The organism is Caulobacter sp. DWP3-1-3b2 (assembly GCF_049896325.1).
Classification (GTDB): domain Bacteria; phylum Pseudomonadota; class Alphaproteobacteria; order Caulobacterales; family Caulobacteraceae; genus Caulobacter.
The window spans coordinates 1-54,458 of the sequence record NZ_JAFCUB010000022.1 but is presented as its reverse complement, the minus strand read 5'-3'; the positions used below and the strand labels follow the sequence as shown (position 1 = coordinate 54,458).

Annotated in this window: 59 protein-coding genes and 1 tRNA gene (1 of these 60 running past the window's edge); 37 read left to right on the top strand and 23 right to left on the bottom strand. The window is 66.9% G+C overall.

Annotated elements, in window-relative coordinates; translation table 11 throughout:
- Both glp and ACP7AG_RS14270 read right to left on the bottom strand, forming a co-directional pair.
- A protein-coding gene (gene glp / locus ACP7AG_RS14275) for a gephyrin-like molybdotransferase Glp (protein WP_426031620.1) crosses the window boundary here: on the bottom strand, positions 1-475 show its start. It extends 752 nt beyond the left edge of the window; 475 of the gene's 1,227 nt are visible here — the first part of the coding sequence; its start codon is at positions 473-475; its stop codon lies beyond the left edge, outside the window.
- 21 nt (positions 476-496) lie between these two features.
- A complete protein-coding gene (locus tag ACP7AG_RS14270; RefSeq protein WP_426014642.1) occupies positions 497-1,321 on the bottom strand; it encodes a ferredoxin--NADP reductase in 825 nt (274 codons plus the stop codon).
- Between the two features lie 279 nt (positions 1,322-1,600).
- On the opposite strand from ACP7AG_RS14270, the gene ACP7AG_RS14265 reads away from it, so the two are divergent.
- From ACP7AG_RS14265 to ACP7AG_RS14220, 10 genes are all read left to right on the top strand, one after another.
- The gene (locus ACP7AG_RS14265; RefSeq protein ID WP_426031618.1) at positions 1,601-1,984 is read left to right on the top strand and encodes a hypothetical protein; all 384 of its coding nucleotides are present in this window, start codon (positions 1,601-1,603) and stop codon (positions 1,982-1,984) included.
- Positions 1,985-2,445: 461 nt separating this feature from the next.
- Positions 2,446-2,521, top strand: a tRNA-Trp gene (locus ACP7AG_RS14260).
- Between the two features lie 65 nt (positions 2,522-2,586).
- Positions 2,587-2,910, top strand: a complete 324-nt coding sequence (gene secE, locus ACP7AG_RS14255) for a preprotein translocase subunit SecE (protein WP_426031616.1) — start codon at positions 2,587-2,589, stop codon at positions 2,908-2,910.
- Positions 2,911-2,919: 9 nt separating this feature from the next.
- The gene (nusG, locus tag ACP7AG_RS14250) at positions 2,920-3,477 is read left to right on the top strand and encodes a transcription termination/antitermination protein NusG (protein ID WP_426014647.1); all 558 of its coding nucleotides are present in this window, start codon (positions 2,920-2,922) and stop codon (positions 3,475-3,477) included.
- 222 nt (positions 3,478-3,699) lie between these two features.
- Complete coding sequence (locus tag ACP7AG_RS14245; protein WP_426031614.1) at positions 3,700-3,921, top strand: hypothetical protein; 222 nt, start codon at positions 3,700-3,702, stop codon at positions 3,919-3,921.
- Between the two features lie 1,060 nt (positions 3,922-4,981).
- Positions 4,982-5,413: a 50S ribosomal protein L11 gene (gene rplK, locus ACP7AG_RS14240; protein ID WP_426014659.1), complete on the top strand. Its 432-nt coding sequence runs from the start codon at positions 4,982-4,984 to the stop codon at positions 5,411-5,413.
- A gap of 3 nt (positions 5,414-5,416) precedes the next feature.
- The gene (rplA, locus tag ACP7AG_RS14235; RefSeq protein WP_426014661.1) at positions 5,417-6,106 is read left to right on the top strand and encodes a 50S ribosomal protein L1; all 690 of its coding nucleotides are present in this window, start codon (positions 5,417-5,419) and stop codon (positions 6,104-6,106) included.
- A gap of 122 nt (positions 6,107-6,228) precedes the next feature.
- Positions 6,229-6,468, top strand: a complete 240-nt coding sequence (locus tag ACP7AG_RS14230; protein WP_426014664.1) for a type II toxin-antitoxin system VapB family antitoxin — start codon at positions 6,229-6,231, stop codon at positions 6,466-6,468.
- Positions 6,468-6,863 carry a type II toxin-antitoxin system VapC family toxin gene (locus tag ACP7AG_RS14225; RefSeq protein WP_426014665.1) on the top strand — a complete coding sequence of 132 codons (396 nt, stop codon included), beginning with the start codon at positions 6,468-6,470 and terminating at the stop codon, positions 6,861-6,863. Before ACP7AG_RS14230 ends, ACP7AG_RS14225 begins: the two co-directional genes overlap by 1 nt.
- Positions 6,860-8,074: an NAD(P)/FAD-dependent oxidoreductase gene (locus ACP7AG_RS14220; protein WP_426031612.1), complete on the top strand. Its 1,215-nt coding sequence runs from the start codon at positions 6,860-6,862 to the stop codon at positions 8,072-8,074. Before ACP7AG_RS14225 ends, ACP7AG_RS14220 begins: the two co-directional genes overlap by 4 nt.
- Before the next feature lie 61 nt (positions 8,075-8,135).
- Here the strand turns inward: ACP7AG_RS14220 and ACP7AG_RS14215 are convergent, their stop codons facing one another.
- Complete coding sequence (locus ACP7AG_RS14215; protein WP_426031610.1) at positions 8,136-9,494, bottom strand: alpha/beta fold hydrolase; 1,359 nt, start codon at positions 9,492-9,494, stop codon at positions 8,136-8,138.
- A 104-nt stretch (positions 9,495-9,598) separates the two neighbouring features.
- Positions 9,599-10,918 (bottom strand): aspartate aminotransferase family protein, encoded by a 1,320-nt coding sequence (locus tag ACP7AG_RS14210; protein WP_426031608.1) that lies wholly within the window; start codon positions 10,916-10,918, stop codon positions 9,599-9,601.
- A gap of 152 nt (positions 10,919-11,070) precedes the next feature.
- Here ACP7AG_RS14210 and ACP7AG_RS14205 point away from each other — a divergent pair, with 152 nt between their 5' ends.
- The 9 genes from ACP7AG_RS14205 (at position 11,071) to ACP7AG_RS14165 (ending at position 21,458) form a co-directional block, all read left to right on the top strand.
- Complete coding sequence (locus ACP7AG_RS14205; RefSeq protein WP_426031606.1) at positions 11,071-11,757, top strand: GntR family transcriptional regulator; 687 nt, start codon at positions 11,071-11,073, stop codon at positions 11,755-11,757.
- A 160-nt stretch (positions 11,758-11,917) separates the two neighbouring features.
- Positions 11,918-13,273: an aspartate aminotransferase family protein gene (locus ACP7AG_RS14200; RefSeq protein ID WP_426031604.1), complete on the top strand. Its 1,356-nt coding sequence runs from the start codon at positions 11,918-11,920 to the stop codon at positions 13,271-13,273.
- Positions 13,274-13,310: 37 nt separating this feature from the next.
- On the top strand, positions 13,311-14,696 hold the full coding sequence (locus tag ACP7AG_RS14195; RefSeq protein WP_426031602.1) for a glutamine synthetase family protein: 1,386 nt from the start codon (positions 13,311-13,313) through the stop codon (positions 14,694-14,696).
- Positions 14,697-14,925: 229 nt separating this feature from the next.
- Positions 14,926-16,035 carry an ABC transporter substrate-binding protein gene (locus ACP7AG_RS14190; RefSeq protein ID WP_426031600.1) on the top strand — a complete coding sequence of 370 codons (1,110 nt, stop codon included), beginning with the start codon at positions 14,926-14,928 and terminating at the stop codon, positions 16,033-16,035.
- Positions 16,036-16,196: 161 nt separating this feature from the next.
- On the top strand, positions 16,197-17,084 hold the full coding sequence (locus tag ACP7AG_RS14185; protein WP_426014680.1) for an ABC transporter permease: 888 nt from the start codon (positions 16,197-16,199) through the stop codon (positions 17,082-17,084).
- 154 nt (positions 17,085-17,238) lie between these two features.
- A complete protein-coding gene (locus ACP7AG_RS14180; protein WP_426014682.1) occupies positions 17,239-18,099 on the top strand; it encodes an ABC transporter permease in 861 nt (286 codons plus the stop codon).
- A gap of 208 nt (positions 18,100-18,307) precedes the next feature.
- Positions 18,308-19,378, top strand: coding sequence for an ABC transporter ATP-binding protein (locus ACP7AG_RS14175; protein ID WP_426014760.1), 1,071 nt, complete (start codon positions 18,308-18,310; stop codon positions 19,376-19,378).
- Between the two features lie 174 nt (positions 19,379-19,552).
- Positions 19,553-20,956, top strand: coding sequence for an aspartate aminotransferase family protein (locus tag ACP7AG_RS14170; protein ID WP_426031598.1), 1,404 nt, complete (start codon positions 19,553-19,555; stop codon positions 20,954-20,956).
- A gap of 52 nt (positions 20,957-21,008) precedes the next feature.
- Positions 21,009-21,458: a hypothetical protein gene (locus ACP7AG_RS14165; protein ID WP_426031596.1), complete on the top strand. Its 450-nt coding sequence runs from the start codon at positions 21,009-21,011 to the stop codon at positions 21,456-21,458.
- On the opposite strand, the gene ACP7AG_RS14160 is transcribed toward ACP7AG_RS14165, so the two are convergent.
- Positions 21,430-21,780, bottom strand: coding sequence for a hypothetical protein (locus tag ACP7AG_RS14160; protein ID WP_426031594.1), 351 nt, complete (start codon positions 21,778-21,780; stop codon positions 21,430-21,432). The genes ACP7AG_RS14165 and ACP7AG_RS14160 overlap by 29 nt on opposite strands.
- Here ACP7AG_RS14160 and ACP7AG_RS14155 point away from each other — a divergent pair.
- The 5 genes from ACP7AG_RS14155 to ACP7AG_RS14135 all read left to right on the top strand — a co-directional run bounded on the left by ACP7AG_RS14155 (position 21,770) and on the right by ACP7AG_RS14135 (position 25,596).
- Positions 21,770-22,006, top strand: a complete 237-nt coding sequence (locus ACP7AG_RS14155) for a hypothetical protein (RefSeq protein WP_426014690.1) — start codon at positions 21,770-21,772, stop codon at positions 22,004-22,006. The genes ACP7AG_RS14160 and ACP7AG_RS14155 overlap by 11 nt on opposite strands.
- A 1-nt stretch (position 22,007) precedes the next feature.
- The gene (locus ACP7AG_RS14150; protein ID WP_426031592.1) at positions 22,008-22,424 is read left to right on the top strand and encodes a PIN domain-containing protein; all 417 of its coding nucleotides are present in this window, start codon (positions 22,008-22,010) and stop codon (positions 22,422-22,424) included.
- A 27-nt stretch (positions 22,425-22,451) separates the two neighbouring features.
- Positions 22,452-23,852, top strand: a complete 1,401-nt coding sequence (locus ACP7AG_RS14145) for a glutamine synthetase family protein (RefSeq protein ID WP_426014694.1) — start codon at positions 22,452-22,454, stop codon at positions 23,850-23,852.
- 174 nt (positions 23,853-24,026) lie between these two features.
- Positions 24,027-25,307: an NAD(P)/FAD-dependent oxidoreductase gene (locus ACP7AG_RS14140; protein WP_426014696.1), complete on the top strand. Its 1,281-nt coding sequence runs from the start codon at positions 24,027-24,029 to the stop codon at positions 25,305-25,307.
- Positions 25,308-25,332: 25 nt separating this feature from the next.
- The gene (locus ACP7AG_RS14135; RefSeq protein ID WP_426031631.1) at positions 25,333-25,596 is read left to right on the top strand and encodes a TetR family transcriptional regulator C-terminal domain-containing protein; all 264 of its coding nucleotides are present in this window, start codon (positions 25,333-25,335) and stop codon (positions 25,594-25,596) included.
- Between the two features lie 60 nt (positions 25,597-25,656).
- Here the strand turns inward: ACP7AG_RS14135 and ACP7AG_RS14130 are convergent, their stop codons facing one another.
- Together ACP7AG_RS14130 and ACP7AG_RS14125 are read right to left on the bottom strand one after the other, a co-directional pair.
- The gene (locus ACP7AG_RS14130; protein WP_426014697.1) at positions 25,657-25,899 is read right to left on the bottom strand and encodes a hypothetical protein; all 243 of its coding nucleotides are present in this window, start codon (positions 25,897-25,899) and stop codon (positions 25,657-25,659) included.
- Positions 25,900-26,194: 295 nt separating this feature from the next.
- Positions 26,195-26,545, bottom strand: coding sequence for a UrcA family protein (locus tag ACP7AG_RS14125; RefSeq protein ID WP_426014699.1), 351 nt, complete (start codon positions 26,543-26,545; stop codon positions 26,195-26,197).
- 335 nt (positions 26,546-26,880) lie between these two features.
- On the opposite strand from ACP7AG_RS14125, the gene ACP7AG_RS14120 reads away from it, so the two are divergent.
- Together ACP7AG_RS14120 and ACP7AG_RS14115 are read left to right on the top strand one after the other, a co-directional pair.
- Entirely contained in the window at positions 26,881-27,690 is an 810-nt protein-coding gene (locus tag ACP7AG_RS14120) for a M23 family metallopeptidase (RefSeq protein ID WP_426014700.1), read from the top strand.
- Positions 27,691-27,852: 162 nt separating this feature from the next.
- A complete protein-coding gene (locus ACP7AG_RS14115; RefSeq protein ID WP_426031590.1) occupies positions 27,853-28,797 on the top strand; it encodes an alpha/beta fold hydrolase in 945 nt (314 codons plus the stop codon).
- A 201-nt stretch (positions 28,798-28,998) separates the two neighbouring features.
- On the opposite strand, the gene rpsU is transcribed toward ACP7AG_RS14115, so the two are convergent.
- Positions 28,999-29,238 (bottom strand): 30S ribosomal protein S21, encoded by a 240-nt coding sequence (rpsU, locus tag ACP7AG_RS14110; protein ID WP_085953736.1) that lies wholly within the window; start codon positions 29,236-29,238, stop codon positions 28,999-29,001.
- Positions 29,239-29,418: 180 nt separating this feature from the next.
- On the opposite strand from rpsU, the gene ACP7AG_RS14105 reads away from it, so the two are divergent.
- A complete protein-coding gene (locus tag ACP7AG_RS14105) occupies positions 29,419-30,063 on the top strand; it encodes a COQ9 family protein (protein ID WP_426031588.1) in 645 nt (214 codons plus the stop codon).
- Between the two features lie 142 nt (positions 30,064-30,205).
- On the opposite strand, the gene ACP7AG_RS14100 is transcribed toward ACP7AG_RS14105, so the two are convergent.
- Genes ACP7AG_RS14100 through purE form a run of 3 tightly spaced genes read right to left on the bottom strand, consistent with a single transcriptional unit; the run spans position 30,206 to position 32,505 of the window.
- The gene (locus tag ACP7AG_RS14100; RefSeq protein ID WP_426031586.1) at positions 30,206-30,916 is read right to left on the bottom strand and encodes an aspartate/glutamate racemase family protein; all 711 of its coding nucleotides are present in this window, start codon (positions 30,914-30,916) and stop codon (positions 30,206-30,208) included.
- A 3-nt stretch (positions 30,917-30,919) separates the two neighbouring features.
- Positions 30,920-32,002: a 5-(carboxyamino)imidazole ribonucleotide synthase gene (locus ACP7AG_RS14095; protein WP_426031584.1), complete on the bottom strand. Its 1,083-nt coding sequence runs from the start codon at positions 32,000-32,002 to the stop codon at positions 30,920-30,922.
- Positions 32,002-32,505 (bottom strand): 5-(carboxyamino)imidazole ribonucleotide mutase, encoded by a 504-nt coding sequence (gene purE, locus ACP7AG_RS14090; RefSeq protein ID WP_426031582.1) that lies wholly within the window; start codon positions 32,503-32,505, stop codon positions 32,002-32,004. Before purE ends, ACP7AG_RS14095 begins: the two co-directional genes overlap by 1 nt.
- A gap of 229 nt (positions 32,506-32,734) precedes the next feature.
- Here purE and ACP7AG_RS14085 point away from each other — a divergent pair, with 229 nt between their 5' ends.
- A complete protein-coding gene (locus ACP7AG_RS14085) occupies positions 32,735-33,454 on the top strand; it encodes a GGDEF domain-containing protein (protein ID WP_426031580.1) in 720 nt (239 codons plus the stop codon).
- A gap of 113 nt (positions 33,455-33,567) precedes the next feature.
- On the opposite strand, the gene ACP7AG_RS14080 is transcribed toward ACP7AG_RS14085, so the two are convergent.
- The 3 genes from ACP7AG_RS14080 to ACP7AG_RS14070 form a co-directional block, all read right to left on the bottom strand.
- Positions 33,568-33,789 (bottom strand): YdcH family protein, encoded by a 222-nt coding sequence (locus ACP7AG_RS14080; protein WP_426014712.1) that lies wholly within the window; start codon positions 33,787-33,789, stop codon positions 33,568-33,570.
- A 67-nt stretch (positions 33,790-33,856) separates the two neighbouring features.
- Positions 33,857-34,318: a TIGR02444 family protein gene (locus tag ACP7AG_RS14075; protein ID WP_426031578.1), complete on the bottom strand. Its 462-nt coding sequence runs from the start codon at positions 34,316-34,318 to the stop codon at positions 33,857-33,859.
- Between the two features lie 22 nt (positions 34,319-34,340).
- Entirely contained in the window at positions 34,341-34,952 is a 612-nt protein-coding gene (locus ACP7AG_RS14070; protein WP_426031576.1) for a UbiX family flavin prenyltransferase, read from the bottom strand.
- A 129-nt stretch (positions 34,953-35,081) separates the two neighbouring features.
- Between ACP7AG_RS14070 and ACP7AG_RS14065 the strand changes: the two genes are divergently transcribed.
- Positions 35,082-35,255 carry a YdcH family protein gene (locus ACP7AG_RS14065; protein WP_426014719.1) on the top strand — a complete coding sequence of 58 codons (174 nt, stop codon included), beginning with the start codon at positions 35,082-35,084 and terminating at the stop codon, positions 35,253-35,255.
- A 133-nt stretch (positions 35,256-35,388) separates the two neighbouring features.
- On the opposite strand, the gene ACP7AG_RS14060 is transcribed toward ACP7AG_RS14065, so the two are convergent.
- Both ACP7AG_RS14060 and ACP7AG_RS14055 read right to left on the bottom strand, forming a co-directional pair.
- Complete coding sequence (locus ACP7AG_RS14060) at positions 35,389-36,108, bottom strand: DUF1013 domain-containing protein (protein WP_426015285.1); 720 nt, start codon at positions 36,106-36,108, stop codon at positions 35,389-35,391.
- A gap of 534 nt (positions 36,109-36,642) precedes the next feature.
- Entirely contained in the window at positions 36,643-37,617 is a 975-nt protein-coding gene (locus ACP7AG_RS14055) for an NAD(P)H-quinone oxidoreductase (protein WP_426031574.1), read from the bottom strand.
- An 88-nt stretch (positions 37,618-37,705) separates the two neighbouring features.
- Here ACP7AG_RS14055 and ACP7AG_RS14050 point away from each other — a divergent pair, with 88 nt between their 5' ends.
- Together ACP7AG_RS14050 and ACP7AG_RS14045 are read left to right on the top strand one after the other, a co-directional pair.
- The gene (locus tag ACP7AG_RS14050; RefSeq protein WP_426015288.1) at positions 37,706-37,912 is read left to right on the top strand and encodes a DUF1192 domain-containing protein; all 207 of its coding nucleotides are present in this window, start codon (positions 37,706-37,708) and stop codon (positions 37,910-37,912) included.
- Between the two features lie 175 nt (positions 37,913-38,087).
- On the top strand, positions 38,088-38,594 hold the full coding sequence (locus ACP7AG_RS14045; RefSeq protein ID WP_426015289.1) for a DUF1465 family protein: 507 nt from the start codon (positions 38,088-38,090) through the stop codon (positions 38,592-38,594).
- A 216-nt stretch (positions 38,595-38,810) separates the two neighbouring features.
- Here the strand turns inward: ACP7AG_RS14045 and rpmE are convergent, their stop codons facing one another.
- A complete protein-coding gene (gene rpmE, locus ACP7AG_RS14040; RefSeq protein ID WP_426015291.1) occupies positions 38,811-39,038 on the bottom strand; it encodes a 50S ribosomal protein L31 in 228 nt (75 codons plus the stop codon).
- A 113-nt stretch (positions 39,039-39,151) separates the two neighbouring features.
- Here rpmE and ACP7AG_RS14035 point away from each other — a divergent pair, with 113 nt between their 5' ends.
- Entirely contained in the window at positions 39,152-41,005 is a 1,854-nt protein-coding gene (locus tag ACP7AG_RS14035) for an ABC transporter transmembrane domain-containing protein (RefSeq protein WP_426031572.1), read from the top strand.
- 152 nt (positions 41,006-41,157) lie between these two features.
- Here ACP7AG_RS14035 and ACP7AG_RS14030 read toward each other — a convergent pair whose 3' ends face one another.
- Positions 41,158-41,865: an ArsR/SmtB family transcription factor gene (locus tag ACP7AG_RS14030; protein ID WP_426031570.1), complete on the bottom strand. Its 708-nt coding sequence runs from the start codon at positions 41,863-41,865 to the stop codon at positions 41,158-41,160.
- A 129-nt stretch (positions 41,866-41,994) separates the two neighbouring features.
- On the opposite strand from ACP7AG_RS14030, the gene ACP7AG_RS14025 reads away from it, so the two are divergent.
- A complete protein-coding gene (locus tag ACP7AG_RS14025) occupies positions 41,995-43,362 on the top strand; it encodes an MFS transporter (RefSeq protein WP_426031568.1) in 1,368 nt (455 codons plus the stop codon).
- A gap of 203 nt (positions 43,363-43,565) precedes the next feature.
- Here the strand turns inward: ACP7AG_RS14025 and secA are convergent, their stop codons facing one another.
- Positions 43,566-46,331, bottom strand: a complete 2,766-nt coding sequence (gene secA / locus ACP7AG_RS14020; RefSeq protein ID WP_426015296.1) for a preprotein translocase subunit SecA — start codon at positions 46,329-46,331, stop codon at positions 43,566-43,568.
- Between the two features lie 286 nt (positions 46,332-46,617).
- Between secA and ACP7AG_RS14015 the strand changes: the two genes are divergently transcribed.
- The 3 genes from ACP7AG_RS14015 to ACP7AG_RS14005 all read left to right on the top strand — a co-directional run bounded on the left by ACP7AG_RS14015 (position 46,618) and on the right by ACP7AG_RS14005 (position 49,730).
- Entirely contained in the window at positions 46,618-47,595 is a 978-nt protein-coding gene (locus ACP7AG_RS14015; RefSeq protein ID WP_426031566.1) for a peptidylprolyl isomerase, read from the top strand.
- Entirely contained in the window at positions 47,595-49,106 is a 1,512-nt protein-coding gene (gene argJ, locus ACP7AG_RS14010; RefSeq protein WP_426031564.1) for a bifunctional glutamate N-acetyltransferase/amino-acid acetyltransferase ArgJ, read from the top strand. The genes ACP7AG_RS14015 and argJ overlap by 1 nt, the downstream gene beginning before the upstream one ends.
- A gap of 162 nt (positions 49,107-49,268) precedes the next feature.
- A complete protein-coding gene (locus ACP7AG_RS14005) occupies positions 49,269-49,730 on the top strand; it encodes a hypothetical protein (RefSeq protein ID WP_426031562.1) in 462 nt (153 codons plus the stop codon).
- 387 nt (positions 49,731-50,117) lie between these two features.
- Here the strand turns inward: ACP7AG_RS14005 and hfaD are convergent, their stop codons facing one another.
- From hfaD to hfaA, 3 genes are read right to left on the bottom strand one after another with little or no spacing between them, the layout of a single operon-like run.
- The gene (gene hfaD / locus ACP7AG_RS14000; protein ID WP_426031629.1) at positions 50,118-51,311 is read right to left on the bottom strand and encodes a holdfast anchor protein HfaD; all 1,194 of its coding nucleotides are present in this window, start codon (positions 51,309-51,311) and stop codon (positions 50,118-50,120) included.
- Complete coding sequence (hfaB, locus tag ACP7AG_RS13995) at positions 51,280-52,290, bottom strand: holdfast anchoring protein HfaB (RefSeq protein WP_426015302.1); 1,011 nt, start codon at positions 52,288-52,290, stop codon at positions 51,280-51,282. The genes hfaD and hfaB overlap by 32 nt, the downstream gene beginning before the upstream one ends.
- Positions 52,280-52,735, bottom strand: coding sequence for a holdfast anchoring protein HfaA (gene hfaA, locus ACP7AG_RS13990; RefSeq protein ID WP_426031560.1), 456 nt, complete (start codon positions 52,733-52,735; stop codon positions 52,280-52,282). Before hfaA ends, hfaB begins: the two co-directional genes overlap by 11 nt.
- A gap of 228 nt (positions 52,736-52,963) precedes the next feature.
- Here hfaA and ACP7AG_RS13985 point away from each other — a divergent pair, with 228 nt between their 5' ends.
- Positions 52,964-53,395: a CBS domain-containing protein gene (locus tag ACP7AG_RS13985; protein ID WP_426015307.1), complete on the top strand. Its 432-nt coding sequence runs from the start codon at positions 52,964-52,966 to the stop codon at positions 53,393-53,395.
- 70 nt (positions 53,396-53,465) lie between these two features.
- Here ACP7AG_RS13985 and ACP7AG_RS13980 read toward each other — a convergent pair whose 3' ends face one another.
- The gene (locus ACP7AG_RS13980; RefSeq protein WP_426031558.1) at positions 53,466-53,906 is read right to left on the bottom strand and encodes an RrF2 family transcriptional regulator; all 441 of its coding nucleotides are present in this window, start codon (positions 53,904-53,906) and stop codon (positions 53,466-53,468) included.
- Positions 53,907-54,458: the final 552 nt, after the last annotated feature.

Genomic DNA, 54,458 nt, shown 5'->3' with positions numbered 1-54,458 from the left:
GCCGCGCGCCGGCCGGCAGCAAGGTGTCGCCGGACCTGAAGTCGCCGCCGGCTGGGCGGATGTTGCGGGGCGGCGGATCGCGGTCAATCTGGAAGGTCACCACTCCGCCGTCGCGTGAGGCGTTCTCCTGGATCACCACCGTATCGGCGCCGGGCGGCACGGGGGCGCCGGTGAAGATCCGCACCGCCTGGCCGGCCTCGACGGGGCGGGCATGGGCATGGCCGGCGGCGCTCTCGCCGGCCACCTGGAAATGCGCGCCAGGGGCAAGGTCGGCGAAGCGCACCGCCCAGCCGTCCATGGCCGAAGCGTCGAAGGGCGGCTGGTCACGGTCCGCGACGATGGCGGCGGCCAGCACCCGGCCCAGGCCCGCCTGCAGCACGACGTCCTCGACGCCCAGCCGCGCCGCGTCGGCCAGCATGCGGGCGCGGGCCTCTTCGACGGTGAGGTTCTTGAGTGGAGGAACGTCGTCGCTCACGAGCCGTGCTCCCGGATCAGATCAGCCCACAAACGCCCGCTCGATCACGAAGTCGCCAGGCTCGGCGTTGGAGCCTTCCTTCAGCCCGTGGGCTTCCAGCAAGGCGGCGGTGTCCTTGATCATCGCCATCGAGCCGCACAGCATGGCGCGGTCGTGCTCGGGATCGAACTTGACGGCGTCCAGGCCAAGGTCGCGGAACAGTTGGCCGCTCTCGATCAGGTCGGTGAACCGGCCCTGACGCTCGAACGGCTCGCGGGTGACGGTGGGGTAATAGACGAGCTGAGCCCTGGCCTCGTCGCCGACCAGCGGGTCATCGTGAATTTCCGAAGTGAACAGGTCGCGATAGGCCAGTTCCTGCACCTCACGCACGCCGTGGGCGACGATCACCTGCTCGAAGCGGCTATAGGCGTCGGGGTCGCGGGCCACGGCCAGCCAGGGCGCCAGGCCCGTACCGGTGCCGAACAGGAACAGGCGCTTGCCCGGCCGCACGGCGTCCAGCACCAGGGTGCCGGTCGGCTTCTTGCCCAGCAGCACGTGATCACCCGGCTGGATCTGCTGCAGGCGCGAGGTCAGGGGGCCGTCGGGGACCTTGATCGAGAAGAACTCCAGCTCCTCGGCGAAACTGGGTGAGCCGATCGAATAGGCGCGCAAGATGGGCTTCTTCTCGCCCAGCTCCTCACGGGGCGGCAGGCCGATCATCACGAACTCGCCGGAGCGGAAACGGAAGCTGGCCGGACGGGTGATGGCGAAGCTGAACAGACGGTCCGTCCAATGCTTGACCCACAGGACGGTCTCGGTGTGCTGGGCGGCTTCCTTGGGCGGGGGCGCAATCGTCGTGGCCGTCATGGTGCGTGTCTTCTAAGTCCTTGCCGCGCGGCGAGGCGCGAGATTCTAGAGGGTGTCGCCACGGCCCTGAGGCAACCTGCGTCTCATGTGAGCACAGCCATGCCGATGTCAACTTTCGAGGTCTGAAAGGGCCTTGAGAAAATCTTCCTCAAAAGCGTCAAAAACCGTGACGCCTGTTTTTTGAACCGTGTCAAAATTGTGTTGCCGCCTCCCTAAACCGGGCGCACTCTTCCTTTGTCTCGTCGCCTTTGGCGCGAGGCCAATGATACGGAGGAACGTATGCGGGTAAGGTTCGTAAAGGCCGCCGCGGCGGCCAGTCTGTTAGCGTTAAGCTTGGCGGCTTGCGGCGAGAACGCGGCCACCAAGGCCGAAAAGGCCCAGCCGGTGGCCCTTGAAGGCAAGTCGGTCACGGCCTCGGGCTGTGTTCGACCCGTCGAATCGACATCGTGCATCGTGGTGCGCGGTCCGGGCGGCGGTTATTATGACATCTCTGGAGCTTCCCCGGCGCCAGACCCCGCCAAGGGCGTGGCCGTGTCGCTGCAAGGTCGCGACCTGGGCAAGAACACCGAGTGCGGACGTCAGCTCGCCGAGGTCAAGTGGTCGTATCTCAATATCCAGTGCGCGGCGCCCGCCGCAGCGCCGGCGCCGGAAAAGGCTGGCTGATCGCTCAGGCCTCGCCCGAACCAGGATCCGTCTGGGTTTTTGGCGAGATTGAGCTATCTTCGGCGCCTCGCGGCTCCGTCGCGGGGCGTGGGGCCTTGCCACCCCCATCGCCGGCCTCTGAAGGCCGCTGATTCTCGTTCTCGACCTCGCGGTTGGACGGCCGATCCTGCGTCGGGCTGGTTGGTGTCGGCATGGCGAAATCCTCCGTCTGGTCGGTTGTTGGTCATCTCCAACGCGCCGCCTGCGCCCTTGATCCGGGTCCGGTCCGGCAAAGAACGCCGCCGCGTCGAACGCCGAACGCCGCGAACCCGCTCCGGGCCGCTTGCCCGGCTCGAACGACCCTGCTAAACGACGCGGCTCTGGCGATGAGACCAACGCGCTGGCGGGCTTTTGAACAGCCTACCGGCGCGATGTTCATTGTCGGAAAGCCAAGATCCCCGCTAAAGGGATCGCGGTTCTGCAGGAGTGTAGCTCAGCTGGTAGAGCATCGGTCTCCAAAACCGAGGGTCGTGGGTTCGAGTCCCTCCACTCCTGCCACTATATGTCATCGGTCGGTCCGGCTTTTCGGGCTGACCCACCGAAAGTCGCGAGCCTCTTAAGTCATGGCCAGGAAACCGGGTTCGAGCCCGTCAGCGATCAAGAGCCGCGCCGCCAAGACGGCCGCGGCCCTCGCACCCGCGGGCGGGGCGTCCAACGCCGCCAAGACCGCGGCCCCGGCCGCGCCCAAGAAGCCGTTCAACCCGATGCGGTTCGCTCAGGAAGTGCGGGCCGAGGCGCGCAAGATTACCTGGACCACCCGCAAGGAGACCTGGATCACCTCGGTGATGGTCTTCATCATGGTGGTGATCAGCGCGCTGTTCTTCACGTTCGCCGACTGGATCCTGGGGATGGGCGCCAACCTCCTCCTCAAGTTCGCCGCGGGATAAGAAATCACCATGAGCACCGAAACCGCGTCCAACCCGAACCACAAGTGGTACATCGTCCACGCCTACTCGAACTTCGAGAAGAAGGTGGCCGAGAGCATCCGCGAACAGGCCAAGAGCCACGGCCTGGAAGACAGCTTCTCCGAAATCCTGGTGCCCACCGAGGACGTCGTCGAGATCCGTCGCGGCCGCAAGGTCAATGCCGAGCGCAAGTTCTTCCCCGGCTATGTGCTGGTGAAGATGCACCTGTCGGATGAAGCCTATCACCTGATCAAGAACACTCCGAAGGTCACGGGCTTCCTGGGTAGCGCCTCCAAGCCGCAGCCGGTGTCGGAAAAGGAAGTTCAGCGCATCGTCGGCGCGATCGAAGAGGGCGTCGAGCGTCCCAAGACGGTCGTGCTGTTCGAGATCGGCGAGAACGTCCGCGTCACCGACGGCCCGTTCGCCAGCTTCAATGGCTCGGTCGAGCAGGTCGACGAGGAGCGCTCGCGCCTGCGTGTCACTGTCTCGATCTTCGGCCGCGCCACCCCGGTGGAACTGGAATACAGCCAGGTCGAGAAGATCGCCTAAAGGCGGTTTCACGACCGAAGCATTCGAAAACCCCGCGCTCGCAAGGCGCGGGTTTTTTGCATTCCGCCCCTCGCCGCTGACAGACCGCGAAGCGGCCAGGTGGGAGCAAGTGGGTGTCGGCAGGCCTTACGCCGCCCTTACGTCTCCAGCCCGATACCGAATGGATCGCTTACGCCTTCCGGCGCGACAACGACGGCCTCATCCGCCGTCCGGAACCGTCCGATGTCCGTCTTCCACTGCAAGCTCGCCTCCCTGACCCTGGCCTTGGCCGCAGTCGGAGGCTTCGTCCTACTGCTCGTCCTCGCCGCGCACCATCCACAAGCCGCGCCTGTGCTGCGTATCCTGGCCTTCCTGTGGTTGATCGCGGCGGGCGCCTCGAAGCTGCTGTTCGACCTGACCGAGGCAGCGGGGCGGGGGAACGACAGGCCTTCTCGTCACCCGTGAAACGGCGGAGGTGGCGCGATGCGAATACGCATCGTGACGGAGGGGGCGCTCCAACGCCGCAGACGCCCCCTCCGTCACGGTGCGAAGGCGCCGCGCCACCTCCCCCGCGAAGCGGGTGATGAGAAGAGCGGGCAGGATGCAGGCGTCCGTTTTGTGGCAATGGCGAGAATGGCCAACTTGGACCCTGAGCGGACGGTGGGAAAGTCTGCTTGAGGGCAACGGGATCGATGCTACCTTCCGGTGTAGCTGAGCAATGGCGCGCGTCCGGGAGGTCAAGAATGCGGACTTGGGTATTGGCGGCCTGCGCTTTGCTATGCGCGTGCACCGAAAAGCCGGCTTCAGCTCCCGCTTCTCATGATGTGGAAAGCGCCTCAAAACCTCCGTTAAGCGCTGCCGCACAAGCGTATGTCCGGTCGCTACCGCCTGTTGGTAAGCATTTCGAAGATGGCTGCGACGAAGTAAGCAGCGGAGATGCCGCCCACTCGGTTTTCATACGAATAAAAAAGGGCATGGATCAAAGGAATGCGCGGGATATACCTGATCTAGATGACGTGTACGACCAATATCGATGCGGAAATTTCAAACCGGAAGAAGCTGCTACGTACGAATTCTGGGTTCAGACTGGTCGCATAATGCTCCGTCCCACCCAGCCTCTGAGGGACGAGCCCCCGACTCCTATTGTACCTGACGGGGTGTTGAAGGCGTACAATCAGGATCGATTGCCGCAGGAGGATCGCGAGCGCCTCCTGAGTGCCTTGAACTCGGGAGAACGATCCCTTCCAAGGGGCGCAGCGTTTCGCGACTTCAATTGATCGATGTGGCGGCGATGGCCGACTTCCACCCATAACGGTCCTCCCAAGCGTCCGCTTGCAGGCTCGTCTCTTGCGCCCCCACCTAGACTCCCCACCCCGCACCTGCTAGACGACGCGCCTCGCTCCAGGACTTTTGTCTCGGGGCGTGCTCGTCGTTCTCGGCGAGCTCAAATCCGTGGGAGGGCCGCCAGCCCGGACCACGGCCACACAGCGAAGGCCGCTAAACCCGGCTTTCTTGAGAGGATACAATGGCTAAAAAGATCCTGGGCTATATCAAGCTCCAGGTGAAGGCCGGCTCCGCCACGCCTTCACCGCCCATCGGCCCCGCACTGGGCCAGCGCGGCGTCAACATCATGGGCTTCTGCAAGGAGTTCAACGCGCGCACCGAGAACGTCGAAAAGGGCACCCCCCTGCCGACCGTGATCACTGTGTACCAAGACAAGTCGTTCACCTTCGTCACCAAGACGCCCCCGGCGACGCACTACTTGAAGCAGATCACCGGCCTGAAGTCCGGCGCGAAGCTGACCGGTCGCGAAACCGTCGGTGAAGTCACGCGCAGCCAGCTGCGCGAGATCGCCGGAAAGAAGATGAAGGACCTGAACGCCAACGACATCGAGGCTGCGGCCAAGATCATCGAAGGCTCCGCCAAGGCCATGGGCCTTAAGATCGTGGAGGCCTAGACCATGGCCAAGCAACCCAAGCGCATCCAGGCCTGGACCGGCGATCGCGAAGCCGCGCATGCCGTCGCCGAAGCCATCGCCCTCGTGAAGGCCAACGCCAACGCCAAGTTCGACGAGTCGGTCGAACTCTCGATCAATCTCGGCGTCGATCCGCGCCACGCCGACCAACAGGTCCGCGGCGTCGTCAACCTGCCGTCGGGCACCGGCCGCGACGTTCGCGTCGCCGTTTTCGCCAAGGACGCCAAGGCGGCCGAAGCCACCGCGGCGGGCGCTGAACACGTCGGCGCCGAAGACCTGTACGAAAAGATCGTCGGCGGCTTCATGGATTTCGATCGCGTCATCGCGACCCCGGACATGATGGCCCTGGTCGGTCGCCTCGGTAAGGTGCTGGGCCCGCGCGGCCTGATGCCCAACCCGAAGGTCGGCACCGTGACCCCGAACGTGGGTCAAGCCGTGAAGGACGCCAAGGGCGGCGCCGTCGAGTTCCGCGTCGAGAAGGCGGGCATCGTCCACGCCGGCATCGGCAAGGTGTCGTTCACCGACGAAGCCCTGCTGATCAACGTCAAGGCGATGGTCGACGCTCTGGTCAAGGCCAAGCCGGCCGGCGCCAAGGGCATCTATGTGAAGCGTATCGGCCTGTCCTCGACGATGGGTCCGGGCTTCAAGATCGACGCCGCTTCGGTCAACGCCTAAGCCTCTTCGAACTATGGGTTAGCGAGCGGGCGCTGGAGCCATCCAGCGCCCGCTTTGCGTTTGGAGCCTGAGTTGGCGACGCGTCTAGCCGATGTTATGTTCCGGCTAGACGGAGGTTTCCGATGCCCTTCCATGTCCGAGACGCCGAGGCCGACGCGATGTTGCGGCAATATGCCGAGGACAACCACGTTGGCATTACCGAGGCCATCAAGCTGGCCGTACGCCGGGCGCGCGAGGCGGATGACAAGGTGCGGGCTGAAAAGCTGGCGCGCATGGACGCCATTTTGGCGGAGTTCGACGCCGTGCCTAGAACCGGTCTGACGGCGGACAAGGCTTTCTTCGACATGATCAACGGCGACTGATGTTCGTCGACGCGTCGGCCTGGACAGCCATCGTCCTAAACGAGCCCGAACGCGACCGGCTGCGCATTGCCTTGGCTGCCGCGACAATTGTTTTGACCTCGCCGATCGCCAACTGGGAGACGGTTCGCGCCGTGGCAAGAGAGACGGCGGATGAAATATCGCAGGCCAGCGCGCGTCTGGCCGCCTTCCAGGCCAGCGTTGGCGCACGACTCGTGGATATCGGCGCCGCCGAAGGTGATCTCGCCCTCGTCGCTCACGCTCGCTTTGGCAAGGGCGTGCATCCCGCCAAGCTGAACATGGGCGATTGCTTCGCCTACGCCTGTGCCCGGACCAACGGCGTGCCGTTGCTTTATAAAGGCGACGACTTCGCCCTGACCGACGTCGAGCCTGCGTGACCGCACCCCAGACCCCAGACGTCGCCGTGATCGGCGGCGGGCCGGCCGGGCTGATGGCGGCCGAGGTGCTGAGCGGGGCGGGGCTGTCGGTGGCGGTTTACGAGCGCATGCCGACCCTGGGGCGCAAGTTCCTGATGGCCGGGCGCGGCGGGCTGAACCTGACCCATTCGGAGGACTTCGAGCGGCTCGCCGAGCGCTACGGCGCGGCGAGCGCGACGCTGCGATCGCTGCTGGAGGCCTTTAAGCCGGCCGATCTGATCGCCTGGGCCGAAGGGCTGGGGCAGGCGACCTTCGTCGGCTCCAGCGGCCGGGTGTTTCCGAAGGCGCTGAAGGCCTCGCCGCTGCTGCGGGCCTGGATCGCGCGGCTGGAGGAGCAGGGGGTTGCGTTCAAAACCCGCTCGACCTGGACCGGGTGGGATGTGACCGGAGCATTGAGCTTCGACACCGCTGATGGCGTCCAGACGGTGCGGCCGCGCGCCACGATCCTGGCCCTCGGCGGCGCCAGCTGGGCGCGGTTGGGCTCGGACGGCGCCTGGGCGGCGCTGCTGGCGGCGCGAGGTGCTGTGGTGGCGCCGTTCCGGCCGGCCAATGTCGGGTTCACGGTCGCCTGGACGGCGCTGTTCCGCGAGCGCTTCGCCGGATCACCGCTGAAGAACATTGGCCTGAGCTTCGAGGGTGCGACGTCGCGCGGCGACGCCCTGGCCGCTGGCTATGGCCTGGAGGGCGGGGCGGTCTACGCCCTCTCGGCCGCCTTGCGTGACGCGGTCGAGGCGCGGGAATCCGCAACGCTCGTTGTCGATCTGCGGCCCGACGTGTCGGAGGCTCAACTGACCGCGCGCCTGTCGCGGCCACGGGGAGGCCAGTCGCTGTCAAGCTGGCTGCGCAAGGCCGCCCGCCTGTCGCCGGTCGAGATCGGCCTGCTGCGCGAGGCCCACGGCGTGGCCCTGCCGGTCGCGCCCGACGCCTTGGCGGCGGCGATCAAGGCCGCGCCGATCGTGCTGACCGGCGTCCAGGGTCTTGAACGTGCGATCTCCTCGGCCGGCGGGCTGAGGTTCGACAGTCTCGACGGGCTGGAGCTGAGGGGCGTTCCCGGCGTGTTCGTGGCCGGCGAAATGCTGGACTGGGAGGCTCCGACCGGCGGGTACCTGCTGCAAGCCTGTTTCGCCACGGGCGTGGCGGCGGCGCGAGCGGTGGTGGAGCGGTTTGGCTAGAGCCAGACAACGGACGGGGACAGCCACGTGTGCCTGCCCGCATCCAGGCCCGCCTCGGCGACTATTTCATCGCCGCCCGTATCTTCGCCGCCATCGCCTCGATCGCCTGGGGATCGCCCTTCTCATGCTCGACGAACATCAGCGGCTTGCCGGCCGCGCGGGGGATGACGTGGATGTGCAGGTGCGGCACGCTTTGGCCTACGCCGTTGTTCTGGACGATGGTAAAGCCCTCGACCCCCAGGCCGTCGACCTGGGCCTGGCCCACGCGGGCGGCCACGGCCATGATCCGCGACAGGTCCTGCGGCGAGACCTCCAGGATGTTTCGGGCCTTGGAAGTCTTGGAGATCACCAGCACATGGCCGGGCTCGGCGGGCGCGTAGTCCATGAAGGCCAGCACCTGGTCGTCCTCGTAGACCTTAGGCACGACGACCTCGCCACGCAGGATCTTGGCAAAGGGGTTGGCCTCGTCATAGGGAGCGTTCAGCGGAATCTGCGGCGTGCCCGGCTTGGCGCTCGCCGGATCGAAGCGGCCTAGCCAGCGGATCACCTCGCCCTCCAGCGCGATGCGCGCGTCGGAGAAGCTGTGGTCGGTGTCTATGTAGGTTTCGGTCAAGGCGGTGGCCTGGGCGGCCCGGACGGCGGCCGCCAGCTTGCGCATGGTCGGCGCCCTGGCATGTTCGGCGCCGATCATCAGCACGGGACGGCTGGCGATCCGGGCGCTCAGCGCTTCCAGATTCAGCTTGGCGGCGTTCGCCTCAATCTCCTTGACGAGCAACTCGGCGCTGGTCCCGGCCAGTGGAAGGGTGTCGGGCCGCATCTTGTCGGCGGCCGCCTTGCGCGCGGCGGGGCTGGTGATCTGGGCCGCGTTCTTGCCGATGTCCCAGGCGTCGATCAGTACGGTTCCGGCCACGCGCGGCTCGGCGGACGCGGCGTCAGCGGCCATGAAGCCGCCCATGCTGTGGCCGGCCACCACGATCCTGGTAGTGTCGATATGGTATTTGGCGACATTGGCTGGGTCGAACAGGAAGGCCGTGGCCGCCTCGCCGTCGACCCGGGCATTGGCGAACGAGAACTTGCCGGGGCTGCCCCACGAGCCGCGATAATTGATCTTCAGCACATTCCAGCCGGCCCGGCGCACGGCCTGCATCAGGTCGATATTGGTCTCGTTGCCGGGGAAGCCGTGCAGGAACAGCATCGTCGCATGCGGCTGATCGCCCGAGGCCAGGTACATCAGCGCGTTGACGCCCACCCCGCCCGTCGAAACGGTGAAGGCGGCCATGTCGGCCGGATGGGCCGCGTCTCGCGGCGGATCGGCGATCACCGCCTTGGGGATCGGCGGGACGCGCGGCTCGGCGTGGGCCGGCGCGGCGAGGCCGATGAGCATCAGGGCGGCGAAGCCGGCGGTGATCTGGCGTTTCATGAGGGTCCCCTGAGGCAGCGGTCTCTGTTATGCGGAAATATGGGCGCATGGCCAGTCCGCCTCGCGCTTCGCGGAGGCTCTTCCCTTTCTCCGCTAAGAGAGGGTCAATCCACCCCCGCCAGCGCCGCCCGGATGGTGTCCACCACCTGATCGACCTGCGCTTCCTCGATGATCAACGGCGGCGACAGGGCGATGATGTCGCCGGTCACCCGCACCAGAAGCCCCTGGTCGAAGGCCGTCTCGAAGGCCGCCATGGCGCGGGCCGTGGGGGCGCCCAGACGGGGCTCCAGTTCGATGCCGGCGATCAGGCCGAAGTCGCGGATGTCGATGACATGGCGGGCGTCTTTCAGCGAATGCACGGCGGCGCGCCAATAGGGTTCCATCGCCAGAGCGCGGTTGAACAGGTCCTCTTCCTGGTAGACCTCCAGCGCCGCCAGTCCTGCCGCGCAGGCCAGCGGGTGGGCCGAATAGGTGTAGCCGTGGAAGAGCTCGATGGGGGCGTCGGCGCCGTCCATCATCGCCTGGTAGATTCCTTCGGACGCGGCGACGGCGCCGGCCGGGACGGCGGCGTTGGTGAGGCCCTTGGCCATGCAGATCATGTCGGGGATCACCCCGAAGCGCTCGGCGGCGAAGGCCGCGCCGACCCGGCCAAACCCGGTGATTACCTCATCGAAGATCAGCAGGATGTCGTGCTTGTCGCAGATCGCCCGCAGGCGTTGCAGGTAGCCCTCGGGCGGGACGAGCACGCCGGTCGAGCCCGCCACGGGCTCGACGATCACGGCGGCGATGTTGCTGGCGTCATGCAGGGCGACGATCGCTTCCAAGGCGTCGGCCAACCCGGCGCCGTTCTTCGGCAGACCCTGGCTGAACAGGTTGCCCTCCACGCCATGGGTGTGCGGCAGGTGATCGACGCCGGTCAGCAAGCTTCCAAAATACATCCGGTTCTTGGGGATTCCGCCCACCGATATGCCCCCGAAGCCGACGCCGTGATAGCCGCGCTCGCGGCCGATCAGCCGGGTCTTGGTCCCCTTGCCGCGGGCGCGGTGATAGGCCAGGGCGATCTTCAGGGCGGTGTCGACCGACTCCGAGCCCGAGCCGGTGAAGAAGATGCGGTCCAGGCCCTTGGGCGTGATCTGGGCGATACGGCTGGCGAAGGCGAAGGCGGCGGGGTGGCCCATGTTGAAGCTCGGCGCATAGTCCATTTCTCCGGCCTGACGGCGAATGGCCTCGACGATCTTGGGCCGGTTGTGCCCGGCGTTGACGCACCACAGGCCCGAGGTGGCGTCGAGGATCTGGCGGCCGTCGGGGGTGTAATAGTGCATGCCCTCAGCGCGGCTCAGCAGGCGCGGATTGGCCTTGAAGCGCCGGTTGGGCGTGAACGGCATCCAGAAGGCGTCGAGGTCGTTGGCGCGGATGTCGGCCATGGCGGGTCTCCGTACAGGCTTGCCCAAGGACTTGCATTGTGATCGCAATTGCGGGTCTTCTGGCAAGGTCAATCGGGCAGGGCGCGGATGTGTCGGGGACACACACGCATTCCCCGTCGGTGTGATCGTGGCGCAGGCAGAGGAGTGCGTGTGTGTCCCCATCAGCATCACCGGCCTCGCCGAGACGTCCGCTCACCGACAGCCCCACCGTCCACGACCAGGTCTATGACTCCATCCGCCAGGCCCTGGTCACCGGCCGGATCGCGCCAGGCGTCGGGGTGTCCCTGCGCAGCCTGGCCGCCGAGCTGGGGGTCAGTCCGATGCCGGTGCGCGACGCGGTGCGTCGGCTCGTGGCCGAGCGGGCCCTTGCGATCAACCCGGCCAACAAGCGGCTTTCCGTGCCGTCCCTGACCGCCGCCCGCCTGGAACAGCTGTCCCAGGTCCGGCTGTGGATCGAGCCCGAACTGGCCGCCCGCGCCGCGTCCCAGGCCGACGCCGCCCTCATCCGGGCGCTCAAGGCCATCGACGTGCGCCTGGACGCGGCCCTCGCGGCCGGCGACGTCGACGGTTACATGACCGCCAACCACGCTTTCCACTTCGCCATCTACGAACGGGCCGAGGCGGAGGTGCTGCTGTCGATGGCGCGCGCCCTGTGGCTGCAGATCGGGCCGTTCATGCGGGTCGTGTTCGGCCGGGTCGGCACGGTCGGCCTGCCGGCCGATCGCCACGCCGAGGCCATGGACGCCCTGAAGACCGGCGACGCCGAGGCCGCCCGCCAGGCCATAGCGGCCGACCTGTCGGAAGGCATGGAAAAGATGCGCGTGGCGGTGGGCGGCTAGGGTGCTTTCTTCGTCCTGCTCACGGTGTGAAGATCACGGGGAAATGCAACCTCGCAAACCCGCCGAGGCGATGACGACCTGATCTTGACAGTCGCCTGTCCGACGCAAACTGTGATCACAGTTGAGGATCATCCGTGCCTGCATTTTCTCGATCGACGCCATGACGACTGCCTCCAGCCTCTCCCACCTCATCGAGGCCGAGGCCCAGCGCTTCACGACCGAGCATCCGCGTTCGGCGGCGATGGTGTGGTCGGCGGCCGAGGTCTGGCGCGGCGGGACGCCAATGCACTGGATGGGCGACTGGGCCAGCCCGAGCCCGATCTTCGCGGCCCAGGGCGTCGGCGCCCAGATCACCGACGTGGATGGGAAGTTGTATGATGACTTCTGCCTGGCCGACACGCCGGCGATGTTCGGCCATGGCGAACCGGCCGTGGCCCGAGCCATCGCCGATCAGGCCTTGCGCGGCGCGGGGTTCATGCTGCCCACGGCCACGGCGGTGATCGTCGGCCGGTTGCTGGCCGAGCGGTTCGGCCTGCCGCTGTGGCAGGCGGCGACCACGGCCAGCGACGCCAACCGCGCGGCCATCCGCTGGGCGCGGGCGGTGACGCAGCGGCCGGTGATCCTGGTGTTCGACGGCTGCTATCACGGCATGGTCGATGACGCCTTCGTGGTGCTGGACGGCGGCGTGCCGGTGATGAAGCCCGGCTTGGTGGGTCAGGTGCACGACCTGACAGCCACCACCCGCGTGGCGCCGTTCAACGATCTGGCCGCGCTGCAAGCCGCCCTGGCCCCAGGCGATGTGGCCGCCGTTCTGGCCGAGCCGGTGATGACCAATTGCGGGATGATCCTGCCCGACCCGGGCTTTCACGACGCGCTGCGGGCGATGACCCGCGCAGCCGGGACCTTGTTGATCCTCGACGAGACCCACACCCTCTCGACCGGCCCAGGCGGCTATAGCCGCGCCCACGGCCTGAAGCCCGACGTCTTCGTGGTCGGCAAGGCCATCGCCGGCGGGGTGCCGGCGGCGGTCTGGGGCGTGACCGCCGCGCTTTCCGACCGCATGGACGCCGCAGCCGCGCGGATCGGTCCGGGCCAGTCGGGGATCGGCACGACGTTGTCGGGCAACGCGCTGGCCTTGGCGGCCATGCGGGCCATGCTGTCCGAGGTGATGACCGACGCGGCCTATGACCGGATGCTGACCGGCGCCCAAAAGCTGGTCGAGGACCTGCGCGGCATGATCGCCGTGCGGGCCCTGCCGTGGTCGGTGGTGCAGGTTGGGGCGCGAGTCGAGCTGATCCTCGCCGAGCGTCCACCGAAAAACGCCGCCGAGATGCGCGAGACACTGGACCACGCCCTGCTGTCCGCGCTTCATCTGTGGCTGATCAATCGCGGGGTGCTGATCGCGCCCTTCCACACCATGATGCTGGTGTCGCCGATGACCGAAGACGCCGCTATCGACCGCCTGGTCGCGGCGGTCGACGGGTTCGCCGGGGCGCTGGAGGGGTTAGAGGCATGAGCGTTGCGCATTGGGGTTTTGGGATGGAGCAACGCCCGTGACGCTCCCTTCGGTCGCCGATCCACAGGAATGCCGCGACTTCCTCGCCGCCAACCCGGACGTCAAGTACGTCGAGGTGTTCTTCACCTCCATGACCGGGGTGCCGCGCGGCAAACGCCTCAGGATCCACGAACTGCAGGCGGTCTATGACTATGGCCGCTTCCTGCCCGGCTCGATCCTGGTGGTCGACACCCTGGGGGCTGACTGCGAGGAGACCGGCCTGGTCTGGGAGGACGGCGACGCCGACCGCCGGGCGAGGCCGGTCCCCGGCACGCTCACCCTGGCCCCGTGGCTCGGCCAGGACATGTGCCAGGTGATGCTGTCGCTGTACGAGCTGGATGGAACGCCCAACGACCTGGACCCGCGTCATGTGCTCAAATGCGTGCTGGACCGCTTCGCCGCCGACGGCCTGACGCCGGTCGCGGCCTGCGAGCTGGAATATTACCTGGTCGATCTGGAGCGCGGCCCGCACGGCGAGCTGCAACCGCCCAAGTCGGCCCTGACCGGCCGCCGGCCGCAGGGCATCGAGGTTTATGGCCTGCCCGAGCTGGAGGCCATCGCCCCGTTCCTGAAGGACCTGTGGGAGACCTGCGACGTGCTGGGCGTGCCGCTGGAGGGGGCGATCTCGGAGTTCGCCCCCAGCCAGGTCGAGCTGACCCTCAAGCACAAGTCCGACGCCCTGGCCTGCTGCGACGACGCCCTGCTCTACAAGCGCGCCGCCAAGGGCGTGGCCCTGAAGCACGGCTGCGAGGCCACCTTCATGGCCAAGCCCTGGGCCGACAAGGCCGGCAACGGCTTCCACGTCCATATGAGCTTCAACGACGCGGCGGGAAACAACCTGTGCGCGGCCGAGGATCCGGAGGGCTCCGAGCTGCTCAAGCACGCGATCGGCGGCATGAAGGTACTGATGGCCGACTGCATGGCCATACTGGCGCCCAACGCCAATTCCTATCGCCGCTTCAAAGCCAACAGCTATGCGCCGGTGGCCCCGACCTGGGGCGTCAACAACCGCACGGTGTCCCTACGCGTGCCGGCCGGCCCGCCGCCGACCCGGCATGTGGAACACCGCGTGGCCGGGGCCGACGGCAATCCGTATCTGGTGCTGGCCGTTCTGCTGGCCTGCGCTCACCACGGGATCACCAATCGGATCGATCCAGGCCCAGCGGTGGTCGGCGACGGCTATGCGGCGGCCGCCAAGGAAAAGATCCGCCTGCCCACCGACTGGTATGCGGCGGTCAATCTGTTCGAGGCCTCCGAAATCTTGCGCGACTATCTGGGCGCGCGGTTCGTGGAGATGTTCGTCTCGGTCAAGCGCACCGAACAGGCGCGCTTCGCCGAGGTGGTCACCCAGCTGGATTATGACTGGTATCTGCGCAACGCCTGACGGTTACGCCGAGAGTGGGGAGCGAGAGTTGCAAGGCTGGTCTCCCTTCCCCCTTGATGGGGGAAGGGCCAGGGATGGGGGTGATGCGGCGGTTCAGGACATGGCGCGATCGAGGTCGCCGCCACCGCCCTGGTCACCCCCACCCCCGACCCCTCCCCCATCAAAGGGGAGGGGGGATGTATCGAGATTGTCCGTCACCAGTCGACTTCAAAGGGGAGAGACCAAGGCCATGAGCACCAACCGCATTCATACCGGGCGAGTTTTGGGCACCCGCCGCTCGCTGCTGACCGCCATGGGCGCTGCGGCCATCGGCATTTCCTTCACCGCTTGCGGCGAGAAGCCCAAGGCCCCGACCGGTCCGGGCGGCGAGGAAGCCAAGCTGAACTTCTACAACTGGGACACCTATATCGGCGAGACGACCCTGGCCGACTTCAAGAAGACCTCGGGCGTCGACGTGAACATGAGCCTGTTCGCCACCAATGATGAGCTGTTCGCCAAGCTGAAGGCGGGCAATGCGGGCTATGACGTGATCGTGCCGTCCAACGAGTTCGTCACCCGCATGGGCCAGGCGGGCATGCTGGAGGTGCTGGACCACGCCAAGATCCCCAACCTCAAGAACATCGACACGGCCTTCCTCAATCCCGACTACGACCCGGGCCGGAAGTTCTCCATGCCCTATACTTGGCTGGTGCTGGGCATCGGCTATCGCAAGTCCAAGGTGAAGGGCGTGCCCGACAGCTGGAAGTACCTGTTCGACAGCGCTCAATATAACGGCCGCATCGCCCTGCTGTCGGAAAGCGCCGACCTGATCCGCCTGGCCGCCAAGTACAAGGGCCACAGCGTCAACAATATCCCGCCCGGGCTGGTCACCGAGATCGAGCAGATGTTGATCCGCCAAAAGCCCTATGTGAAGGCCTTCCACGACGACAACGGCCAGGACATGCTGGTGGCCGGCGATGTGGACCTGGTGCTCGAATATAATGGCGACATCGCCCAGGTGATGAAGGACGATCCGGACCTGGATTTCGTGATCCCCAAGGAGGGGTCGCTGATCAATTCCGACACCCTGTGCATCCCCAAGGGCGCGCCGCGTCCCGACAACGCCCACAGGTTCATCAACTACCTACTGGACGCCCAAGCCGGGGCCGCGATCTCCAAGACCATCCTCTATCCGACCCCGAACGCGGCGGCCAAGGCGCTGATGCCGCCGGAATATCGCGACAATCCGGTGATCTTCCCGCCCGCTGACATCATGAGCAAGTGCGAGTACGGGGCGTTCGAGGGGGCGGAAAAGGCGAGCCTGTACGAGGAAGTCATCACCCGGGTGAGGGCGGCTTAGCGGGCGTTAGGTCCACCCCCTGTGGGGGAGGCGATCGCGAAGCGATCGGAGGGGGGAGTTTTAGGGCCGTCGATCCGGGCTGTGGTCGTCGGCCTAATACTCCCCCCCTCCGTCGGCTTCGCCGACACCTCCCCCAGAGGGGGAGGACTTGGGAGAGGGACATGGAGCAAAGCTGGAAACAGGCGAAAGCCGTCTTCGCCACGGCGCTTGGCCCGCCGCTGGTGTGGCTGGTGCTGTTCTTCCTGGTGCCCCTGGCCATCGTCTGGGCCTACAGCTTTGGCCACAATGACGGCCTGACCCAGATCGCGATCACCGGCACCTTCAAGAACTACGCGCGGGCGATCGAGCCGCTGTATCTGAAGATTTTCCTGAAATCGGCCGGGGTGGCGGCTCTGACCACAGGACTGTGCCTGGTGATCGGCTTCCCCGTCGCCCTGGCCATCACCTTCGCGTCGCAGAAGGCCAAGGCCTGGCTGCTGCTGCTGATCATGCTGCCGTTCTGGACCAACCTGCTGATCCGCACCTACGCCCTGATCGCCGTGCTCCGCGATGAGGGCTATATCAACAAGGGCCTCGAAGCCGTTTGGACCCTGGCCGGCAAGGTCCTGCCCCTGGCGCCGTTCCAGCCGATTCCGATGATGCACACCAATTTCGCGGTGATCGTCGGGCTGGTTTATGTCCACCTGCCGTTCATGGTGCTGCCGCTGTATTCGGCGCTGGACCGGCTGGACAAGTCGCTGCTGGAGGCCAGCCTCGACCTGGGGGCCGGCCATATGCGGACCCTGTTCAAGGTGGTCGTGCCGCTCGCCTTGCCGGGCATCGCCTCGGGCATACTGATCACCTTCATCCCGGCGCTCGGGGCCTATCTGACCCCCGACCTGCTGGGTGGCCCCGACAGCCAGATGATCGCCAATGTCATCGAGCGCCAGTTCAAGCGCGCCAACGACTGGCCGTTCGGCGCGGCCCTGTCGTTCCTGCTGATGTACCTGACCTTCGTGGCGATCGCGGTGCAGGCGCTGCTGGGACGGAAGAAGGGGGTGAGGGCGTGAGCGTTCATCACGGCAAGTCCTCCTCCCATGGGGGAGGTGTCGGCGCAGCCGACGGAGGGGGGAGTGATCGACCATTCGCCGCCACCCCGATCCTCGATCCTAAAACTCCCCCCACCGGCCTTCGGCCGCCTCCCCCAAGGGGGGAGGACCGCGCATGAGCAAGCTCCGCAAATCCCCGCCCGGCCCGCTGGAATATCTCCGCCGCTGGCAGATGCAGGCCTGGCTCTTCGCCGTGGCCGTCTTCCTCTACGCGCCACTGCTGGCCCTGATGGCCTTCAGCTTCAATGACAGCCGGCGCAACATCGTCTGGAAGGGTTTCACACTCAAATATTACGACAAGGCCTTCCACGACTCCTCGCTGATCGAGGCCTTCGCCAATTCCCTGACCATCGCGGCCCTTTGCACGGTGTTCAGCGTGGCGCTCGGGGCCATGGTCGCCCTGGCCCTGTGGCGGTTCCGCTTTCCCGGCAAGACCGTGCTGGACGGAGCCCTGGCCCTGCCGATCGTGGTGCCCGAGATCTGCATGGGCGTGGCCATGCTGGTGTTCTTCGCCAAGGTGTTGCCCTGGCCCGTCGGCCTGCCCTGGCCGCTGAACCTAGGGGCCATCACCATCGCCCACGTGTCGTTCTCGTTCCCGTTCGTGGCCGTGGTGGTGCGCGCCCGTATGGCCAGCTTCAACCGCGAGATGGAGGAGGCGGCCCGGGATCTCGGGGCCGGCGAGTGGCGCACCATCTGGGACGTGATCCTGCCGCACATGGCCCCCGCCCTGGTGGCCGGCGCCCTGCTGGCCTTCACGCTCAGCCTGGACGACTTCGTCATCACCTTCTTCACCTCGGGGCCCGACACCGTGACCTTCCCGGTGAAGGTCTATTCGATGGTGCGGTTCTCGGTGACGCCCGAGGTCAACGCCGCCTCGACCATCCTGATCGTGCTGACCGTGCTGCTGACGGCGGTGGCGCTGAAGATGCAGGGTGATCCGGCCGGGGTGGCGGGTGGTCATGGGGACAAGCCATGATGGACGCGCGGACCAAGTCCTCTCCCTATGGGGGAGGTGGCCCGAAGGGCCGGAGGGGAGAGTTGGCGGCGCTAGCCACTCACCCCTCAGTCGCTCCGCGACAGCTCCCCCACAGGGGGAGCAATTTTCTGGCGACGCGCTCGAGGGCCTTCCGGTGATTAACCCACCCATCATCACCTTCGAGAACGTCACCAAGCGCTTCGGCAAGATGGTGGCCGTCGATAACGTCTCCCTCAGCATCCAGGAGGGCGAGTTCTTCTCGCTGCTGGGGCCGTCGGGCTGCGGCAAGACCACCCTGCTGCGGATGCTGGCCGGGTTCGACACACCGACCGAGGGGCGGATCCTGATCGACGGCCAGGATGTCAGCCTGGTGCCGCCCAACAAGCGGCCGGTGAACATGGTGTTCCAGTCCTACGCCGTGTTCCCGCACATGAGCGTGGCCGACAATGTCGCCTATGGCCTGAAGGTCGACCGGGTCAGCAAGGCCGAGCGTGACCGGCGGGTGGAGGAGGCGCTGGACTTGGTGCAACTCCACGGCCTGGCCCAGCGCCGGCCCGACCAGCTGTCGGGCGGCCAACGCCAGCGCGTCGCCCTGGCCCGCGCCCTGGTCAAGCGCCCCCGCGTGCTGCTGCTCGACGAGCCGCTGTCGGCCCTGGACGCCAAGCTGCGCGACCAGATGCGCACCGAGCTGTGCACCCTGCAGGAGAAGGTCGGCATCACCTTCATCATGGTCACCCACGACCAGGACGAGGCCCTGGCCCTGGCTACCCGCTGCGCGGTGATGAACCGCGGCGTGCTGCAGCAGGTGGCCGGTCCCAGCGACCTCTACGAGTTCCCCAACAGCCGGTTCGTGGCCGACTTCATCGGCAGCGTGAACCTGTTCGAGGGCGTGCTGGCGGTCGACGAGCCCAGCCACGCGGTGGTCCGCTCGCCGGAGCTGGACTGCGACATCTTCCTCGACCACGGGGTCACCGGCGCGCGCGGCGGCACGGTCTGGGCGGCCCTGCGGCCCGAGAAGATCGAGCTGCACAAGCGTCCTGATGGCGGGGCCCCGCCCAACATGGGCGACTGCCCGTTGGGCCAGAACGCCGTGGCGGGGGTGATCAAGCACGAGGCCTATCTGGGAGGCACGAGCGTCTACGAGGTCGAGATCAAGAGCGGCCGGCGGATCAAGGTCACCCGCCAGAACCTGACCCGCTGGGACCAGGAAGACTTCAAGCTGGGCGAAGCGGTGTGGCTCGGCTGGCACGCCTGCTCGCCGGCGGTGTTGCTCAGCTGATGCCTTTTCACACCGCTCATCCCGGCGAATGCCGGGACCCAGATGGCAGGCGGCGAGGTGGGTTCCTTGAGCGAGGCGCCTATCCAATCAACCCCAGCGCCATAGGATCTGGGTCCCGGCATTCGCCGGGATGAGCGGATTTTTTACAGATAAGAACAAGACCGGAGTACCCCCATGCCCGTCCCTATCCGCAACCACGACATCGCCGAGCTCAGGCGCCTGGACCTGGCCCACCACCTGCCGGCCCAGACCGATTACAAGCTGCAGCAGGAACTCGGCGGCAGCCGGATCATCACGCGCGCCGACGGGGTCTATATCCACGATGGCGACGGCCACCAGATCCTCGACGGCATGGCCGGGCTGTGGTGCGTCAATGTCGGCTATGGCCGGCAGGAGCTGGCCCAGGCCGCCTACGACCAGATGCTGGAGCTGCCCTACTACAACACCTTCTTCAAGACGGCCTCGCCGCCGCCGATCCGGCTGGCCGCCAAGATCGCCGAGAAGATGGGCGGCCAGCTGTCCCACGTGTTCTTCAACTCGTCGGGGTCGGAGGCCAATGACACGGTCTTCCGCCTGGCCCGCCACTATTGGAAGCTGAAGGGCCAGCCGCAGCGCAAGATCTTCATCAGCCGCTGGAACGCCTATCACGGCTCCACCGTGGCCGGCGTCTCGATGGGCGGCATGAAGCACATGCACGTGCAGGGCGACCTGCCGATCGCCGGGGTCGAGCACGTGATGCAGCCTTACGGCTTTGGCGACGGGTTCGGCGAAGACCCCGCCGCCTTCCGCGACCGGGCGGTGCGGGCCATCGAGGACAAGATCCTCGAGGTCGGCCCCGAGAACGTCGCCGCCTTCATCGGCGAGCCGGTTCAGGGGGCGGGCGGGGTGATCATTCCGCCCGACGGCTATTGGCCGGCCGTCGAGGCGGTGTGTCGCAAGTACGGCATCCTGCTGGTCTGCGACGAGGTGATCTGCGGCTTCGGGCGGCTGGGCCAGTGGTTCGGGCATCAGCACTACGGGATCAAGCCCGACATGATCGCCATGGCCAAGGGCCTGTCGTCTGGCTACCTGCCGATCAGCGCCGTGGGCGTGGCCGATTTCATCGTCGAGGAGATGCGCGAGAAGGGCGGCGACTTCATCCACGGCTTTACATACTCAGGCCATCCGACCTGCGCGGCCGTGGCCCTGAAGAACATCGAGATCATCGAGCGCGAAGGCCTGGTCGAGCGCACCCGCGATGACACGGGGCCCTACCTCGCCAAGGCCCTGGCCACCCTGAACGACCACCCGCTGGTCGGCGAGACCCGGTCGCTTGGTCTGATCGGCGCGGTCGAGATCGTCCGCGAGAAGGGGACCAACCATCGCTTCCTCGACAAGGAAGGCGAGGCCGGGCCGGTGGTCCGCGACCTGTGCATCGAGAACGGCCTGATGGTTCGCGCCATCCGCGACAGCATCGTCTGCTGCCCGCCGCTGATCATCACCCACGCGGAGATCGACGCGATGGTGGCGATCATGCGCAAGGCGCTGGACGCGGCGGAGCCGGTGCTGCGGGGATTGAAGGCGGACCCCGCGTCATAGCGTTGAAATTTTGCGGGCTAGCCAGGACATCGGCGGAATAAGGACGCTCGCCGTGACAGCCAAAGCCCAGAGCAGGATGGTGGGGATCATGGCCATGCCCCAGACGGCACCGGCGGCGTCGGCTCCGCCCTCGGGATCGCGCGGCGGCGGCCCGCCGAAGCTGGGGCTGGTGATCAGCAATCCAGCGGGCAGACTCAGCAATATGGACGCGACGATAATGACCCATCCGAAGCGCCGGACACGGCGTGCGACCAGTCAACCGGCGATGATCATGGCGATCGGCGCGATCAAGCCTAGAAAGAAGAGCGCTATGCCCAGTCCGCTCATGTCGCCGCGCCACCATTCCTCATGCCTTCGGGATCATGATCCGGGCCGGACCATCGAGTGGAGAAACGGTCAAGGCGGGGTGCAGGCAGGAAATGGGCTTGGCGGTCATTTCGCCGCGCACGCGATTTCGCAAGGCTTCAAAATATTCAGGGGTGACTGGGTACGTTGGCGCTGAAACCGCCCTTGAGCAATTCACTTCGAAGGTGCATCGGCGTCGGCTGCTGGTCTGGCGTGCCGAGCGTCTTGAGCCATTCGCGCACGCGGGCGTCGGGCACGACGCGACCGGATTTGGCATCCGCGTCGGCCGCCGTTTCGGCGAGGCGGTCGGCCTCGTCGTCGCTGTCGTCGAAGATCGTCGGTTCGGGCTCGGCCGTTGCCAAGAATAGCAAAAAACGCCCTCTGAAGCCATTGTTCTCCGACCCATTGAGCAGAGCGCGAACCTTATCCCGACTTTGGGCTGCAGCCTGGCTGTGATACTGTGAGAACATGAAAAACATCACAGTCGCCGTGGATGACGAAACCTACCGCCGCGCCCGGATCAAGGCGGCGGAGCAGGACACGTCCGTCTCCGCGCTGGTGCGGAAGTTCCTGACCGAGACGGCGGCCGGCGAAAGCGACTTCGAGCGTCGCAAGCGCCTGGAGATGGAGGCACGAGCGGAACTGGGTGATTTCGAGGCTGGACCCCTGCTGTCACGCGACGCGCTTCACGAGCGCGGTCGTTGAGGTGCCCGTCTTCTTCGACACCAACATCTTGATCTACGCGCTCAGCACCACGCCGGCGGAAAGTCGCAAGCGTCGCAGCGCGGAGGCGCTTCTGGACCGCGCGGACGGGGTCTTGTCGGTGCAGGTGCTGCAGGAGTTTTATGTCCAGATCACCAGACCTACGCGGCCCAAGCCGATGTCGCATGACCTGGCGGTGCGGTTCATCGAAGGTTGGCGGCGGCATCAGGTGGTGGCGATCACCATCGAAACCTTGTCCGACGCGCTGTCGATCAAGGGACGGTACGGTTTTTCCTACTGGGACAGCGCCGTCGTCGCCGCCGCGCGCACCGCCGGCTGTTCGGAGCTCTACACCGAGGATCTTTCCCACGACCAGATGGTCGAAGGCGTCCGCGTCATCAACCCGTTCAAGCTTAGCTAGACTTCCACACGCGCGAGGAGCGCCCCCGTGAAGTACAAAGACAAGAAATCCAAACCCGCCCCGAAAACCACGCGCGGGGTCGCCTCGCTCGACGACGCCAAGGCGTGGTTCGACCGGCAGAACATCGAGGAGATCGAGTGCGTCGTGCCCGATCTGGCCGGCGTGGCGCGGGGCAAGATCATGCCGGTGCGCAAGTTCCTGGGCACGCCGTCGATGAACCTGCCGCTGGCGGTATTCTACCAGACCATCACCGGCGACTTCCCCGAGTTCGAGGGCGAGGTCAATTCGGTCCAGGCCGACACCGACGTGATCCTCACCCCGGACCTGGCCACCCTGGCCGTGGTGCCCTGGGCCCAGGACCCGACCGCCCAGGTGATCCACGACGCCTTCCACCCCGACGGCCGGCCGGTGGAGGAAAGCCCGCGTCAGGTGTTGCGCCGGATCGTGGCCCTCTATCGCGAAAAGGGCTGGGACCCGATCGTCGCGCCGGAGATCGAGTTCTACCTCGTCGAGAAGAACACCGACCCTGACTACCCGCTGAAGCCTCCCGTGGGCCGCTCGGGCCGACCCGAGACCGGCCGCCAGGGCTATTCGATCGCGGCGGTCAACGAGTTCGACGCCCTGTTCGAGGACATGTACGAATATTCCGAGCGCCAGGGCCTGGAGATCGACACCCTGATCCACGAAAGCGGCGTGGCCCAGATGGAGATCAACCTGCGCCATGGCCATCCGCTGGAACTGGCCGACCAGGTGTTCATGTTCAAGCGCACCATCCGCGAGGTGGCGCTGGAGCACGAGATCTACGCCACCTTCATGGCGAAACCGATGGCTGCCGAGCCCGGCAGCGCCATGCACATCCACCAGTCGATCCTGGGGGCCGACGGCCAGAACCTGTTCTCGGATCCAAAGTCCGGCGAGGCCACGCCGCTGTTCTACGGCTTCATCGCCGGCCAGCAGCGCTATCTGCCGGCGATCATGGCCATACTGGCGCCCTATGTGAATTCCTATCGGCGGATCGCCCGGGAGAGCGGCGCGCCGGTCAATACCCAGTGGGGCTATGACAACCGCACCTGCGGCCTGCGCGTGCCGCCGTCCGACCCCGCCAATCGCCGGCTGGAAAACCGCATCCCCTCGTCCGACGCCAACCCCTATCTGGCCATCGCCGCAGTTCTGGCGGCGGGGTATCTGGGCATGGTCGGCAATCTGACCCCCAGCGCCCCAGTCGATACCGACGCCAATATCCGCGGCATCGAGCTGCCGCGCAGCCTGCTGGAGTCGGTGGCCCTGTTCGAGGCCGCCACCCCGCTGATCGAACTGCTGGGCGCCACCTTCTGCGCCGCCTACGCCACGGTGAAACAGGCCGAGTACGAGACCTTCATGCGCACCATCAGCCCCTGGGAGCGGGAGTTCCTGTTGCTGAATGTGTGAGGCGGTCGTCACGACCTTCTCCCAGAGGGGGAAGGAGGGGCCCGCGCCGCAGGTGTGGGAGGATGAGGGGTTACGCCGCTGGCCGGAGCGCCGGCACGCCGTCGGGCGCCCTAACCCCTCACCCTCCCATTGCTACGCAACAGGTCCCTCCCTCTCCCTCTGGGAGAGTGAGTCTTGAACACCGGCCACCCCGCCAGTTGGTACGCCGCCACGGCCAACCCCTTCCCGGCGTTGTCGGCGCTAGCGACCGACACTCGCACTGACGTCTGCGTGATCGGCGCGGGCTATACCGGCCTTGGCGCCACGTTGGAGTTGGCCACGCGGGGTGTGAGGGTCACCGTCCTGGAGGCCGCCCAGGTCGGCAGCGGCGGCAGCGGGCGCAATGGCGGCCAGGTCCATACGGGCCAGCGCAACGACCAGGCCTGGCTGGAGAAGACGGTTGGCCGCGACGATGCCCTGGGCCTATGGCGGATGAGCCAGGACGCCCGCGCCCACCTGCTGGCCCTGATCGCCACCCACCAGATCGCCTGTGACTTCACGCCGGGCATGATCCACGCCCGCCACCGCAAGGGCGGCGAGGCGCAGGACGCCGCCCACATCGCCTTCCTGCGCAAGCGCTATGGCTATGACCAACTGGCCTTGATCGACGCGCCGGACCTGGCGGCCGAACTGGGGACCGAGTTCTACCACGGGGGCTTCGTCGACCATGGCGGCGGCCACCTGCATCCGCTGAACCTGGCGTTGGGCCTGGCGCGGGCGGCGATGTCGGCCGGCGCGGTGATCCATGAGCAGACCCGCGCCACAGCCTGGCGGCGCGAAGGCGGGGCGATCGTGGTCGAGACCCCGACCGGCCGGGTCACTTGTGACCAACTGATCCTGACCGGCGACGGCTATCTGGACGGCTTGGCCGGCGGCGCGGCGATGGCGCGGGTCATGCCGATCAACAACTTCATCCTGGCCACCGAGCCGTTGGGCGCGCGGGCTGACACGATCATCCGGTCGAACGCCGCGGTCGCCGACAGCCGCTTCGTCGTCAGCTATTTCCGCAAGAGCCCCGACGGCCGGCTGATCTTCGGCGGCGGCGAAAACTACAGCCCCGGCTTCCCGTCCGATCTGAAAGCCTTCGTGCGGCGGCACATGTTGAAGGTCTATCCGGACCTGGCGGATGTGAAGGTGGACTATGCCTGGGGTGGGACCCTGGGCATCACCGTCCACCGCGCGCCTTACGTGCGCCAATTGGCGCCGGGGGTGAGGGTGGCCGCCGGCTATTCGGGGCAAGGGGTGATGCTGGCCCCTTGGTTCGGTAAGCTGCTGGCGGATGCGGCGCTGGGGGATCCGTCTGGCGTGGACCTGCTGGCGAAGCTGCCGACGCCGCCGTTTCCGGGCGGACGTCTGCTGCGGTGGCCCCTGACGGTGGCCGGGCTGAGCTGGTACGCGCTGCGGGACCGGATTTGAAGGTCCTCGAAGCGGCGCCGCCCAGCTGCTGGCGGGCGAGCCGGCCAACCTGCGGGTCACCTGGCTGGCCATCGCCCTGACCGCCCTCTTGGATGGCTTGTGGCTGGAACTGTGTCTCGACGAGACCGTCTTCAAGCCCGCCGAAGCCGGGGCCATCGCCGAACGGTTGGCGGCGGGGTGTCTAGAGCATTTTTCGAGCGAAGTGGTTCCGGTTCGCGTGAAGAAAAATGCGTCAAAACAAAAGATTAGAGCCCACGGCCTGACGCAGTCAGGTCGGGAAATGCTCTAGGGTCGTTAAATGGGGACGTGCGTATGCGCACGTCCCAGCCCCTCCACGGAGAGACGAATCTTAAGCTGCGGCCTGAGCCGTGTTGACGATGCTGCGGCCCCAGGTCGCGCGGCGGACTTCCGGCTCGGCGACGTGCACCTTGGCGGTCTTGCCCTGGGCGCGCATGTGCTTGGCCAGCAGCTCGGCGACGCCAACCGCTTCAGGCTGGCACGGATAGGAGCCGATCAGGTCGGGCGCGTCATTCCAGGTGACGTGCCAAACGCCGGAGACGGGTCGGACGAAGTAGTTGTTGTCGTCGGCCATGGGTAACTCCTGGGTCTGGCTCAATCATTAGACGTACTGTGTGCGTGTGACAGATGTATCAATGCTGCACAGCAATAACTTGTTGCATTGCACACTGCAGAAGCCGGGCCAAGAGCGCGCATGGTGAATTCTCTTGCACGATTGGGGCAGCTTGAGCGCCAGAAGCGTGGTGAGGCTTGGGTTTGGGCCTCTTTCCAAAACCCCGTGGGAGAGAGTTGCCCGGCCGTACTCCGCTGCAAACAAAAGCCCCGGACGTTCCCGTCCGGGGCTTTTGCTTCGGCGATCATCCGTCCGCTCAGCGGACGGCGACCGAGACAGGAACGGCGCGCGAGGCGACGGCGACGCTCTTGCGCTGGGTCTTGGAGAGTTGCGAGTCGGCTTGCTTGTGAACAGCGACCTTGCAGCCGGCGATCGTGAAGTTGCCGCTCGGGTTGGAGCGGGCCATGTCGCGACAGACCGTGTCGGCGGCGTCGTTCAGACGGGCGGCGAATTCTGCGGCGTGGGCCGGATTGGAGAGCTCCAGGCCGACCAGGGAGACTGTGGCGGTGGGCTGGGCGGCGTGGGCGGCTTGCAGCAGGCCCAAGGCGGGCACGGCGGCCAGCGACAGGGTGGCGACGGCGGTCAGGCTGGTGATGAACTTGCGCATTTGAGTGGTCCCTTTGGTTTGTATTCGTCCGGCGCGTCCCTGCGCCCCATGTCCAAAGGTATAGTTTCGACTTTTCATCAATACTCGTTACGTCTCATTCATGACATGTAATTAAACAAGTGTACTGGAAGTAATATTCTAAAATTCCTGTAATCTCAGGAGCGGCGCTGGCTGCTCGTCATGGTCATGCTTAACGCATGGTTAAGTCGCCGCCTTTTAGCCGCATGGCTGCGGCATATGGAGCGCCTTCACCATCCCGAAAGGTCGGCCATGGGATGGAAACGCGCTTTGGCGCGGTCCTTCAGGTCGACCGAACCTCTGTGAGGATCCTGCTATTGTCGTCACGAGTCCTGGCCGCAACATCATCGCCCTATTCCCTGGCCGCGTTCGCGGCGGTCGGCGGCGCTATTGTCGTCTGGGGCATGGTCAACGCCGTCTCGGCCGTGGGCGCGATGAACAGCGGGCTGGACGCGCCCGCGGCGGTCCCCGTCGCCGCGCCGGTCGATAAGGTTGAGCCACCGCCTCCGCCGCCGCCAGCCTTCGTGTTCGACGCCCCTCTGCCGGGCCGGACCATCAATTCGCCCTTTGGCCTGCGCCAGATGCCTTGGGAGGAAAACGGCCGCCTGCACGAGGGCGTCGATATTGCCGCCCCGGCTGGCGCGGCGGTCCACGTCGCCACCGACGGCGTCGTCCTGCGCAGCGGCGTGTCGTCCACCTACGGCCGGTTCGTGGAAGTGGTCCACAAGGACGGCTTTCACAGCTTCTACGCCCATCTGGGACGCGACGCGGGGCTAAGGCGCGGGACCTTCGTCAAGCGCGGTGCGACCGTGGCCTATGTCGGCAACAGCGGCCGCTCCACCGGCTCGCACCTGCATTTCGAACTGCGCAACAAGGCAGGCGAGCCCCTGAACCCGGCTCTGTTCATGGGCAAGACTTTCGCCGAGAAGGGCGATTTGCCGCTGAAGGCCGCCGCCAGGGTGGGTCGCAAGGTGCGCCTGGCCCAGGTGTCCAAATGGCCTGAGGGCATGAAGGCCAAGATGGCCGCCCAGATGGCGGAGAAGGAAGGCGCTTCCGAAGTTGGCGGCCAGGTCATTCGCGTCAAGGGCGGCCGGGTGCGCACGCGGATCAACGTCGTCGACGGCTAGGGCATTTTTCGAGCGAAGTGGTTCCGGTTCGCGTGAAGAAAAATGCGTCGAAACAGAAGATTAGAGCTCACGGCCTGACGCAGTCAGGTCGGGAAATGCCCTAGGGTTCAATATTACAGCCGCGTCACTCGACCGACATCGAAGCTCGGCTAGACTGCCCACATGCTCAGACACGTGGGACGCGCCCTTGCCGGATTTGCTCTTCTTCTCGTCTCGTTCGTCGCCGTGGGCGGCGTGATGGCCATGGCGGGACAGCCCTCCCCACGCGGGGCCATGACCGACATTGGCGAGGGGCGAACGCTGCGTCTGGTCTGCGAAGGTCCCGCCAGCGATCGCCCCGTGGTCTGGCTCGAGGCCGGAGCCTTCGGCTTCGCCGCCGACTGGGGCGCGACCCAGGAAGCGCTTACCGCCGCCGGCTGGCGCTCGTGCGCCTATGACCGGGCCGGCATGGGGTTCTCAGCCCCAGGCCCGGAGCCGCGCGACGGCCTCGCCATCGTCTCCGACTTCGAGAAACTGGTCGCCGCCTCGGGCGAGAAGGGGCCGTTCATTCTGGCGGGCCACTCGATGGCTGGCCTGCGGCTGCGCCAATATGCCGGCCGCAATCCCAGCCAGGTGAAGGGGCTGGTGCTGGTCGACGCCGCCACCGCCGAAGCGTCGCAGTCCAAAGCCTTGGGGACCTTCATCAAGGCCTTCGCCGAGGCGTCGCGATGGGCGGCGCGCGGCGCCTCGATGGGTCTGTTCAAGCCGCTGGTCCATACCGGCATAGCCGACAAGATCGGCCTGCCACCCACCGCCAAGGCCGAGAAGCGCTGGGCCTTCGCCAATGGCCGGCATAACCGCACGGCCGCCCAGGAGGTGGTCCTCTGGCCCGAGGCGGCGGTCCAGGCGGCGGCCGTGGCGCCTTATGATCCTGAGTGGCCGGTGGCGGTGGTGACCGCCGGTCCCCTGAAGGGCCGCGAGTTCTGGAAAGCGCTGCAAGCCGCTCCGGCCCAGGCGTCGAAGCATGGCTATGTGGATCATGTGGAAGCCGCGACCCACACACGGCTGCTGGGCGAGACCTTTGCCGGGCACATTGTCAAGGCGGTGGAATTCGTGGGGGAACACTAAGTCCTCCCCCCGTGGGGCAGGTGTCGGCGCAGCCGACGGAGGGGGAATGGTCGGCGACGGCCACAACCCGGAGCGACCTCCTAAGACTCCCCCCACCGATCGCTTTGCGATCGCCTCCCCCACAGAGGAAGGACCAAGCAAAGAAAAGCCCGCGTGGATCGCTCCACGCGGGCTTTTGCTTCGTCGCCGTGAGGGCGTGGTCTACCGAGCGCCGACCGGCTTCTTCGGCATCGGGATCAAGCCTTCGCGCTGGGCGCGCTTGCGGGCCAGCTTGCGAGCGCGACGGACGGCTTCGGCCTTTTGACGGGCGCGCTTTTCCGACGGCTTCTCATAGTGCACGTGCCGCTTCATTTCGCGGAACGAGCCTTCGCGTTGCATCTTCTTCTTCAGGGCCTTGAGGGCCTGATCGACGTTGTTGTCGCGGACGAAAATCTGGACCAGGGGTCTCTCTCCATTCGACGGCCCGACCAATGTCCCGAGTCCCTCTCAGGGGCCGGGCGGGCGAACAAAACCTGATAAACCCGGAAGGGGGGCTTCCGGGAAACGAGGGGCGGCTGATAGCAGAGGGATGGGGCTCTGTCCATCGCGACGCGGCCTAAACTCCCGTATAGACTCGGATTCATGAGCGACACCGCGGACTGGTCCGATATCACCGAGCAACGCGTGCTGGACGAGGCCCTGCGCCTGGCCCCGCGCCTGGGCTGGAACGCTGGCATGGCCAAGGCCGCCGCCATGGCCGCCGGCCTCAATGCCGGGGAGGCGCAACTCCTTTTGCCGCAAGGCCCCAAGGACCTGGCCGCCCTGCTGTCGCGCCGCCACGACAAGGCCGCCCTGGCGTCGCTGAGCGCCCTGGACCCGGCGTCCCTGAAGATTCGCGACAAGATCCGCCGGGGCGTCGTGGCGCGACTGGACGCTGCGGTCGGCGACGCCGGGGCCTTGCGAAAACTGGCCGCCTTCCTGGCCTTTCCGACCAACATGCCCCTCGCCATGACCCTGGTCTGGGAGAGCGCCGACGTGCTGTGGCGCTGGGCGGGCGACACGGCGACCGACGAGAATCACTATTCCAAGCGCGCGATCCTGTCGGGGATCCTGGTCTCGACCCTGGCGGTCGACATGGCGTCGGGCCGCGAGTCGGCGCTGCAGCACCTGGACGCGAGAATCGACAACGTCATGGCCTTCGAGAAGTGGAAGGCCGGCGTCAAGCCGATGAACCTGATGGCCGAGGTGGCGGGGGCCTTGGCGCGGATGAGATACGGGCGGGGGTAGAAGTCCTCCCCCTGTGGGGGAGGTGTCGGCGAAGCCGACGGAGGGGGGAGGGTTCGGGAGACGACCACAACTCGGATCGACGACCTCAATACTCCCCCCACCGATCGCTCCGCGATCGCCTCCCCCACAGGGGGAGGACCCTCTAGCTCGGTCCGCCCAGCGCCATCTCCACCGCCGCCTGCGCATGCAGCGCCGTCGTGTCGAACAACGGAACGCTGCTGTCGGTCTGCGAGACCAACAGCATGATCTCCGTGCAGCCCAGGATCACCGCCTGCGCTCCACGCTCCACCAACCGTGCGATCACCGCGCGATAGACTTCGCGGGAGGCGTCCAGCACCTGACCGGTCACCAGCTCGCGATAGATGATGTCGTGCACTGCGGCGCGGTCCTCGACCTCGGGGATCAGCACCTCCAGGCCGAACCTGTCGGCCAGCCGGCCGCGATAGAAGTCCTGCTCCATGGTGAAGGCCGTGCCCAGCAGGCCAACCCGCGTCAGGCCCGCCGCCTGGATCGCCTGGGCCGTTGGATCAGCGATATGCAGCAGCGGGATCTTGACCGCCGCGTCGATGGCCCAAGCGCAGCGGTGCATGGTGTTGGTGCATAGCACCAGGAAGTCGGCCCCGCCGCACTCCAGCGCCTGGGCGGCCACCACCAGCTCGCCGGCCAGGGCGCCCCAGTCGCCGACGTGCTGCAGGGCCTCGATCTCCGCAAAGTCAAACGACCACATCAGGCTGCGGGCCGAGGCCACCCCGCCGACGCGATCGCGAACGCCCTCGTTGATCAGCCGATAGTACTGGGCCGAGCTTTCCCAGCTCAGGCCGCCGATCAGGCCGATGAGCGCTTGCTCGACCATGACCTAGTCCCTCAAACCGCGCAGCCGGTTCACGTGCCCCATCTTTCGACCCGGCCGGGCTTCGCCCTTGCCGTAGAGATGGACGCGGGTCTCGGGCTCGGCGGCCAGCTTGGCCCAGGCGTCGACCTCGGGGCCAAGCAGGTTGGTCATCTCGACATGGGCGCGGGCGGCGGTGGGGCCCAGCGGCCAGCCGGCGACGGCGCGGATGTGCTGCTCGAATTGGTCGACCTCGCAGCCGTCCTGGGTCCAGTGGCCGGTATTGTGCACCCGGGGGGCGAACTCGTTGACCAGCAGCTTGCCGCCGGCCAGCTCGAACAACTCCACCCCGATCACGCCCACATAGTCCAGCGCGGTCAGGATCTTGATGACGATGGTCTCGGCCTGGTCGCGGGTGGCGTCGGTGACCTTGGCTGGGGCGCTGGTGCGGCGCAGGACGCCGCCTTCGTGGTGGTTGTCGGCGAGGGGATAACAGGCGATCTCGCCGTTGCGGCTGCGCGCGGCGATCACCGACAGCTCGCGCACGAAGTCTGCGGGAGCCTCGAGGATGGCCGGCTTGGCGCCGATCTTCTCGAAGCTGGCGGCGGCGTCGCTGGGGCGCTGGATCCAGGCCTGGCCCTTGCCGTCATAGCCCTCGCGGCGGGTCTTCAGCAGCGACGGGGCGCCGATGCGCGCCACGGCGGCGGTCAGGTCTTCGGCGGTCTCGACCGACGCGAAGGCCACGGTGGGAACGCCGATCTCGGCCAGGAAGCTCTTTTCGACCACCCGGTCCTGGGCGGCGGCCAACGCCTTGGCGCCGGGGGCGACCAGCACGCCCAGGGCGGTGAGTTCGGCGACGGTGTCGGCCGGGACGTTCTCGAACTCGTAGGTGACCACGTCGCAGGCCTCGGCCAGGCGTTTCAGCGCCCAGCGGTCGTCATAGGCGGCGACGATCTGGCGGGCGGCGACCCGGCCGGCGGGGCTGTTTTCCTCGGGATCGAGGATCACCACGTCGAAGCCCAGCCGCGCGGCGGCCAGTGCCAGCATGCGGCCCAGCTGCCCGCCGCCCAGGATGCCGAGGGTGGAGCCGGGGGGGAGGGGAGCCGTCATCAGTCTTCCACGCTTTCCACCACATCCTCGGTCTGCGCGTCGCGAAACGCTTGCAGGCGCTGGCTGAGCGCCGGGTCCGACAGCGCCAGGATCTGCGCCGCCAGCAGGCCGGCGTTCCTGGCCCCCGCCTCGCCGATCGCCAGGGTCGCCACCGGTACGCCGCCGGGCATCTGTACGATGGAGAGCAGGGAATCCAGACCGTTCAAGGCCTTCGACTGCACCGGCACGCCCAGCACCGGCAGGATCGTCATCGCTGCAACCATGCCCGGCAAATGAGCAGCGCCGCCGGCCCCGGCGATGATCACCTTGTATCCGGCGTCTTGCGCGCCCGTCGAGAACGCGACCAGGCGCTGGGGGGTGCGGTGGGCCGAAACCACCTTGGCCTCATAGGCCACGCCCAGGGCGTCGAGCGCGTCGGCCGCCTTCCTCATCGTCGGCCAGTCCGAGCGGCTGCCCATGACAATGACCACGGGGGGGGCGACGGGTGGCGTGGTCGTGGGCATCGGCGATGATTTCCCTGGGCGGGCGAAGGGGCGTCATGACCCCTGAATCGCGGGCCTTATAGCCGCTGGCGCCCCGCCTCCAAAGCGCCATCTCGTCGGAAAACCTCAGGTGGGCCGGGCCGATGTCTTGACTCCGCGACGCTGCGACACAGGGTGGTGACCATTGCCATGGTTAATGAACGAACGCAGAAATGCGTGAAGCTTTGCAACAAGTGATTCCCGCCACCCCATGAAGATCACGAGCGCCCGCACCGAATCCTTCTCGGCGATCCGCCGCCGAGCCCTGACCGAGGCCGCCGGCCCGGCCGTGACCCGCGCCGTGGTGGCCGCCGACAAGGCCGGGTTCCTGGGCCTGGGCGAGGACGACCTGACGCCCCAGGTGCAGGCCGCGCTCAAGACCCTGATGGTTGAGATCGACGATCTTCGGGCCGAGGTCGGTCGCCTGAAGTTCAAGCTCAATGAGGCCCAGGGCCTGGCCGACATGGACGTGCTGGCCCCCGTGCTGAACCGGCGGGCCTTCCTGCGCGAAATCAAGCGGGTCGCCGCCTTCGCCCAGCGCTACGGCTCGCCCGCCAGCCTGGTGTTCTTCGACCTCGATGGCTTCAAGAGCGTCAATGACCGCTTCGGTCACGCGGCGGGCGACGAGGCCTTGAAAGCCGTCGCCGAACGCCTGCTGGCCAATGTCCGCGAGACCGACGTGGTCGGCAGGATCGGTGGCGACGAGTTCGCCGTCCTGCTGGTCCAGGCCGACCAGCAGACCGCTTCGGCCAAGGCCGACACCCTGGCCGCCGCCGTCAGCGGCACGCCGGTGCAGTTTGGCGAATGGTCGGCGCCGTTGCACATCTCCTATGGCGTGCGCGAGATCGAGCCTGGCGCCGATCCCGAAGTCGCCTTGGCCGAGGCCGACGCCTCGATGTTCCTGAGGAAGCGGACGCGCAAAGAGGCCTGAAACTCGCTGTCATGGACGTGCGAGCGAAGGGGACACACACTCGTCCCACCGCTCAGGACATGGATCGCACAAGCCGTAGGACGAGTGCGTGTCCCCTGCTGATCCACGGCGCTCTAAGCGATGATATCCGGCATCAGCTGATCTTCGAGCCGGACGATCTCGTCCTTCAGGGCCAGCTTGCGGCGCTTGAGGCGGGCGAGCTGCAGCATGTCGGGCAGGGGTCGGTCTTCCAGGGCGGTCACCGCGTCGGCGAGATCCTGGTGCTCTTCGCGCAGGATCGCCAGGCGTCGCTCGAGGGCGATGTCGCTGTCTTCGAAGGCTTCGTCGTCGTTCATGGACGCTCCTCAAAGCCGCGCGCCTGGGCGGTGATAGATACCAAAGCCTGACAGCGGGTAAAGGGCGTCATGAAGCTTCACCGTTCAAGGCGTCGGCCAGGGCGCGCAGGGCGCTCTCGCGCGGCGGGTCGCCTGAGGCGCCGGCGGCGTCCAGCAAGGTCGAAAACAGGTCCAGCGCCTGGCCCGGTTCGCCGCTCAAGGCCTCCAGGCTTTCCATCAGCACCTTCTCGCCCGCCAGTTCCGTGTCCTTGACCCGGTTGCGGAAATCGTCGCGAGCGCCGCCGTCGATCCCGGGCCAAGCGGCCTTGATCGACCGCCGCACATCGCGCAGAGGGGCGCCGACCGCCATGTCCCAGCGCTTGACCAACTGGAAGGCGACGGCGGTGTCGGCCGCCCGGCCCTCGCTGGCCCGCCAGGCCGCCCACAGCAGATAGGGCGCGTTCTGGCCGTGGCCGTCCTGCAAGGCCAGGCACGCGGCTGCGACAGACGGTCGCGCATAGACCTCCAGGGCCCACTGCCAAAGTCGCATCTTGGTTAACCCCCAGGCCTTTTCAGGCCTCTCCGGTGATCGTCGCCAGGTCTTCGCCCCAGCGCTTGACCGGCCGCCAGGACAGGCCGAACAGGTCGAGCGCCCGGCCCACCGACTGGTCGACCATTTCCGCGATCGTCGCCGGCTTGGTATAGAACGCGGGAAGCGGCGGGGCGATCACCGCCCCCATCTCGGCCAGCTTGGTCATGGTGCGCAGGTGACCCAGGTGCAGCGGCGTCTCGCGGACCATCAGCACCAGGGTGCGGCGCTCCTTCAGCGTGACGTCGGCCGCTCGGGTCAGAAGCGAAGCCGTTACGCCCGTTGCGATTTCGCTCATGGTGCGCACCGAGCAGGGGGCGACGATCATGCCCAGCGTCCGGTACGACCCCGACGCGATCGCGGCGCCGACGTCGCCTGCCCGATGCACAACATCCGCCTTCAGATTGATCTCCGCGACGCTGAGGCCGGTTTCTTGAGACGAGGTCAGGGCCGCCGACTTGGACAGAACCAGGTGACTCTCGACTCCCAGTTCGCGGCACGCATCGAGGGTGCGCAGGCCGTAGACGACGCCGGAAGCGCCTGAAATTCCAACGACTAAGCGCGGCTTGTCCGGGAGGGGGGCAGGGTCCGACATGGTGAATTTTCGTCCGTCATGGGAGCAAGCGGGGCCACGTCAAGCGGGGCTGAGTGCAATCATATGTGATCTGACAGCGCGGCGCAGCGGGTGTTGTCTTTGATCTCCAACAGCAAGGAGCCGACAGCCATGGCCATCGAATCCCGTATCCGCGAGCTTGGGTCCCGCCACGAGAACCTCGACCGCACGATCCAGGAGGAGACCAGTCGACCGGTCAGCGACACTTCCCGCCTCAAGGAGTTGAAGCGGCAGAAGCTCAGGCTCAAGGAGGAGATCGAAGGCCTCAGGGCCAGACTTCACTAGCCCCCTCTGCGTCATCGCCTGAAGCGCGGTGACCGATTGAGGAGGCCGAAAACAGAAAGGCCCGCCCCGCGTGAAACCGGGGCGGGCCTTTTGTCTGCGGTCGGGGCAGGCGCATGCGCCTGTCCCCAATTCATCAGTCCTCGTCGTCTTCGTCCTCGTCCGGCACATAGGTGGACTTGCCGAATACGTCCTCGGCCTTGGGCTCGATGCGGCCCTTGCGGATCGCTGCCTCTTCGGCGTCGTGGTCATCGGGCAAAGCGCTGGTCTCCGACGCGGGACGCAGGGTCGGATCCTCGGGCAGGATGCCCTTCTTCAAGTCGTCCTTGGCCTTCTTCTCGGCGGCCTTCTTGACCAAGGCGTCCAGTTCCAGCTGGCCCACCAGGCCCAGCGTCACCGGATCGACCGGCTTGATGTTGGCCGAATTCCAGTGCTGGCGGTTGCGCACCTGGTCGATGGTCGACTTGGTGGTGCCCAGCAGTTTGGAGATCTGCGCGTCGGTGACTTCCGGGTGATGGCGGACGAACCAGGCGATGGCGTCCGGACGGTCCTGACGGCGCGACACCGGGGTGTAGCGCGGGGCCTTCTTCTGCGGCTTCAGCAGCTCGGCGTGACGGCTGACTTGGGCCTTCATGCGGTACTGGTCGTTGGCCTGGGCCTTGTCCAGCTCTTCGCGGGTCAGCTGGCCATTGCCCATCGGGTCGGCGCCGCGGATGTCGCGGGCGACCTCGCCGTCGGCGATGCCGCTGACTTCCAACGGATGCAGACCACAGAAGTCGGCGATCTGCTCAAAGGTCAGCGACGTGTTTTCCACGAGCCAGACGGCGGTCGCCTTGGGCATCAGGATGTCGGCCATGAGGGGCTCCAGAAATGACGGCGCCCGACCTTGCGGCCGGGCGGGATGTTCTAGTGTGGACCTATAATGCGGTTCTTCTCGAAAGGGAACGGGGATCGCAATGTGCGTCTATCAGCCTAAGTTCGTGGGGGGCTGCCGGCCATAGCGCCGCCTTTCAAGTGCTATGCGGTCTCGAATTGGCATGCGGCGGTTACGTAGAATTTCCCGCGCCGTGACCATACCGCCAACAAGCAACCCGATGCTTGCTAGCACCGCCAGGTGTGGAGCTGAGGTGTCGAGACCTGTGCCCTTCGAGTCAGACCCAAACAACATCATCCCAGCAATCACCACCGACCAACCTGATCACTGAAGCAGGGGATGGGACTTCTTAGCCGAGATCAATCCTACACCAGCTAAAACAAGGGCGCCCAGCGCCACGTGGTGCAAATTCTCAATCAAGTCGCGCAGGCTATTGAGGCTCATAACGCTTCCCCGCTTTGAACCTCTAGCGCACTCAAGATTGTCTCAGAGCAATCGTAAACGCAGCGTGGCTCCTCACGCCAGCAGCACCACCTTGCCGACATGCTCGCCCGCTTCCAGGTGGGCGTGGGCCCGGGCGGCGTCTTCCAACGGGAAGGTCGCGTCGATCACCGGCTTGACCTTGCCTGCCGCGATCCACGGCCAGACCACGCGCTCGACTTCGGCGGCCAGGCGGGCCTTCTCGTCGGCGGAGCGGGGGCGCAGGGTCGAGCCGGTCAGCACCGCGCGCTTCTGCATCAGGGTCATGACCGGAACCTCCAGGATCGGCCCGGCCAGGGCGGCGATATAGACGATGCGGCCGCCCAGCTTCAGGGCGTCGAGATTCTTGTCGAGATAGCTGGCCCCGACCATGTCGAGCACCACGTCAACCCCGCCGGCCGCCTTGGCGATCTGCGCGAAGTCCTCGGTCTTGGCGTCGACCGCGATGTCGGCGCCCAGCGCCAGGGCCTGGGCCTTCTTGTCGGCGCCGCGGCCGGTGGCGATCACCTTTGCACCGTGCGCCTTGGCCATGGCGATCGCCGTTGTCCCGATACCGGACGTCGCGCCGTGAACCAGCAAGGTCTCGCCCGGTTTCAACGCGCCATGTTCGAACATGTTGGCGAAGACGGTGAACACCGTCTCGGGCAGGGCGGCGGCATGGGCGAAGTCGAAGCCTTCGGGTATCGGCAGGGCGTGGCGGGCGTCGACCACGGCATATTGGGCGTAGCCGCCCCCGCCCAGCAGCGCGCAGACTTGGTCGCCTTCCTTCCAGCGGCCCGATCCGATCACCACCTCGCCGGATACCTCCAGGCCCAGGATGGTCGACGCGCCGGGCGGCGGCGGGTAGTAGCCCAGGCGTTGCAACAGGTCGGGACGGTTGACGCCGGCGGCTCGCACCCGGATCAGGATCTGGCCGGGGCCGGGCTCGGGTCGCGCCACGGTCTCCGCGAACAGGGCGGCGGCGGGGCCCTTGCCGCCTTCGATGGCGATGGCGGTCATGGTGTCAGACATGGCGGAGAATCCCGTGAGGCTTGCGTCCCGCCCTTGGTAGGCGTCAGATGGCGGCTCGAAAAGGGGTCGAGCCAAGGGAGACCGATCCATGTTGGAAGAACCGGTCGAGCCGCGCGCTTTCCGCGGCGATGCGCTGAGCGCGACCACGCATGAAGATCTAGAGACGTACGGGGTCGCCGAACTGGAAGAGCGTATCGACGCACTGGAGGCGGAAATCGCCCGCACCCGGACGCAGCTCTCGAAGAAAAAAGCTGGGCGCGACGCGGCCAATGCGCTGTTTGGTCGCCTGGACTAACGAACGGTTTACCCTAAAGGCGGAGTCTTCAACCCGCCTGACTCGGACAATTCGACTTCATTCGGACTTGGGGGGGGGCGGTCGCGAAACGGCACGGTTGCGTCTGGCACGGGGGTTGCAGTCCTCCTGCCTTGGCGAGACGTCTCGCGGCCTTTCGAAGGGGCAATGAGTAGCTATGACCGAGTTGAACGCGTCCGCGGCCCCTTGGCGCGCCGGAGTCATCCAGGACTTCGCCCGCTCCGAACTGTTCGACCGCACGTTCGAGGAAGGCATGATTCTGGTCGAGGAAACCGCCGCCTATCTCGACGGCGCGGGCCGCCACGACAGCAAGATTCTGTCGCGTAACGCGGCCCTGGCCTATGCCAGCGAAAGCATGCGCCTGACGACCCGCCTGATGCAGGTGGCCTCGTGGCTGCTGGTGCAGCGCGCGGTCAAGGAAGGCGAGATGGCCGCCGAGGCCGCCTGCGCCGACAACTATCGCCTGGGTCTCGAGTCCGGGAACCCCGCCGCCATCGAGGACTTGCCCTTCGGCCTCGTCAACCTGCTGCAACGCTCCGAGCGCCTGTACGAGCGGGTGCGCCACCTGGACAAGCGGATGTATGTCGAGGCGGCCCTGGAAGAGGCTCCGCGCCCGGTGCAGGCGCATTTCGACCGGCTGACCGCGGCGTTCGGCGCGGCTTAAAGATGGATTAGAGGCTCTTCCCCCTCTGGGGCAGGAGGGCCGAAGGCCCGGAGGGGGCAAGTGTTCGCGGCACGGGCAGCCCGCACTTACCCCCACCTGGCGGCTTCGCCGCCTGTCCGCCCCCATAGGGGGCGGAACTCCCCCAAAACCAAAAAGGCCGGCCCGCGAACGCGGTACCGGCCTTTCGTCGCCTTGCGGCGAGAAGCGTTGGGACGCCTACTTCTTGGCGGTGAAGCCGGCGAACTTGGCGTTGAATCGCGAGACGCGGCCGCCGCGGTCCATCATGTGGGCGTTGCCGCCGGTCCAGGCCGGGTGGACGCGCGGATCGATGTCCAGCGCCAGGGTCGCGCCTTCTTTCCCGTAGGTCGAACGGGTCTGATAGGACGTGCCGTCGGTCATGGTGACGGTGATGAAGTGGTAGTCGGGGTGAATGTCTTGTTTCATCGGGCGATCCAACCGACTTGAGGCGGCGTGTAATGTGGGCGGGGGCCAGCCTTGCGGGTGGCTCTCGGAGACGCGCGGCTATAAAGAAAGCGCGCGAATTTGGCAAGGGACAGTTGATGAGTGACGTGAACGCGGGCGAGATTTCGGCCGAGGGCAGGCCGAGCGCCGGCGCGGAGCTGGTGCAGAACCTGGCCGAGGCGGCCAACCGTCGTCCCCGTCGGAAAGACATCCGTCCCCTGGCCCATCTGCTGCCGTTCGTGCGCCGCCACGTGGGCGACGCCCTGGCGGCCGGCTTCTTCCTGCTGTTCTCCACCGGGGCCACCCTGGGCCTGACAGGGGCTTTCAAGGGGGTGATCGACAAGGGCTTCACCAAAGGCTCGGACACCGCGATCAACAGCGCCTTCCTGGGCCTCGGCGCGGTCGCCGTGCTGCTGGCCGTGGCCACGGCCCTGCGGTTCTTCTTCGTCACCCGGCTGGGCGAGCGCGTGGTCGCCGACCTGCGCCGGGCGCTCTATGGCCACACGCTCAAGCTGGACCCGGCCTTTTTCCTGAAGACCCGCACCGGCGAGGTGCTGTCGCGGATGACCACCGACATCACCATCATCGAGCAACTGGTCGGGACCAGCGTCTCGGTGGCCCTGCGCAACATCCTCAGCCTGATCGGCGGCCTGGGCTACATGGCCTTTGTCAGTCCCAAGCTGGCGGGCTTCATCGTGCTGATGGTGCCGGTGATCCTGGCGCCGATCTTCCTGCTGGGCCGCAATGTCCGCAAGCTGTCGGTCAGCGCCCAGGACAAGTTCGCCGACGCGGTGGGCTATGCCGGCGAGAGCCTGGACGCGCTGGACACCGTCCAGGCCTTCGGGCGCGAGGGCGCAGCCGACATCCGGTTCGGCGGCGCCGTCGAAGGCGCCTACAAAGCTTCCGTCAAGCGTATCAATGCCCGGGCCGCGATGACCGCCGTGGTTATGGCCCTGGCCTTCTGCGGCGTGGCCCTGTTGCTGTGGGTAGGCGCGCACCTGGTGCTGGCGGGCGAGATGACCGGCGGCACCCTGGCCCAGTTCGCCCTGCTGGCGATCTTCTCCGCCGGCTCGGTCGGCGCCCTGGGCGAGGTCTGGGGCGACGTGCAGAAGGCGGCCGGCGCCATGGAGCGAATCTCCGATCTGCTCAATTCCGAGCCCGGCATCGCCGCGCCGGAAAAGCCCCAGGCCCTGCCCATGCCGGCCCTGGGGGCGATCGCTTTCGAGAACGTCACCTTCGCCTATCCCGGTCGTCCGGACCTGCCGGCGCTGCGGGGCTTCGACCTGACCGTCAGGCCCGGCGAGACCGTGGCCCTGGTCGGACCCTCGGGGGCGGGCAAGAGCACCGTCCTGCGGCTGCTGCTGCGCTTCTATGACCCGCAGATGGGGTCGGTGAAGCTGGACGGCGTCGATCTGCGCGCCGCCGACCCGGCCGAGGTCCGCGCCCGCATGGCCCTGGTCGCCCAGGACTCGCCGCTGTTCTCCGGCTCGGCGCTGGACAACATCCGCTTTGGCCGCGAGGACGCGACGGAGGCCGAGGCCCGCGCCGCCGCCGCCGCCGCCCAGGCGACAGGCTTCCTGGAAGCCCTGCCGGAGGGGTTCAACACGCCCGTCGGCGAACGCGCCAAGACCCTGTCGGGCGGCCAGCGCCAGCGCTTGGCCATCGCCCGCGCCCTGGTCCGCAACGCCCCGATCCTGCTGCTCGACGAGGCCACCTCGGCGCTCGACGCCGAGAACGAGCGGCTGGTTCAGAAGGCCCTGCACGACGCCATGTCAGGCCGCACCACCCTGGTCATCGCCCACCGCCTGGCCACGGTGCTGAAGGCGGACCGGATCGTGGTCATGGAAGACGGCCGCGTCGTGGAGCAAGGCACCCACGCCGAGCTCTCGGCCCAGGGCGGGCTGTATGCGAAGCTGGCGCGGCTGCAGTTCGGGGTGGAGGCGGCCTAAATCCTTCTCCCCTGCGGGAGAAAGGTGGCCTCGCGGCGCGAGGTCGGATGAGGGGTTGATGGCGGGATCAACCGCGCCCGGCGGAAGGGTTCGCGCGACCTCTCATCCGTCGGCCTTCGGCCGCCACCTTCTCCCGCAAGGGGAAAAGGACGCTAAGCCGCCTCCCGACCCTCCATCGTCTCCAAGTCTACACCCAGCCGCAAGCGTAGTTCCTCACGCCCCAGCATGGTCAACTTCACCGCCCGGCTGCCGGTGTCTGCGTCGATCCAGCCTAGCGCCACCATCCGTGACAGCAGGGCCACGCCCAACGGGCCGGCCAGGTGGTGGCGGCGTTCGGTCCAGTCGAGGCACTGGCGGGCGACGCCGCGCTTGGCGCGTAGGGCGGTAGGCTCCAGGCCCAGGTCCCCGAACCAGGCGCGGCCGGCGTCGGGGACCGCGTAAAGCTTGTCGTCGGCCAGCGCGAGCACGCCCCGCGCGACGAGGGCGTCGGTCACGGCGATGCCCAGCCGTCCCGCCAGGTGACCGTAACAGCAGCGGCCTTCACGCAGCGCGCGGGCCTCGGGCGAGCGGGGCTGTTGCAGCGACCGCACCGGCGCAGCCAGCACGGCCAGGGCCTCGAGCACATGGGCGACCTCGGCGTTGGCAAGGCGGTAATAGCGGTGGCGCCCCTGGCGCTCGACGCTCAGCAGGCCGCCGTCCACCAGCCTGGCCAGGTGGTTGCTGGCCGCCTGGGCGGTCAGGCCCGCCGCCCAGGCCAAGGCGCCTGCGGGGTGAGCGCGGCCGTCCATCAGGGCCTGCAGCATGGCCGCCCGGCTGGGATCGCCGATCAGGGCGGCGGGGGAGGCGATGTTGGCTTCCATGACCTAACCTTTCTGCCGCTCATCCCGACCTTCGCCGGGATGAGCGGATTTTTAGAATATTCTGGGCCGCCAGCGAAAGCTTCAGTCTTCGCTGTAACATCCATGCCCGCGCTGGGCGAAGATCACGCCATGACCACGCCCCGAGTCGCCCAACTGCCGCTGATCCTGCTCGCCGCCAGCTTCGGCTTCACGATCGTCCAGCTGGACGTCACCATCGTCAATGTGGCCCTGGATGCGATCGGCCGCGAGTTCAACGCGCCGACCGCCAGCCTGCAATGGGTGGTCGACGCCTATACGCTGCTGCTGGCGGCGCTCTTGCTTTCGGCGGGCGCGCTCGGCGACCGGTTCGGACCCCGGCGGGCGTTCCTAAGCGGGCTGGTGCTGTTCGCCGTCTCCTCGGCCGCCTGCGGCCTGGCCCAGAGCGCCGCGCAGCTGGTCCTGTCGCGCGCGGTGCAGGGCGCGGCTGCGGCCCTGCTGGTGCCGCCGTCCCTGGCCCTGATCACCCACGCGGCGGCGGGCGATGACAAGGCGCGGGCCTGGGCCGTGGGGTGGTGGACGGCGGCCGGCGGGGTGTCGATCGCCGCCGGGCCGGTGATCGGCGGCCTGCTGATCGGCGCGCTGGGCTGGCGCTGGGTGTTCCTGGTCAACCTGCCGCTCTGCCTGGCCGGGGCGATCCTGACGCTGCTGTTCGTCCCAGAGGCCCCGCCGCGCCAGAAGCGGCCGCTGGACCTGCCCGGCCAGGCCCTGGCCTTCGTGGCCCTGACCCTGCTGGTCGGGGCGGTCATCGAGGGCGGCCACAGGGGCTGGAGCGACCCGCTCGTGCTGGGCGCGCTGGTCGGCGGCTTGCTGGCCGTGGCGGCCTTCCTGACGGTCGAGAGGGGCAGCGCCCATCCAGCGGTTCCTTTGGAGGTGTTCCGCAACCGGATGGTCTGGTCGGCGGTGGTGGTCGGGGTGTCGGTGAACTTCACCTATTACGGGGTCATCTTCGTGCTGGGCCTCTTTCTTCAGCGTTCCGCCGGCTACGACGTGGTCCAGGCTGGCCTGGCCTTCCTGCCCCTGACGGCGACCTTCATCGCCGCCAACCTGCTGAGCGGTCGGATTGCGGCCCGCTTTGGACCCGCGCGGACCATGGCCGGCGGGGTGCTGGTGGCGGCGTTAGGCTACGCCCTGACCAGCCGGCTGACGCCGACGACACCCTTCTGGCTGATGGTCCCCGGCTTCCTGCTGATCCCCGGCGGCATGGGCACGGCGGTGCCAGTGATGACCAGCGCCCTGCTGGCCAATGTGGACCGGCACTTCTCAGGCACCGCGTCGGGGGTGCTCAACGCCTGCCGCCAGGCGGCGGGGGCGGCGGGCGTGGCGGTGATGGGCGCGTTGGCGGCCGGCGGACCCGACCGGATCGCGGCGGGGCTCCGGGCGTCCGGGATGATCGCGGCCGCAGTGCTGGTGGGGGCGGCGTGGGTGGCGGCGCGGAGTGGGGGGAAGAGAGTCACTTAAACTCCGCTCATCCCGGCGAATGCCGGGACCCAGATGGAATGGTCCGAGGCGGGTTCCGCTCGCTCAGAGCTCTTCCAATCAGCCCGGCGCCTTGGGATCTGGGTCCCGGCATTCGCCGGGATGAGCGGGTCAAAAAGCCAAAAGAAAAACGCCCGCCCTGGTTTCCGAAGGCGGGCGTCTTCAGATCACCAAGCGCTCAGCGCCTAAACCAGCGCCCCGTGGCAGTGCTTGAACTTCTTGCCCGATCCACACGGGCAGGCGCCGTTGCGGGCGGTATATTCCCAGCCTTCCGGCAACACCGAGACTGGCAGGGCTTCGCGTTGCTGGGGCGACAGGCCCTCGGGCAGGGCGCCGGCCACGGCGACGTTTTCGCCGGTCAGCGGGTCCAGGTGGACCTCGATCAGGCCTTCAGGAGTGTGCAGCGGCTCGGGATCGGCATAGGCGATCTCGACCGTCATCAGCCAGCGGGTGGTGTTGGTCCGCAGGTCGCCCAGCAGCTTCTCGAACAGCGAGAAGGCCTCGGTCTTGTACTCGTTCAGCGGATCGCGCTGGCCGTAGCCGCGCAGCCCGATGACATTGCGCAGGTGGTCCAGGTGCATCAAGTGCTCGCGCCACTGCAGATCGATCATCTGCAGCAGGAAGCTCTTTTCCACCGAGCGCATCTGGTCGGGGGTGATGATCGCCTCGCGCTCGATCGCCCGTTCGTCGGCGGCCTTGGCGATACGCTCGCGCATCTCCTCGTCGCCGATGCCTTCCTCGGCGGCCCAGTCCTTCAGCGGCAGCTCCATGCCGAAGATCGACTGGACGCGCTCGTCCAGGCCTTCGATGTCCCACTGCTCGGCATAGGCCTTGGGCGGCATGTAGCGGGCCACGAAGTCATCGACCACGTCGCGGCGCATCTCGGTGATGATCTCAGAGAGGTCGGTGGCCTCCATGAATTCCTGGCGCTGCTCGAACACGGCCTTGCGCTGGTCGTTGACGACGTCGTCGTACTTCAGGAGGTTCTTGCGGATCTCGTAGTTGCGCTGCTCGACGCGCTTCTGGGCGGTGGCGATGGCGTTGTTCAACCACTTGTGAGTGATCGCCTCGCCTTCCTGGACGCCGAAGGTGCGCATGATCGCGTCCAGCCGCTCGCCGGCGAAGATGCGCAGGAGGTCGTCCTCGCACGACAGGAAGAACTTGCTGTGGCCCGGGTCGCCCTGACGCCCGGTGCGGCCGCGCAGCTGGTTGTCGATGCGGCGGCTTTCGTGGCGCTCGGTGCCTAGCACGAACAGGCCGCCGGCGGCCAGGGCCTGGGCCTTGGCGACGGCGATCTCGGCGTCCAGCTCGGCCTTCTGAGCCAGCTCGTCCTCATGGGCCGGGGTGATCCCAAGCCCCTTCTGCTGCTGCAGCCAATTGGCCAGGCGCATGTCGACATTGCCGCCCAGCTGGATGTCGGTGCCGCGGCCGGCCATGTTGGTGGCGATGGTGACCGCGCCGGGCACGCCAGCGTCGGCGACGATGCCGGCCTCCTGCTCGTGGAAGCGGGCGTTCAGCACCTGGTGCGGGATGCCCTTATGCTTTTTGCCTTCCCATTCCCAGGGATAGACGGCCAGCAGGCGCGACAGCTCCTCGGACTTCTCGATCGACACGGTGCCGACCAGGATCGGCTGGCCGCGGGCGTGGCAGTCGGTGATCTGCTTGAGGATCGAGTCGTTCTTCTCGCGCTCGGTGCGATAGACCTCGTCGTCGTCGTCGATGCGCTGGACCGGGCGGTTGGTCGGGATCTCGCTGACGCCCATCTTGTAGATGTCGTCGAATTCCTGGGCCTCGGTGGCGGCCGTGCCGGTCATGCCGGCCAGCTTGCCGTAGAGGCGGAAATAGTTCTGAATCGTCACCGAGGCCAGGGTCTGGTTCTCGGGCTGGACGTCGGCGCCTTCCTTGGCCTCGATGGCCTGGTGCAGGCCTTCCGAGAGGCGGCGGCCGCTCATCATCCGGCCGGTGAACTCGTCGATCAGAATCACCTCGCCGTCCTTGACGATGTAGTCCTTGTCCAGCGTGTAGAGGATGTTGGCGCGCAGGGCCTGGTTGACGTGGTGCACCACCGAGATGTTGGCGGCGTCATAAAGGCCGGCGGTGTCCTCGGCGAGGTGGCCGCCCTCCATCAGGATCTCTTCGATGCGCTCCTGGCCGTCCTCGGTGAGGATGACCTGTTTCTGCTTCTCGTCGTGATCGTAGTTGGTCTTGTCCTTGATCAGATCCTTCACCAGCAGATCGATGGTCTTGTAGAACTCGCTGCGATCTTCGGTCGGGCCCGAGATGATCAGCGGGGTGCGGGCCTCGTCGATCAGGATCGAGTCGACCTCGTCGACGATCACATAGTGGTGGCCGCGCTGGACCATTTCCTCGACGCTGTAGACGAGGTTGTCGCGCAGGTAGTCGAAGCCGAACTCGTTGTTGGTGCCGTAGGTGATGTCGCTGCGATAGGCGCGCTGGCGCTCGCCCTGGCTCAGGCCGTTGACGATCACGCCATAGCTCAGACCCAGGAAGTTGTGGATCTTGCCCATCCAGTCGGCGTCGCGGCGGGCCAGATAGTCGTTGACCGTGATGACGTGGACGCCCTTGCCCTCGAGGGCGTTCAGATAGGTGGGCAGGGTGGCGACCAGGGTCTTGCCCTCGCCCGTGCGCATTTCCGAGATGCCGCCGCCGTGCAGCACCATGCCGCCCACCATCTGGACGTCGAAGTGACGCATGCCCAGCACGCGCTTGCTGGCCTCGCGCACCACGGCGAAGGCTTCGGGCATCAGGTCTTCCAGGTTCTCGCCCTTGGCCAGGCGGGCCTTGAACTCGTCGGTCTTGGCCTTTAGGGCGTCGTCCGACAGCGCGGCGTATTCCGGCTCCAGCGCATTGATCTTCGCCACGCGGGCGGACATGATCTTGACCTTGCGGTCGTTGGAAGAGCCGAAGAACTTTTTGGCGAAGCCGAGCATGAATACAGGATCCGGAGGTGTGTCTGTGAGGCCGGCGCTAGGGCTTTGGGGCCTTCACTACGGTAAATTCGTGGCATGGAAGCCAGCGGAAACTGGCGTCTAGGGCGCGCGCGGAGACTTAAGCACCGCCCTTGCGGGTGTCAACGCGAGGCGGGGCGGCCTGGTGGCGGTTTGAGCGGCGTTTAATAGGTTCGGGCCTTTTCCGATCCGCATCGCGAAGCTGTTTCCTCTTGGCGGTAATCCGCGCTAGAGCGCTGAAAGCGTTGCAGCCGGAGATCGGCCCCTTATGAATATTGCCAAGCCTCGCGCCTTCGGCGTCGCCGCCGCGATCGCCCTGACCCTGCTGGTCGCCGCCTGCGGCCGCAACAAGGCCGACGAGCGGCCGCCCGAGCCGGGCGACACCGCCGTGGCGCGGGTCGACGGCCATACGGTCTGGGCGTCGGACGTCAAGCGCGAGGCCGTGGCCCAGGGGCTGATCAGCGAGGGCGAGCCGCTGGACATCGGCTCGGACCTGTTCCGCCAGCGTCTGGACGAGGTGGTCGACCAGAAGCTGTTGGCCGCCGAGGCCCTCAAGCAGAAGCTCGACAAGGACCCTGTCGCGCAACGCCGCCTAGCCGCCGCTCGCGAGCGCATCCTGGGCGACATGCTGGTCGAGAACGTCGTCGAGAAGGCGGTCAACGAGAACGCCATCCGCGGCCTCTATGCCGAGCAGCAGAAGCTGTCCAAACGATCGGAAGAGATCCGCGCCCGCCAGATCCTGGTCGGCAGCCAGGCCGACGCCGAGGCGGTCAAGAAGCTGCTCTCGACCGGCGCGTCGTTCGACGCTTTGGCCATGGAGCGCTCCACCGACCCCGCCACCCGCTTCAACGGCGGTGACCTGGGCTATTTCACTGTCGACGTCATGCCGGCCGCCTATGCCGTGGCCCTCAAGGACGCCCAGAAGGGCGCGCTGGTCGGGCCGTTTCAGACCGAGGGCGGCTGGGCCGTGCTGCGCGTCGAGGACAAGCGCCTGGAAGAGCCGATCACGCTCGAGGCCGCCCGTCCGCAGATCGTCCGCTTCCTGACCTATGACCAGGTGCGCGACCTGCTGGAAAAGCTGCGGGGCGCCAGCAAGGTGGAGATGCTGACCAGCAAGCCGCAGGACGTGCCCGGCGCGCCGCAGGAGCCGGCCTCGGCGCCCCCCGCTTCGCTGCAGCCTGGTCCCGGCAATCCGCCTTCCGACCTCGACGCCGCCGCGCCCGCCGCCGCGCCGGCCAAGAAATAATGACCAAGCCCCCCGTTCCCAAGACGACGGCCAAGGCCGTCGCCGCCGCGCCAAAAGCCGCCGCCGCGCCGTCGCCGACCCCGGCCGAGATCGTCGGCCAGGTCGGGGCCAGTGTCGGCCACACCCTGGAGCGGGCGCTCGACCCGCTGACCACGGCCCTCAAGCGCGCCGGCCTGCGCCGCGCCGAGAAGGCCGCCAGCCAGGGCTCGCCCCCCCTTGTGTCCGAGGAGGCGGTTCAGGCCGCCAAGCCCGCCGCCGTCGCGCCGGGCAAGCCGAGCCTGGCCGTCTCGCCCCTCGCCGTGCCGTTCCCGACCATCCCGCCGATCGCCGGGGTCGAGATCGCCACCGGCCGGGCCGGCTTCTACAAGCACGCCCGCGAGGACATGCTGCTGATGCGCTTCGCGGAGGGCACCAGCTGCGCCGGCGTGTTCACCCGCCATGGCGTTGGATCGGCCCCGGTCGACTGGTGCAAGCGCCAACTCGCCGCCACCGGCGGGCAGGACGTGCGGGCCCTGGTGGTCAACGCCGGCTGCGCCAACAGCTTCACCGGCAAGCCGGGCGCCGACGCCGTGCGCCGGGTGGCGACGGCCGTGGGCAAGCGCTTCGACTGCCGCCAGCGCGACGTGATGATGGCCTCGACCGGCGTGATCGGGGTCATACTCGACGACGCCAAGATCATCTCCAACCTGCGCGAGGTGGAGGCCCGCTTCACGCAGGACGCCTGGGCTGGCGCCGCCTCGGCGATCATGACCACCGACACCTTTCCGAAGGGGGCCTACGCCACCGCCCTGATCGACGGGCACGAGGTGCGGATCGCCGGGATCACCAAGGGCTCGGGCATGATCGCGCCCGACATGGCCACCATGCTGGCCTTCGTGGCCACGGACGCCGCCATCGCCCCGGCCGCTTTGCAGACCCTGGTGTCGCTCTACACCCGCACCACCTTCAACTGCGTGACGGTGGACGGCGACCGTTCGACCAACGACACCTTGCTGCTGTTCGCCACTGGCCAGTCGGGCGCGCCGAAGATCCACCGGGCGGGCGACCGCCGCCTGGCCGACTTCCGCGAGAAGCTGGAGGCCGTGCTACTGGACCTGGCCCTGCAGTTGGTCCGCGACGGCGAGGGCGCCAGCAAGTTCGTCAAGATCACCGTCAATGGCGCGGAAAGCCCGCTTTCGGCCCGCAAGATCGCCCGCACCATCGCCGAGAGCCCCTTGGTCAAGACCGCCTTCGCCGGCGAGGACGCCAATTGGGGCCGCATCGCCATGGCCGTCGGCCGCGCCGACGAGCCGATCAACCGAGAGCGCATCAGCATCCGCTTCGGCGACCTCTACGCCGCCCGCGACGGCCTCGTCTCGGCCGACTATGACGAGGCTGCGATGAGCGCCTACGTCAAAAAGGCCGAGTTCGAGGTGTCGGTGGATGTCGGCGTCGGCAAGGGGACGGCCACGGTGTGGACGTGCGATCTGACCAAGCAATATGTGGCGATCAACGGGGACTATCGGTCATAAGGGGGCGATCTATCTTCCGTCTCCCCGGCGAAGGCCGGGGCCCGGATGGAATGGCTTTGAGGCTGACGCCACGGGCTCCGAGCCCCTCCAATCAGTCGCACCGCCATGGGATCTGGGTCCCGGCATTCGCCGGGATGAGCGGATTTAAGTAAGGACAGGCTCATGTCTGAGATCCACCTCCACGACATCGCCGCCGCCTGCCATGCCGCCGGCTACCGCGTCGCCGAGATCGACAATGGCCTCGAAGTCTCCGGCGCCGAGGATGGCGGAGCCTTCTACCTGTTCCCGCAGAACGGTTGGCTGCAGGTGCGCTGCCAGGTGCTCGACGGCGCCGACCTCGACCAGGCCCGCACCCTGGACGCCCTTTTCGAGACCGTGGCCCGCGCCCAGTTCCGCCTGATCGGCTGCCGCTTCGGCTTCGACCCCTTCACCGGCCTGTGGCTGGTCGAGGACCTCTATCCCGGGTTCGAGGCCGAGCGGTTGCCGGCCGTGCTGGAGCAGTTGGCCTTCGTCTGGGGCTCGCTGGAGGGCGTGCTCGACGCGGCGCTCAAGCGGGGCGAGGCGCCCAACGACGACGCGCTGGACGCGGCGTTCGAGCTGGTGGCGGAGGGGCGGCCGAACTGAGGGGGCCGCTTTTCGACCCGGTGCGGACCGATGGTCGATCAGTTCAGAGGTGCGAGGGTAGCGGAGCGCCTGACCCTTTGCACACACGGGTGATCGCTCTCAATAATCTCAGCACGTCTCGGCCGACGCGCTCGCTCGTTTCCGGGGAAAGGGTCGGCCCGAAGTCGGGAAGTGCCTTAACCTCGACTTCGGTCTGATGGGGGAATGGCTGGTCAAGGACGACGGTAAAGACATTGGGGCCGCGTCTTGAATCCACGGCGCCGCTCGCGACTCTGGCGTCCGGACTGATGTTCATTTCGAGTATACGACGGACAGACTCGCCGCCGCGCATCGCGCGAACCTGCCCGGCGCGAACTCCTGGAAAGTCGGACCCACGCGCCGGGGGGGTTAGTACCCCGGACTGGTCACCGAGAAGCTGGCGTTGTTGCCCATGGCCGACGAGACGCCGACCACCGAACGGGCGGCGCCGGTCAGGGACACGGTCGAGCGCGCGCTGATATCGACATTGTTGGACTGGCTGTTGGTGGCGCTCATCGTGCCGCTGCATTGGTTGCAGACATAGCCGCTGACCGCGTTACCCACCGCCGTGGCGCTGGATCCGGCGTCATAGCCGTTGTCGCCGGTGAAGCTGGCGATCACCTCGACGCCGCCGCCGTCATTGACCTGGCTGTTGTCGAGCACCACATCCGGCCCGGTATTGCCGGCCAGGACCGAATTGCCCACGCCATAGGCCGTGGCCTGGGCGCCGCCGAACGCGTAGGAGCTACCCTCGGCCTGGGCCCGGACATAGGCGGTGTTGTACTGGTGGCTGGCCACGTCGAGCAGCGGGCCCTCGTTGGAGGCGTTGAGGTTGTTGCCCGAGGCGGTGGCCGCCGTGGTCGTCAGGTTGCTGTTGCCATAGGCGGTGAACTTTGTGCCCGTGACATTGGCCGCGACGTTGTTCTGGTCTGTGATGACGCGGGCCGCCGACTGGTCGGCCCCGGTCAGGTCAATATTGTTGCCGGCCGCTGTGCCCGCCACGACAGCGATGCCGGCCACATACTGGATGATCGCCCCGCCGTCGGCGGCGACGTCGGCCTGGTTGTTCTGGCTCACCCGCGCGCCCATCGACCCATTGACCAGCAACAGGCCCTGGCTGTTACCGGCCGCCTGGGTGCTTTCGATCACGTCACCGGCCAGGGCGCTCACGGCCTCGATCTGGCTGCGGGCGGTGACCGATCCGTAATTGGTCTGGACCATGAAGGCGCTGAGCGTGCCGCCGGCCGCCAGGGCGGTGCCGCTGTTGCCGACCGCCGTGGTGTTGATGTTGCTGCTGTCGCCCAGCGAGCCCGAGGCGTTGACCACGCCATGGGCCAGCACGGCGCCCTGGTTGTTCTGGTTGGAGGTCAGGCCGCCGTCGGCCCCGTTCAGGGTCATGCCAAAGCTGTTAGCGCCCGCCGTGGTGGTCGCCGTGACGCCTTCGTCAGCCGTGACGACGTTCAACGTCTGCTCGGCGTTGATGGCGTTGAGGTTCAGCTGGTCGTTCGAGCCCTGGCTGGGCAGGGTCTGGCTAGTAGCGACTCCGCCCAGCGCCACGCACATTGGGATCGCTGCGATCATTCCAGCGAGACGGGTCTTCGCGGGTTTGCGCATTGTTGGTTCCCAGGTTGTTGTAGGCGGGCACGAAGGCCCCGGTCGCGCCGACGGTGTTGCCGGCATAGGGGTCGTAGCTCAGGCAGGTCTGCGGACCAGGCATGCCATACAGGTTGGCGCTCATCTCGATCGCCGCCCGCTCGATCAGCGAGCGCACGGCCAGTTGCATGGGCTCCAGCGCGCCGCGACCGGCGGAGATGTCGAAGATGTTGCCATTGAGGAAGTCGAACACCCCGAGGCTGACTTCGCGGCCAACCACCTGTTTCTGGTAGGAGATCACATCGACCACCTCCAGCGTGCGGGTGTTGATCAGGCGCAGGTCCAGCGCGATGTTCATCACGAACACGCGGCGCTTGAAATTGCCCTTCAGGCCGTCGGTGTCCTTGTCGCCGGCATAGGCGTCCACGCCGGCCGAGCGGATGTTGTAGTTCAGCTCCGTGATCCCGCCGGCTACATAGAAGTCCGAGCCCGGGACCTGGCCCGCGAGGATCTTGCGATACTCGGCCGGCGCGTCGGCGCCGGGCTTGGGGTTGTCGGAGATCAGCTTGTTGTTGGCGTATTTCAGCTCATATTCCGACACCGAGGTGTCGAAGCGCTCGACCATCGGCATGCCGGCCTTGGCGAAGGCGGTCATCGCCAGCAGGGACGCGCCCTGGGTGACCTTGCGGCCCGAACCGTCAGACTCCTCCTTGCCGGTATAGTCGGCGATGCGGCCGATGGCGACGCGCGGGGCAACCACCCGGTTGGCGCGGGCATATTGCGCCAGACACACCAGGCCCGCCGTGTAGGGCGTGGGGTTGGCCGTCACCGGCGCCGTGCCGATCGGCGTGGCGTAATTGCCGTTGCCCATGGGGGTGGGCACGCTGCCACAGGCGCTCAGCGCCGCGCAGGCGCTGGCCAGCAGGAGGAGGAGGCGCTTACTGGCCATTGCCCGATGTCCCGACATTCGTTCCGGCGCTGATATTGCCGTTGTTGATCTGGTTGGAATTGACGATCACGGTGTTGTTGTTGCCTTGGGTGACGACCGTCAGATTGTTGCCGATCGCCGTCGAGCTGCCGTAGCCGCCGAGGCCCCCAACCCCGGAATAGCTGTCGAGCGAGCCCGTCGATTGGCCAGAAGAATAGACGCTCTGGTCCGCGCCGGTCAGCATAACGCCATCGACGATGACCCGATTGCCGTTGGCGTCGCGGGTGGAATACTGGACGACGTGGTTTTCGGAGCCGGCCAGACGGCCGTAGCCGGCGTTGAAGGCGGCGGAATTGGTTTCCAAGGTCTGCGCCTGGGCCGCGCCAGCGCCGAGGGGCAGGACGGCCAGGGTCAAAACAGCCGAGCAAAGGCTCAAAGCACCCATGCCACCCGGCAATTTTTTCATGGAAACGACCATCTCAAGCTCCGCGAATGTCGACACGGGGCTGTTAAGCAACCCTCGTGCCAAAATCGGACAACGTTCGACCTAACCCCCAAGGTCTCGCGATTTCGTTAAGGTAAAGCCCGGAGGCGGCCGGAGACCCGAAACTGCGACATTGATGCTGCCCATTGATCTGAAGCGCGCTTTGGAGGACGCTCAACAAAACAAAGATATCGCAGGGAGGATTAAGCTTTGCTGGTTTCTCAGATCCTGAAGGAGAAGGGCGACCTTGTGTTTACCGCCTCGCCCAATGAGACGGTGGGCGCTGCGGCGGCGCTGCTCCACACCCGCAAGGTCGGGGCGATGGTCGTGCTCGAGGAAGACGAGACGATCGCCGGCATTCTCTCCGAGCGCGACATCGTGAGGGTTATCGCCAAGGAGGGCGCCAGCGCCCTGACCCGGGCGATCGCGACCTGCATGACCCGCGACGTGGTCTTCGCCCAGCCCGAGGAGACGGTCGACGCCCTGCTGGAGCGGATGACCGATCGCCGGATCCGCCACCTGCCAGTCTGCAGGGGCCAGCGCCTGGCCGGCATCATCTCGATTGGCGACCTGGTAAAGTACAAGATCCGCGAGACCCAGGCTGAGGCCGACGGCCTCAAGGCCTATATCGCGGCCGGCTGACCACGGCTTCGAAGGGCCACTGGCGCGCCCTCTATATAGAGGGCGCAATATTAGAGAGAAGCCGTGCGCCTCAGCGCTCCGCCTCGCCCAGCAGTTCGGCCCCCGAGCCGCTGACCGCGTCGGCCAGGCTATAGCCTTCCAGCACCTGCGCCGTGGCGTCGCGCGCCCGCAGCAGCGCCTCGCGTAGGGAGCAGGTGGCCAGATCCCGGCAATCCTCGCAGCGGCGGAAGGCCGTGCGGCTGACACAGGGGGCCAGGGCCAGGGGGCCGTCGACCAGCCGGATCACCTCGGCGAAGCTGATGGTCTCTGCGGCGCGGCCCAGTAGATAGCCGCCGAACTTCCCGCGCCGGCTCGTCACCAGGCCCTTGCGCGCCAATGCAAGAAGTATTGCCTCCAGAAACTTGCGCGGCGCATCGGCCCGCACCGCCAGCTCGCCGGCCGTGACCTGGCCGCTCTCGCGGGCCAGTTCGATCATGGCGCGCAGGGCGTAGCGAGCTTTCTGGGACAGCATGGACGCGAAGACTCCTGATTACACGGGTCTATGAAGCCAGGGCGGGGCAGGGCGCAAGCGGCGGCCTGCGGGCGCGGCGCGAAACCATGCACAGATCCGCGCACAGATAAGGGATAGGTGCGATTGATCGGGTCGCTTTTGCGGTTGCGACTCTCCGAAGCGATGGCTAAACACCGCCCTCGCTTCGGGGCTGACGCCCGCCGGACCGATCCAGGGCCTTGCGGCCTTGCATTTGGGAAGGTGGATCGCTAAGTTCTGCGGCCTCAGCCGGCTCGGTGACGAATTTGCGAAGGCCCTGTCTTCAAGGGCTCCGCCACCCCGTCCTTTGTCCTTCGCAACGGCCTCGGCCAGAGCATCGACTGGGAAGGAAACAGTCAGTTGACACGGAGTTTTGCTTTCACTAGAAAGCGCGGCTCCGGAGTAACTGGAAAGAGTTCGCAAGAGCTTTTGAGGTTTCTTTGGACGGTCTCTGAGGGTTTCTTTGAAATTCTTTATTGACTGGATTGGCGCTGTTCTTTAGAAGGGCGCTTCGGATTTCTGGGTTGGTTAGAA

Coding starts and splice junctions, on each gene's coding strand:
- ACP7AG_RS14245 (WP_426031614.1), top strand. CDS start 3,700: ATGTCCGTCTTCCACTGCAAGCTCGCCTCCCTGACCCTGGCCTTGGCC.
- ACP7AG_RS14225 (WP_426014665.1), top strand. CDS start 6,468: ATGTTCGTCGACGCGTCGGCCTGGACAGCCATCGTCCTAAACGAGCCC.
- ACP7AG_RS14015 (WP_426031566.1), top strand. CDS start 46,618: ATGAATATTGCCAAGCCTCGCGCCTTCGGCGTCGCCGCCGCGATCGCC.
- ACP7AG_RS14080 (WP_426014712.1), bottom strand. CDS start 33,789: ATGAACGACGACGAAGCCTTCGAAGACAGCGACATCGCCCTCGAGCGA.
- rplK (WP_426014659.1), top strand. CDS start 4,982: ATGGCTAAAAAGATCCTGGGCTATATCAAGCTCCAGGTGAAGGCCGGC.
- ACP7AG_RS14045 (WP_426015289.1), top strand. CDS start 38,088: ATGACCGAGTTGAACGCGTCCGCGGCCCCTTGGCGCGCCGGAGTCATC.
- ACP7AG_RS14185 (WP_426014680.1), top strand. CDS start 16,197: ATGGAGCAAAGCTGGAAACAGGCGAAAGCCGTCTTCGCCACGGCGCTT.
- ACP7AG_RS14155 (WP_426014690.1), top strand. CDS start 21,770: ATGAAAAACATCACAGTCGCCGTGGATGACGAAACCTACCGCCGCGCC.
- ACP7AG_RS14070 (WP_426031576.1), bottom strand. CDS start 34,952: ATGTCGGACCCTGCCCCCCTCCCGGACAAGCCGCGCTTAGTCGTTGGA.
- ACP7AG_RS14095 (WP_426031584.1), bottom strand. CDS start 32,002: ATGACGGCTCCCCTCCCCCCCGGCTCCACCCTCGGCATCCTGGGCGGC.
- ACP7AG_RS14075 (WP_426031578.1), bottom strand. CDS start 34,318: ATGCGACTTTGGCAGTGGGCCCTGGAGGTCTATGCGCGACCGTCTGTC.
- ACP7AG_RS14125 (WP_426014699.1), bottom strand. CDS start 26,545: ATGCGCAAGTTCATCACCAGCCTGACCGCCGTCGCCACCCTGTCGCTG.
- ACP7AG_RS14030 (WP_426031570.1), bottom strand. CDS start 41,865: ATGGAAGCCAACATCGCCTCCCCCGCCGCCCTGATCGGCGATCCCAGC.
- ACP7AG_RS14065 (WP_426014719.1), top strand. CDS start 35,082: ATGGCCATCGAATCCCGTATCCGCGAGCTTGGGTCCCGCCACGAGAAC.
- ACP7AG_RS14230 (WP_426014664.1), top strand. CDS start 6,229: ATGCCCTTCCATGTCCGAGACGCCGAGGCCGACGCGATGTTGCGGCAA.
- ACP7AG_RS14100 (WP_426031586.1), bottom strand. CDS start 30,916: ATGGTCGAGCAAGCGCTCATCGGCCTGATCGGCGGCCTGAGCTGGGAA.
- ACP7AG_RS14200 (WP_426031604.1), top strand. CDS start 11,918: ATGACGACTGCCTCCAGCCTCTCCCACCTCATCGAGGCCGAGGCCCAG.
- rplA (WP_426014661.1), top strand. CDS start 5,417: ATGGCCAAGCAACCCAAGCGCATCCAGGCCTGGACCGGCGATCGCGAA.
- ACP7AG_RS14055 (WP_426031574.1), bottom strand. CDS start 37,617: ATGTCTGACACCATGACCGCCATCGCCATCGAAGGCGGCAAGGGCCCC.
- ACP7AG_RS14105 (WP_426031588.1), top strand. CDS start 29,419: ATGAGCGACACCGCGGACTGGTCCGATATCACCGAGCAACGCGTGCTG.
- ACP7AG_RS14115 (WP_426031590.1), top strand. CDS start 27,853: ATGCTCAGACACGTGGGACGCGCCCTTGCCGGATTTGCTCTTCTTCTC.
- ACP7AG_RS14060 (WP_426015285.1), bottom strand. CDS start 36,108: ATGGCCGACATCCTGATGCCCAAGGCGACCGCCGTCTGGCTCGTGGAA.
- ACP7AG_RS14005 (WP_426031562.1), top strand. CDS start 49,269: ATGTCTGAGATCCACCTCCACGACATCGCCGCCGCCTGCCATGCCGCC.
- ACP7AG_RS14085 (WP_426031580.1), top strand. CDS start 32,735: ATGAAGATCACGAGCGCCCGCACCGAATCCTTCTCGGCGATCCGCCGC.
- ACP7AG_RS14265 (WP_426031618.1), top strand. CDS start 1,601: ATGCGGGTAAGGTTCGTAAAGGCCGCCGCGGCGGCCAGTCTGTTAGCG.
- ACP7AG_RS14190 (WP_426031600.1), top strand. CDS start 14,926: ATGAGCACCAACCGCATTCATACCGGGCGAGTTTTGGGCACCCGCCGC.
- nusG (WP_426014647.1), top strand. CDS start 2,920: ATGAGCACCGAAACCGCGTCCAACCCGAACCACAAGTGGTACATCGTC.
- ACP7AG_RS14180 (WP_426014682.1), top strand. CDS start 17,239: ATGAGCAAGCTCCGCAAATCCCCGCCCGGCCCGCTGGAATATCTCCGC.
- ACP7AG_RS14025 (WP_426031568.1), top strand. CDS start 41,995: ATGACCACGCCCCGAGTCGCCCAACTGCCGCTGATCCTGCTCGCCGCC.
- hfaD (WP_426031629.1), bottom strand. CDS start 51,311: ATGTGCGTGGCGCTGGGCGGAGTCGCTACTAGCCAGACCCTGCCCAGC.
- ACP7AG_RS14170 (WP_426031598.1), top strand. CDS start 19,553: ATGCCCGTCCCTATCCGCAACCACGACATCGCCGAGCTCAGGCGCCTG.
- ACP7AG_RS13980 (WP_426031558.1), bottom strand. CDS start 53,906: ATGCTGTCCCAGAAAGCTCGCTACGCCCTGCGCGCCATGATCGAACTG.
- ACP7AG_RS14175 (WP_426014760.1), top strand. CDS start 18,308: ATGGTGGCCGTCGATAACGTCTCCCTCAGCATCCAGGAGGGCGAGTTC.
- secA (WP_426015296.1), bottom strand. CDS start 46,331: ATGCTCGGCTTCGCCAAAAAGTTCTTCGGCTCTTCCAACGACCGCAAG.
- ACP7AG_RS14270 (WP_426014642.1), bottom strand. CDS start 1,321: ATGACGGCCACGACGATTGCGCCCCCGCCCAAGGAAGCCGCCCAGCAC.
- ACP7AG_RS14160 (WP_426031594.1), bottom strand. CDS start 21,780: ATGTTTTTCATGTTCTCACAGTATCACAGCCAGGCTGCAGCCCAAAGT.
- ACP7AG_RS14215 (WP_426031610.1), bottom strand. CDS start 9,494: ATGAAACGCCAGATCACCGCCGGCTTCGCCGCCCTGATGCTCATCGGC.
- hfaB (WP_426015302.1), bottom strand. CDS start 52,290: ATGGCCAGTAAGCGCCTCCTCCTCCTGCTGGCCAGCGCCTGCGCGGCG.
- purE (WP_426031582.1), bottom strand. CDS start 32,505: ATGCCCACGACCACGCCACCCGTCGCCCCCCCCGTGGTCATTGTCATG.
- ACP7AG_RS14050 (WP_426015288.1), top strand. CDS start 37,706: ATGTTGGAAGAACCGGTCGAGCCGCGCGCTTTCCGCGGCGATGCGCTG.
- hfaA (WP_426031560.1), bottom strand. CDS start 52,735: ATGAAAAAATTGCCGGGTGGCATGGGTGCTTTGAGCCTTTGCTCGGCT.
- argJ (WP_426031564.1), top strand. CDS start 47,595: ATGACCAAGCCCCCCGTTCCCAAGACGACGGCCAAGGCCGTCGCCGCC.
- secE (WP_426031616.1), top strand. CDS start 2,587: ATGGCCAGGAAACCGGGTTCGAGCCCGTCAGCGATCAAGAGCCGCGCC.
- rpmE (WP_426015291.1), bottom strand. CDS start 39,038: ATGAAACAAGACATTCACCCCGACTACCACTTCATCACCGTCACCATG.
- ACP7AG_RS14210 (WP_426031608.1), bottom strand. CDS start 10,918: ATGGCCGACATCCGCGCCAACGACCTCGACGCCTTCTGGATGCCGTTC.
- ACP7AG_RS14130 (WP_426014697.1), bottom strand. CDS start 25,899: ATGGCCGACGACAACAACTACTTCGTCCGACCCGTCTCCGGCGTTTGG.